The 56,687-nt window shown below is 59.2% G+C and carries 52 protein-coding genes, 3 pseudogenes and 1 riboswitch (1 of these 56 running past the window's edge); of the genes and pseudogenes, 27 read left to right on the forward strand and 28 right to left on the reverse strand.

The genetic code is table 11. The features are described from left to right. Positions 1-490 precede the first annotated feature (490 nt). The 7 genes from L2I46_RS19740 to tenA form a co-directional block, all read right to left on the reverse strand. The gene (locus L2I46_RS19740) at positions 491-1,384 is read right to left on the reverse strand and encodes a LysR substrate-binding domain-containing protein (protein ID WP_236948177.1); all 894 of its coding nucleotides are present in this window, start codon (positions 1,382-1,384) and stop codon (positions 491-493) included. Between the two features lie 213 nt (positions 1,385-1,597). Continuing rightward, the gene (locus tag L2I46_RS19745) at positions 1,598-3,079 is read right to left on the reverse strand and encodes a pyridoxal phosphate-dependent decarboxylase family protein (RefSeq protein WP_072413243.1); all 1,482 of its coding nucleotides are present in this window, start codon (positions 3,077-3,079) and stop codon (positions 1,598-1,600) included. Between the two features lie 9 nt (positions 3,080-3,088). Further along, positions 3,089-4,474: a diaminobutyrate--2-oxoglutarate transaminase gene (locus L2I46_RS19750; RefSeq protein WP_121936040.1), complete on the reverse strand. Its 1,386-nt coding sequence runs from the start codon at positions 4,472-4,474 to the stop codon at positions 3,089-3,091. Between the two features lie 306 nt (positions 4,475-4,780). Beyond that, positions 4,781-5,716: an ABC transporter substrate-binding protein gene (locus tag L2I46_RS19755; protein WP_032452954.1), complete on the reverse strand. Its 936-nt coding sequence runs from the start codon at positions 5,714-5,716 to the stop codon at positions 4,781-4,783. Positions 5,717-5,740: 24 nt separating this feature from the next. Continuing rightward, positions 5,741-6,481, reverse strand: coding sequence for an ABC transporter permease (locus tag L2I46_RS19760; RefSeq protein ID WP_032452953.1), 741 nt, complete (start codon positions 6,479-6,481; stop codon positions 5,741-5,743). Next, positions 6,478-7,206 (reverse strand): ABC transporter ATP-binding protein, encoded by a 729-nt coding sequence (locus L2I46_RS19765; protein WP_236948160.1) that lies wholly within the window; start codon positions 7,204-7,206, stop codon positions 6,478-6,480. Before L2I46_RS19765 ends, L2I46_RS19760 begins: the two co-directional genes overlap by 4 nt. After that, positions 7,203-7,898, reverse strand: a complete 696-nt coding sequence (gene tenA, locus L2I46_RS19770) for a thiaminase II (protein ID WP_048335800.1) — start codon at positions 7,896-7,898, stop codon at positions 7,203-7,205. Before tenA ends, L2I46_RS19765 begins: the two co-directional genes overlap by 4 nt. A gap of 68 nt (positions 7,899-7,966) precedes the next feature. Next, a riboswitch (TPP riboswitch) is annotated at positions 7,967-8,068 on the reverse strand. 220 nt (positions 8,069-8,288) lie between these two features. On the opposite strand from tenA, the gene L2I46_RS19775 reads away from it, so the two are divergent. The 3 genes from L2I46_RS19775 (at position 8,289) to L2I46_RS19785 (ending at position 11,545) form a co-directional block, all read left to right on the forward strand. Then, positions 8,289-9,410 carry a BamA/TamA family outer membrane protein gene (locus L2I46_RS19775; protein ID WP_102002470.1) on the forward strand — a complete coding sequence of 374 codons (1,122 nt, stop codon included), beginning with the start codon at positions 8,289-8,291 and terminating at the stop codon, positions 9,408-9,410. Between the two features lie 18 nt (positions 9,411-9,428). After that, positions 9,429-10,373 (forward strand): hypothetical protein, encoded by a 945-nt coding sequence (locus L2I46_RS19780; protein WP_085551103.1) that lies wholly within the window; start codon positions 9,429-9,431, stop codon positions 10,371-10,373. A 65-nt stretch (positions 10,374-10,438) separates the two neighbouring features. Next, a complete protein-coding gene (locus tag L2I46_RS19785; protein ID WP_023289781.1) occupies positions 10,439-11,545 on the forward strand; it encodes a DUF4056 domain-containing protein in 1,107 nt (368 codons plus the stop codon). Positions 11,546-11,581: 36 nt separating this feature from the next. Here L2I46_RS19785 and L2I46_RS19790 read toward each other — a convergent pair whose 3' ends face one another. The 3 genes from L2I46_RS19790 to L2I46_RS19800 form a co-directional block, all read right to left on the reverse strand. Further along, a complete protein-coding gene (locus L2I46_RS19790; protein WP_236948161.1) occupies positions 11,582-12,754 on the reverse strand; it encodes a Gfo/Idh/MocA family protein in 1,173 nt (390 codons plus the stop codon). 12 nt (positions 12,755-12,766) lie between these two features. Beyond that, positions 12,767-13,690, reverse strand: coding sequence for a TIM barrel protein (locus L2I46_RS19795; protein ID WP_236948162.1), 924 nt, complete (start codon positions 13,688-13,690; stop codon positions 12,767-12,769). 190 nt (positions 13,691-13,880) lie between these two features. Then, positions 13,881-14,921 (reverse strand): LacI family DNA-binding transcriptional regulator, encoded by a 1,041-nt coding sequence (locus L2I46_RS19800; RefSeq protein ID WP_085551122.1) that lies wholly within the window; start codon positions 14,919-14,921, stop codon positions 13,881-13,883. A 396-nt stretch (positions 14,922-15,317) separates the two neighbouring features. Here L2I46_RS19800 and L2I46_RS19805 point away from each other — a divergent pair, with 396 nt between their 5' ends. Together L2I46_RS19805 and L2I46_RS19810 are read left to right on the forward strand one after the other, a co-directional pair. Further along, positions 15,318-16,574 carry a sensor domain-containing diguanylate cyclase gene (locus tag L2I46_RS19805; RefSeq protein WP_032452941.1) on the forward strand — a complete coding sequence of 419 codons (1,257 nt, stop codon included), beginning with the start codon at positions 15,318-15,320 and terminating at the stop codon, positions 16,572-16,574. Between the two features lie 89 nt (positions 16,575-16,663). After that, positions 16,664-17,605 carry a hypothetical protein gene (locus L2I46_RS19810; protein WP_072420135.1) on the forward strand — a complete coding sequence of 314 codons (942 nt, stop codon included), beginning with the start codon at positions 16,664-16,666 and terminating at the stop codon, positions 17,603-17,605. Between the two features lie 54 nt (positions 17,606-17,659). On the opposite strand, the gene guaD is transcribed toward L2I46_RS19810, so the two are convergent. Together guaD and L2I46_RS19820 are read right to left on the reverse strand one after the other, a co-directional pair. Continuing rightward, positions 17,660-18,970: a guanine deaminase gene (gene guaD / locus L2I46_RS19815; RefSeq protein ID WP_023289775.1), complete on the reverse strand. Its 1,311-nt coding sequence runs from the start codon at positions 18,968-18,970 to the stop codon at positions 17,660-17,662. A gap of 101 nt (positions 18,971-19,071) precedes the next feature. After that, complete coding sequence (locus tag L2I46_RS19820; RefSeq protein WP_023289774.1) at positions 19,072-20,568, reverse strand: NCS1 family nucleobase:cation symporter-1; 1,497 nt, start codon at positions 20,566-20,568, stop codon at positions 19,072-19,074. A gap of 145 nt (positions 20,569-20,713) precedes the next feature. On the opposite strand from L2I46_RS19820, the gene L2I46_RS19825 reads away from it, so the two are divergent. The 8 genes and pseudogenes from L2I46_RS19825 to L2I46_RS19860 all read left to right on the forward strand — a co-directional run bounded on the left by L2I46_RS19825 (position 20,714) and on the right by L2I46_RS19860 (position 28,056). Continuing rightward, positions 20,714-21,430, forward strand: a complete 717-nt coding sequence (locus L2I46_RS19825; protein WP_002905523.1) for a GntR family transcriptional regulator — start codon at positions 20,714-20,716, stop codon at positions 21,428-21,430. Further along, positions 21,430-22,295: pseudogene (gene hpxA / locus L2I46_RS19830) on the forward strand (allantoin racemase). Before L2I46_RS19825 ends, hpxA begins: the two are co-directional and overlap by 1 nt. Further along, complete coding sequence (puuE, locus tag L2I46_RS19835; RefSeq protein ID WP_223171644.1) at positions 22,219-23,118, forward strand: allantoinase PuuE; 900 nt, start codon at positions 22,219-22,221, stop codon at positions 23,116-23,118. The pseudogene hpxA and the gene puuE overlap by 77 nt, the downstream one beginning before the upstream one ends. Positions 23,119-23,208: 90 nt before the next feature. Then, positions 23,209-23,283 (forward strand): annotated as a pseudogene (locus L2I46_RS19840) (hypothetical protein); the annotation flags it as partial. Between the two features lie 203 nt (positions 23,284-23,486). Next, on the forward strand, positions 23,487-23,711 hold the full coding sequence (locus L2I46_RS19845; protein WP_032452936.1) for a hypothetical protein: 225 nt from the start codon (positions 23,487-23,489) through the stop codon (positions 23,709-23,711). Between the two features lie 143 nt (positions 23,712-23,854). Then, positions 23,855-24,484, forward strand: a complete 630-nt coding sequence (locus L2I46_RS19850; protein WP_236948163.1) for a histidine phosphatase family protein — start codon at positions 23,855-23,857, stop codon at positions 24,482-24,484. Positions 24,485-24,718: 234 nt separating this feature from the next. Further along, on the forward strand, positions 24,719-26,716 hold the full coding sequence (locus L2I46_RS19855) for a BCCT family transporter (protein WP_032452951.1): 1,998 nt from the start codon (positions 24,719-24,721) through the stop codon (positions 26,714-26,716). 62 nt (positions 26,717-26,778) lie between these two features. Further along, entirely contained in the window at positions 26,779-28,056 is a 1,278-nt protein-coding gene (locus L2I46_RS19860; RefSeq protein WP_236948164.1) for a DUF2254 domain-containing protein, read from the forward strand. Positions 28,057-28,144: 88 nt separating this feature from the next. Here L2I46_RS19860 and L2I46_RS19865 read toward each other — a convergent pair whose 3' ends face one another. From L2I46_RS19865 to L2I46_RS19880, 4 genes are all read right to left on the reverse strand, one after another. Beyond that, entirely contained in the window at positions 28,145-28,492 is a 348-nt protein-coding gene (locus tag L2I46_RS19865) for an ASCH domain-containing protein (protein WP_085551822.1), read from the reverse strand. Positions 28,493-28,656: 164 nt separating this feature from the next. Then, the gene (locus L2I46_RS19870) at positions 28,657-29,427 is read right to left on the reverse strand and encodes an SDR family NAD(P)-dependent oxidoreductase (protein WP_085551823.1); all 771 of its coding nucleotides are present in this window, start codon (positions 29,425-29,427) and stop codon (positions 28,657-28,659) included. 55 nt (positions 29,428-29,482) lie between these two features. Then, positions 29,483-30,682, reverse strand: coding sequence for an arabinose transporter (locus tag L2I46_RS19875; RefSeq protein WP_085551824.1), 1,200 nt, complete (start codon positions 30,680-30,682; stop codon positions 29,483-29,485). Positions 30,683-30,748: 66 nt separating this feature from the next. Next, complete coding sequence (locus tag L2I46_RS19880; protein WP_236948165.1) at positions 30,749-32,071, reverse strand: amidohydrolase family protein; 1,323 nt, start codon at positions 32,069-32,071, stop codon at positions 30,749-30,751. 23 nt (positions 32,072-32,094) lie between these two features. Here L2I46_RS19880 and L2I46_RS19885 point away from each other — a divergent pair, with 23 nt between their 5' ends. After that, positions 32,095-33,171, forward strand: a complete 1,077-nt coding sequence (locus tag L2I46_RS19885; protein ID WP_197743186.1) for a LysR family transcriptional regulator — start codon at positions 32,095-32,097, stop codon at positions 33,169-33,171. A gap of 171 nt (positions 33,172-33,342) precedes the next feature. Here L2I46_RS19885 and L2I46_RS19890 read toward each other — a convergent pair whose 3' ends face one another. Then, complete coding sequence (locus L2I46_RS19890; RefSeq protein ID WP_085551826.1) at positions 33,343-34,068, reverse strand: type 1 glutamine amidotransferase; 726 nt, start codon at positions 34,066-34,068, stop codon at positions 33,343-33,345. Positions 34,069-34,160: 92 nt separating this feature from the next. On the opposite strand from L2I46_RS19890, the gene L2I46_RS19895 reads away from it, so the two are divergent. Continuing rightward, positions 34,161-34,961, forward strand: a complete 801-nt coding sequence (locus L2I46_RS19895; RefSeq protein WP_172969389.1) for an AraC family transcriptional regulator — start codon at positions 34,161-34,163, stop codon at positions 34,959-34,961. A 641-nt stretch (positions 34,962-35,602) separates the two neighbouring features. On the opposite strand, the gene L2I46_RS19900 is transcribed toward L2I46_RS19895, so the two are convergent. Next, positions 35,603-35,959, reverse strand: a complete 357-nt coding sequence (locus L2I46_RS19900) for an ASCH domain-containing protein (RefSeq protein WP_172607055.1) — start codon at positions 35,957-35,959, stop codon at positions 35,603-35,605. 251 nt (positions 35,960-36,210) lie between these two features. Then, positions 36,211-37,146 carry a LysR family transcriptional regulator gene (locus tag L2I46_RS19905; protein WP_085551828.1) on the reverse strand — a complete coding sequence of 312 codons (936 nt, stop codon included), beginning with the start codon at positions 37,144-37,146 and terminating at the stop codon, positions 36,211-36,213. 99 nt (positions 37,147-37,245) lie between these two features. Between L2I46_RS19905 and L2I46_RS19910 the strand changes: the two genes are divergently transcribed. Beyond that, positions 37,246-37,680 carry a DMT family transporter gene (locus L2I46_RS19910; protein ID WP_032452948.1) on the forward strand — a complete coding sequence of 145 codons (435 nt, stop codon included), beginning with the start codon at positions 37,246-37,248 and terminating at the stop codon, positions 37,678-37,680. 9 nt (positions 37,681-37,689) lie between these two features. Then, on the forward strand, positions 37,690-38,181 hold the full coding sequence (locus L2I46_RS19915) for a DMT family transporter (RefSeq protein WP_032452927.1): 492 nt from the start codon (positions 37,690-37,692) through the stop codon (positions 38,179-38,181). 261 nt (positions 38,182-38,442) lie between these two features. On the opposite strand, the gene fabF is transcribed toward L2I46_RS19915, so the two are convergent. The 3 genes and pseudogenes from fabF to L2I46_RS19930 all read right to left on the reverse strand — a co-directional run bounded on the left by fabF (position 38,443) and on the right by L2I46_RS19930 (position 40,511). Then, positions 38,443-39,717: a beta-ketoacyl-ACP synthase II gene (gene fabF, locus L2I46_RS19920; RefSeq protein WP_085551829.1), complete on the reverse strand. Its 1,275-nt coding sequence runs from the start codon at positions 39,715-39,717 to the stop codon at positions 38,443-38,445. Between the two features lie 19 nt (positions 39,718-39,736). Then, a pseudogene (locus L2I46_RS19925) lies at positions 39,737-39,912 on the reverse strand (DHA2 family efflux MFS transporter permease subunit); the annotation flags it as partial. Positions 39,913-39,953: 41 nt separating this feature from the next. Next, positions 39,954-40,511, reverse strand: a complete 558-nt coding sequence (locus tag L2I46_RS19930) for a winged helix-turn-helix transcriptional regulator (RefSeq protein WP_049014063.1) — start codon at positions 40,509-40,511, stop codon at positions 39,954-39,956. 323 nt (positions 40,512-40,834) lie between these two features. On the opposite strand from L2I46_RS19930, the gene asd reads away from it, so the two are divergent. After that, positions 40,835-41,953 (forward strand): aspartate-semialdehyde dehydrogenase, encoded by a 1,119-nt coding sequence (gene asd / locus L2I46_RS19935; RefSeq protein WP_085551830.1) that lies wholly within the window; start codon positions 40,835-40,837, stop codon positions 41,951-41,953. Positions 41,954-42,125: 172 nt separating this feature from the next. Here asd and hpxZ read toward each other — a convergent pair whose 3' ends face one another. From hpxZ to hpxW, 4 genes are read right to left on the reverse strand one after another with little or no spacing between them, the layout of a single operon-like run. Beyond that, positions 42,126-42,512, reverse strand: a complete 387-nt coding sequence (gene hpxZ / locus L2I46_RS19940; RefSeq protein ID WP_032452923.1) for an oxalurate catabolism protein HpxZ — start codon at positions 42,510-42,512, stop codon at positions 42,126-42,128. Further along, positions 42,509-43,906 carry an AtzE family amidohydrolase gene (locus L2I46_RS19945; protein ID WP_044523349.1) on the reverse strand — a complete coding sequence of 466 codons (1,398 nt, stop codon included), beginning with the start codon at positions 43,904-43,906 and terminating at the stop codon, positions 42,509-42,511. Before L2I46_RS19945 ends, hpxZ begins: the two co-directional genes overlap by 4 nt. After that, a complete protein-coding gene (gene hpxX, locus L2I46_RS19950; RefSeq protein WP_023289758.1) occupies positions 43,903-44,088 on the reverse strand; it encodes an oxalurate catabolism protein HpxX in 186 nt (61 codons plus the stop codon). Before hpxX ends, L2I46_RS19945 begins: the two co-directional genes overlap by 4 nt. 10 nt (positions 44,089-44,098) lie before the next feature. Beyond that, positions 44,099-45,685: an oxamate amidohydrolase gene (gene hpxW / locus L2I46_RS19955; protein ID WP_085551832.1), complete on the reverse strand. Its 1,587-nt coding sequence runs from the start codon at positions 45,683-45,685 to the stop codon at positions 44,099-44,101. 179 nt (positions 45,686-45,864) lie between these two features. On the opposite strand from hpxW, the gene hpxU reads away from it, so the two are divergent. The 8 genes from hpxU to L2I46_RS19995 all read left to right on the forward strand — a co-directional run bounded on the left by hpxU (position 45,865) and on the right by L2I46_RS19995 (position 52,891). Continuing rightward, positions 45,865-46,704, forward strand: coding sequence for a MurR/RpiR family transcriptional regulator HpxU (gene hpxU, locus L2I46_RS19960; RefSeq protein WP_023289756.1), 840 nt, complete (start codon positions 45,865-45,867; stop codon positions 46,702-46,704). Between the two features lie 214 nt (positions 46,705-46,918). After that, positions 46,919-47,704, forward strand: a complete 786-nt coding sequence (locus L2I46_RS19965; protein ID WP_023289755.1) for a transporter substrate-binding domain-containing protein — start codon at positions 46,919-46,921, stop codon at positions 47,702-47,704. Positions 47,705-47,713: 9 nt separating this feature from the next. After that, positions 47,714-48,379 (forward strand): amino acid ABC transporter permease, encoded by a 666-nt coding sequence (locus tag L2I46_RS19970; RefSeq protein ID WP_023289754.1) that lies wholly within the window; start codon positions 47,714-47,716, stop codon positions 48,377-48,379. After that, positions 48,379-49,035: an amino acid ABC transporter permease gene (locus tag L2I46_RS19975; protein WP_002905295.1), complete on the forward strand. Its 657-nt coding sequence runs from the start codon at positions 48,379-48,381 to the stop codon at positions 49,033-49,035. The genes L2I46_RS19970 and L2I46_RS19975 overlap by 1 nt, the downstream gene beginning before the upstream one ends. Next, a complete protein-coding gene (locus tag L2I46_RS19980) occupies positions 49,016-49,753 on the forward strand; it encodes an amino acid ABC transporter ATP-binding protein (RefSeq protein ID WP_002905293.1) in 738 nt (245 codons plus the stop codon). The genes L2I46_RS19975 and L2I46_RS19980 overlap by 20 nt, the downstream gene beginning before the upstream one ends. Before the next feature lie 15 nt (positions 49,754-49,768). Beyond that, the gene (locus L2I46_RS19985; RefSeq protein ID WP_023289753.1) at positions 49,769-51,010 is read left to right on the forward strand and encodes a pyridoxal-phosphate-dependent aminotransferase family protein; all 1,242 of its coding nucleotides are present in this window, start codon (positions 49,769-49,771) and stop codon (positions 51,008-51,010) included. Further along, the gene (gene hpxK, locus L2I46_RS19990) at positions 51,007-52,266 is read left to right on the forward strand and encodes an allantoate amidohydrolase (protein ID WP_236948166.1); all 1,260 of its coding nucleotides are present in this window, start codon (positions 51,007-51,009) and stop codon (positions 52,264-52,266) included. The genes L2I46_RS19985 and hpxK overlap by 4 nt, the downstream gene beginning before the upstream one ends. Before the next feature lie 136 nt (positions 52,267-52,402). Next, positions 52,403-52,891: a hypothetical protein gene (locus L2I46_RS19995; protein WP_032452914.1), complete on the forward strand. Its 489-nt coding sequence runs from the start codon at positions 52,403-52,405 to the stop codon at positions 52,889-52,891. 228 nt (positions 52,892-53,119) lie between these two features. On the opposite strand, the gene L2I46_RS20000 is transcribed toward L2I46_RS19995, so the two are convergent. Then, positions 53,120-54,220, reverse strand: a complete 1,101-nt coding sequence (locus tag L2I46_RS20000) for an NADH:flavin oxidoreductase/NADH oxidase (protein ID WP_023289748.1) — start codon at positions 54,218-54,220, stop codon at positions 53,120-53,122. A gap of 107 nt (positions 54,221-54,327) precedes the next feature. Then, on the reverse strand, positions 54,328-55,935 hold the full coding sequence (locus L2I46_RS20005) for an FAD-NAD(P)-binding protein (RefSeq protein ID WP_236948167.1): 1,608 nt from the start codon (positions 55,933-55,935) through the stop codon (positions 54,328-54,330). A 275-nt stretch (positions 55,936-56,210) separates the two neighbouring features. On the opposite strand from L2I46_RS20005, the gene L2I46_RS20010 reads away from it, so the two are divergent. Continuing rightward, on the forward strand, positions 56,211-56,687 hold the 5' portion of the coding sequence (locus tag L2I46_RS20010) for an MFS transporter (protein WP_023289746.1). Its footprint extends 756 nt past the window's final position; the window shows 477 of its 1,233 coding nt (coding positions 1-477); the start codon lies at positions 56,211-56,213; the stop codon falls past the right edge of the window.

Consider the following 56,687-nt stretch of genomic DNA (forward strand, 5'->3'; position numbering starts at 1 on the left):
CCCGGCCTACAGGAGTGCGCAGGGAGAATGTAGGCCCGGTAAGGCGCAGCCGCCACCGGGCATCGAAGCGGGAACGGTGCTGGATGCCTGTTGCCGGGCGGCGCTACGCTTGCCCGGCCTACAGGAGTGCGCAGGGAGAATGTAGGCCCGGTAAGGCGCAGCCGCCACCGGGCATCGAAGCGGGAACGGCGCAGAATGCTCATTGCCGGGCGGCGCTACGCTTGCCCGGCCTACAGGAGTGCGCAGGGAGAATGTAGGCCCGGTAAGGCGCAGCCGCCACCGGGCATCGAAGCGGGAACGGTGCTGGATGCCTGTTGCCGGGCGGCGCTGCGCTTGCCCGGCCTGGGGGGTTACGGTGCCGGGTGCAGGCCCGGTAAGGCGGGTTACGTAGCGGGTGGAGACAGAATCTTGGCCGGGGTAACAGACGTTGCCGAACGGTTCCCTCTCCCTCCGGAAGAAGGTTAGGGTGAGGGAAACTGGCGTGACACTGTCACCGAACAACCCACTCCTGCAGGGCCTCGGACATCAGTTCGCCGAGCAGCGTGACCGCGGCGGAATGGGGTTCCTGACGCGGGGGTTGTTGCAGACTGACGGCCAGGTTGCCGGGGGATGGCAGTGATCCGCCGGCGGGGCGCAGATTGCCTGGCATGCCGATGCGGCTGCGTACCGTCAGCCCCAGGCCGGCCTGCACCGCCGCCCAGATGCCGCTCAGGCTGTGGCTGACGAACACCACCTGCCAGGGGATCCCTGCGGCATCGAGACAGGCAATAGCGCGGGAACGCATCAAGCACGGGCTGTCGAACATCACCAGCGGCAGCGGCTCGCCGGACGCCAGCCACGCGCGAACGTCAAAGTCAGGATGCGCAATCCACGCCAGCGGGCAGCGGCCCAGCCCAGGGCCCTGATCTTCGGTTTGCCACAGCAGCGCCAGATCCAGCATCTGCTCCGCCAGCGCCTGGCGCAGCGGGCCATTGCGATCCACCCTGGCGACGATCCGCACCTGCGGATGGTGGCGGGTAAACTGCCCAAGGATCCCCGGCATTAGCGATTCGCCAAAATCTTCCTGCATGCCAAGGTGAATTTCGCCAGTGAGCCGTTCGCCCTGCAGCGCGCGCAGGGTTTCATCATTGAGCGCCAGCAGCCGTCTGGCGTAGCTCATTAGCTTTTCGCCCTCCGCGGTCAGCGCCAGGTGACGCCCCTGTTTAACCACCAGCGCGGCGCCGCACTGACTCTCCAGCTTTTTGAGCTGGGCGCTGACGGCGGAGGTGGAGCGCGCCAGACGCTGCGCCGCCAGGGCGAAGCTGCCGCACTCCATGCCGGTCACAAAGCTGCGCAGGGCGTCGAGATCGAGGCCGGGTAAGCGTTTCTCCATTATCATCCTTATTACCGGGACGTTGGATTCTGGCGATTGCCATTATCGGGACCTTACTGTGGCATCGCGGCGGGCAGGCGTCAACGGACCCTGCGGCGAGAAGCGTAGAAGCGCGCGCCAGTCGCGCAGGCAGGCATAAAAAAAGCCGATAAGGGAACTTATCGGCTTAGTGCAGGCAGGGCTGGCCGCTGAGCGGGGCGACAGGCGCCGCCTCGCTCAGGCAGATTATTGCGCCAGCAGCTCCTGAGCGGTGCGCTCCACCAGGCTCAGCAGGACCTTCACATCATCCAGCGTCACCACCGGATTCAGCAGGGTCAGCTTCAGGCAGGTAACGCCGTTGTGCTCGGTCACGCCAACGTTGGCGCGGCCGGAAGCCAGCAGGGCGTCGCCGACGCGCTGGTTGAGCAGGGCGATAGCCGCCGCGTCGCTCTGCGCCATCTGCGCCGGACGAGAACGGAACAGCACGCTCGCCAGCTGCGGCTGCATCACCAGCTCCAGCGTCGGCTGCGACTTCACGTACTCCGCGACGTTTTTCGCCATGGTGACGCCGTGATCGATGATCGCCGCATACTGTTTCTGCCCCAGCGCTTCGAGGCCCATCCACAGCTTCAGGGCATCGAAGCGGCGGGTGGTCTGCAGCGATTTGGAGACCAGGTTCGGCACGCCGTGTTCTTCATCGAACTCGGAGTTCAGATAGGCCGCCTGATAACGCATCAGCTCGTAATGGCGGGCATCCTTCAGCAGGAAGGCACCGCAGCTGATGGTCTGGAAGAACTGCTTGTGGAAGTCCAGGGTAACGGAATCCACCAGCTCCAGACCGTCAAGGTAGTCGCGATACTGCTCAGACAGCAGCAGCGCGCCGCCCCAGGCCGCGTCAACGTGCAGCCAGATCTGATGCTCCGCGGCGATACCAGCGATGTCGCGCAGCGGGTCGATAGCCCCCGCGTCGGTGGTCCCGGCGGTGGCGACGATCGCCATGATCTGTTCGCCGTTAGCCTGCGCCTGCGCAATCTTCGCCTTCAGGTCGGCCACGTCCATCCGCGCGAATTCGTCGGTTTTCACCAGCGTAACCGAGCGGTAGCCGAGACCCATCAGCGCCATGTTCTTCTGCACCGAGAAGTGGGCGTTTTCCGAGCACAGCACTTTGTACTGGCGGATATCCCCCGGCAGTCCATCCTGCTGGATGGAGTGTCCCTGACGGGCGAAGAAGGCGTCGCGCGCCAACATCAGGCCCATCAGGTTGCTCTGGGTGCCGCCGCTGGTGAAGACGCCGGCGTCGCCTGCCGGATAGCCGACCCGGGCGCGCAGCCACTCGATCAGCTTCATCTCAATGATGGTCGCCGACGGGCTCTGATCCCAGGAGTCCATGCTCTGGTTGGTGGCGTTGATCAGCACTTCCGCCGCCTGGCTAATCACCAGGCTCGGGCAGTGCAGGTGCGCCACGCACTGTGGGTGATGCACCGACAGGCTGTCTTTCAGGAAGTACTCGATCGCACGATCAATCGCCGCCTGGTTACCCAACCCCTGTTCGTTAAATTCAAGGGAGATACGCTCACGCAGTTCGTCAACGCTTTTCCCCTGATACATCTCAGGTTGCTTCAGCCACTGCACAACGGCCTGACTGGTCTGCTCGATAACCTGCTGATAGGCCTCAACGCTCTGCGCCGAACCAGCAAGAATCGGATTCAATGTGGACATGGTGGTCACTGACTCCACTCAGACCGGTTTCACACCGGCGGCCAGCAGGGCCTGTTCAAATTTGTCGAGGAACACATTCAGTTCCGCGTCGCTGATCAGCAGGGACGGCAGCAGGCGCAGCACGCAGCCGTGACGGCCACCGCGCTCCAGAATCAGGCCCGCTTCGAAGCATTTCTTCTGCAGCAGGGCAGAGAGTTCGCCGTCAGCCGGGTAGCAGCCCATGTGATCCTGCGCGTCGTTCGGCTTGACGATTTCGATACCGATCATCAGACCGAGACCGCGAACGTGGCCAATGACCGGGTAGCGCTTCTGCAGCTCCGCCAGTTTGCCTTTCAGCCACTCGCCCTGGGCGGCGACTTTGTCGGCAATGTTGTTGTCGCGCAGGTGACGCAGGGTGGTCAGGCCGGTAGCCATCGCCAGCTGGTTGCCGCGGAAGGTGCCGGTGTGGTGACCCGGTTCCCAGGCGTCGAACTGCTTTTTAATGCCCAGCACCGCCAGCGGCAGACCGCCGCCAACCGCTTTCGACATCACGATGATGTCCGGCTGAATACCGGCGTGTTCGAAGGCGAAGAATTTACCGGTACGGGCAAAGCCGGCCTGCACTTCATCGACGATCAGCAAAATGCCGTGCTCTTCGGTCACTTTGCGGATGCGCTGCAGCCACTCGACCGGCGCCGGGTTCACGCCGCCTTCGCCCTGAACGGCTTCGAGGATCACGGCCGCCGGTTTACGGACGCCGCTCTCCACGTCGTTGATCATGTTTTCGAAGTAGTAGGTCAGCGCTTTGACGCCGGCTTCGCCGCCGATGCCCAGCGGGCAGCGGTACAGGTGCGGGTAAGGCATAAACTGCACTTCCGGCATCATGCCGTTGACCGCCGCTTTCGGCGACAGGTTGCCGGTGACCGACAGCGCGCCGTGGGTCATCCCGTGATAGCCGCCGGAGAAGCTGATCACCGACGTACGGCCGGTGTATTTTTTCGCCAGCTTCAGCGCCGCTTCCACGGCGTCAGCGCCGGAAGGACCGGTGAACTGCAGGCAATACTCTTTCCCTTCGCCCGGCAGGCAAGAGAGCAGGTATTCGGAGAAACGATCTTTTAACGGGGTAGTCAGATCGAGAGTATGTAACGGCAAGCCGCTGGTAATGACACTTTGGATGCTCTGCAATACATCAGGGTGGTTGTGGCCCAGAGCGAGAGTACCGGCGCCGGCGAGGCAGTCCAGGTACTGTTTGTTATCCGCATCCGTCAGCCACACGCCTTCAGCTTTAGTGATAGCCAGCGGTAACTTACGCGGGTAACTCCTGACATTCGATTCGAATTCGGCCTGACGGGCCAAAAAGGTTTCGTTGTTTGCGTCTAATAAATCGGCACGTAAAGTATCAATACGGACTTTATCCGTCATCATATCACTCCCACAACCAGCATTGCGGTTGAACGCTGGTTGAATAATTGGTGTAAGGAATTGAATTGGCATTCATAAAGCGCGCACAATATATGGCTTTTTAAATCCGCATTCAACGTTTTATTGATTGCGTTATTTTGACGTTATTCTTACCGGGGTAAAAATTAACGTAACCTGCTGAATTATAATAAAACAACCCTGAGTAACGATAACCCTTTAAAGTGTAATTATTAGTGAGAAAGTCTCTATATTTTTATTGCCGCTGCGTTAAAGCGCTGACGGAAAGCCTTCCGTCAGCGATAGCAAGAGTCAATGCAGCTCAACCGCATAATTTGTTAAAGGTGTAACTTTTTTCACCAACTTATTGTTATATAAAAACTGTTCGTAAGTGTCGTAGCGCGCTTTATCCAGCGCCGCCGGATCGGCGGCGAACAGCGGCACGGTTTGCAGCCACGCCTGATGGTTAAGCTCGGTCTTCAGCTCCGGATGCGCGGCGGCGAACGCCTCCCAGCTCTCCTGCGGATGCGCGCGCAGGTAGCTGACCCCGGCCTGCAGGGCGGTGAGGAATTTACGGATTTTCGCCTCATGAATCGCGTCGCGGTGGGCGACAATCACCAGCTCGTCATAGGCCGGTACGCCATAATCCTCAACGTTCATCACCACCGGGGCTTTGCCCTGCAGCTTCAGCTCCTGCGCTTCTATATTACGATAACCGCCGATGACCGCGTCCACCTGGCCCGCCAGCAGAGCGCTGGTCAGCTGAAAATTGACGTTGACCAGCTTGATACTGGCCGGATCGATCCCCGCATGCTGCGCCATGGTCGACAGGGTGGCCTGCTCAATGCCGCTGACCGAGTAACCCACCTTCTTGCCTTGCAGATCCGCCGGGGTTTTGATCTGCTTATCCAGGGCGATCACCGTGTTCAGCGGCGAGCCGATCAGGGTGCCCACGCGCACCAGCGGTAACCCTTCGTCAGCGAAGAAGTGCACCTGCGGCTGGTAGGTGATGGCCAGGTCCGCCTGACGGGCGGCCACCATGCGGGGCGGCAGCGCCGGATCCGACGGGGGGACAATCTTGACGTCCAGACCCTGGGCCTTAAAGGCGCCGATCTGCTCGGCCACCATAATCGGCGCATGGTCGGGGTTAATATACCAGTCCAGCACCAGGGTGAGCGGTTCATTGGCCAGCGCGTGACCGCTGAGCAGCGCCGTCAGGGTTGCTCCGGCGAAAAGCGACGTTTTCATCTGTTTTCCTTTATTACTTCATGATTATTCCGGCGACCAGTCGATCAGCCGGTGCAGCAGGGTGTCTACCGCCAGCCACAGGAAGAGGGTCAGCAGTACTAAAATAAACAGCGCGGCGAAGCAGATATCGGTTTGCAGCCGAGCGTTGGCATTGAGCATGACGTAGCCCAGCCCCTCGGCGGAGCCGACCCATTCGCCGATAATGGCGCCGATGGGGGCCACCGCCGCCGCCATGCGCAGGCCCGAGCCCAGCGCCGGCAGGGCGGCCATCAGGCGGACATGCCGCAGCTGAGCGCCGAAGGAGGCGTTCATGCTGCGCGCCAGATCGAGATACTCGTGGTTGACCCGTCGCAAGCCGTCAAAGAAGGCGGACGTGACGGGAAAGAAAATCACCAGCACCGCCATCGCCACTTTGGCGCTCATGCCAAACCCCAGCCACAGCACCAGCAGCGGGGCGAGGGCAAAGACCGGGATCGCCTGGCTGGTGAGCACCAGCGGCATCAGCCAGCGCTGCAGGCGCGGGGAGAGGATCATGCCCAGCGCCAGCGTGACGCCGAGCGCCACCCCCAGCGCCAGGCCGCTGAGGATCTCGCTAAGGGTAATCAGCGTGTGCCAGCCGAGATAGGCGCGATTGACCCACAGCGCCTCGGCGACCGCCGCCGGGGAGGGCAAAAGAAAGTGCGGAATGCCGCTGCGGCTGGCCAGCCCCCAGAGAAGCATCAGTCCGCAGAACACCATGCCGCCGCGCCAGAGACGTCCAGTCATGAGTGGGCCCTCATTAGCTGCTGCAGCAGCGCCGCCTGGGCGTTCAACAGCTCGGGCGCATCCGGCGCGCGCGGAGGCGCGCCGGTGAGGTGATGGCTGTCGTCGATCTCCCCGTCGGCGGCCGAGAGGACCAGCAGACGGTGGCTCAGCCGGCAGGCTTCCAGCGGATCGTGGGTGATCAGCACCACCGTGCGCCCCGCCAGCAGAGTGGCCGCGAGGGTCTGAATGCGCGTGCGGGTGAGGGTGTCCAGCGCCGAGAAGGGCTCATCCATCAGCACGATGGGCCGGTCCTCATACAGGGTGCGGGCCAGCGCGGCGCGCTGACGCATCCCGCCGGAGAGCGTCGCCGGCCGGGCGTCGGCGCAGGAGGCGAGCCCCACCTGTTCAAGCAGGGTGGCGACCCGGGCGTGATCCACTTTCTCACCGCGCAGCCGCGCGCCGAGGGCGACGTTCTCCCGAACGCTCAGCCAGGGGTAAAGCAGGTCTTTCTGCCCCATCCACGCCAGGCGGCCGGGTATCGGCTTTCCGTCGCTGGCGACCACTTCCCCGCGGGTGGCGGGGGCCAGGCCGGCCATGACCCGCAGCAGGCTGGTTTTACCGGCCCCGCTGGCGCCGAGCAGCGACACCCACTGGCCGCCGGGGACCGTCAGCGACAGGTTATCGAACAGGCGGCGGTCGTCGAAATGGAGGCTCAGCTTACGGACCTCGATACCTGGCGCCGTCACGCCCGGGACTCCGACGCGGCGTTAAGCCCCATCTGCCAGAACTGCGCCTCCAGGCGGGTGGCGGTGGTGAAGATGTCGCTCAGCCCGGCGAGGCGGGCCTCGCTTCCGCGCTGTTGCCACACGGTCTCCAGCAGCGCCAGCGCGGCGCTGACGCCCTGCAGATAGCCTTCATCGCCATAGTTTCGGATCCACGAGGCGTAAGGATTATCCTCCAGGCGGGTGGCGGGGTGATGCAGCAGGCCCAGACCGATTTCGGCGTAACCCGCCACGCAGGGCATCAGGGCGACCAGCAGATCCAGCGCGTCGCCTGAATGACCGATATCCAGCACGTAGCGAGTGTAATTGATGGTTTCTGGCGCTTCGGGCTGGGCGGCCATCTCCGGTTCGCTAATGCCCCACTGGGCGCAGTAGCCGACGTGCAGCGGCACTTCGTTAAGGATGGCGTTCATGGAGGCGGCCGCGGCGCGCATCTCCGGCAGCGTGCGCAGTTTACTCACCAGCAGCGCGTAGCTGCGGGCGAAATGGATCAGAAACAGATAATCCTGGGTCAGATAGCGACGGAACGCGCTTTTCGCCAGGGTGCCTTCGGCAAGCTGCTGAACGAAAGGGTGCGCCACATAGTGCTGCCAGTCAGCGGCGGCCAGCTGGCGTAAACGGCCATAAAGACCTTGGCTAAACGCGGGAACAATCACAGGACCTCCATTTATGCAGGGGAGATCCGGGCGTGCAGGGGTGTGAACAGGCAATGGCGGTAATGCTGGCAAAATTGCCGACCCGTCCCTTCGCTGGCATGACCCAGATCAGGTTCAAAGGGTTCGGCTTGCGCCATCTCAGCCCTCACGGGACACCCCTCGGTAGCGCTATGTTATACGACATTCACCTTATGAATACAATCATCGCGCCGACCGGCGGCGCGAAGGCGTTTTTCTGTGACGGCCAGCTCTTTTTTGTACAAAAATACCCGAAAAACAGGCCGCTGCGCGTTGGTGAGGGTTCTCCGGTTACGTTATATTTTCATTATTCCGATGTAATAATCCTGTTCGCCACGCGTGTCGTGCGCGCCCCAACGCCCTGGAGTGAGCATGAAATTCCCGCTGTCCGCGCTGGCGCTTCTGTTCCTGTTGTGCCCGCCTGGCGATGCCGCCGATCTCTTCGATGCGGAAGATAGCATGCTCGACATGAGTCAATATCTGGCGGAAAACCGTTACGGTTTTCTGCCGGTGCCGCTGGCGATAACCGAGCCGGCGATCGGCTATGGCGGCGGACTGTTTGGCCTGTTTTTACACGGTAAAGGCAGCCGGGAGGGCGGGCAGTTTATTCCTCCGCCGCTCACCGCTTTCGGCGGGGCCGCCACGCAGAATGGCACCTGGTTTATAGGCGGCGGCCATCGTCACACCTGGCGGCATGATCGCATTCGTTACCTGGCGGGAGCCGGCTACGCTAACGTCAATCTGGATATCTATTCCGGCGATACCGGCGGCTTCAGCCATGCTAAACCGGTGCAGACGCAGACCAAAGGGGTCGCCGCGCTGCAAAAGCTGCTGTTTCGCGTGGGCGATACGCCGGTGTTCCTCGGGGCCTCCCAGGTGTATGCCCGGGCGGATGTCGCTTTCGATAATCCGCGGGTCAACCGGGTCTGGCAGCAGGTGCTCGGGCAAAACAGCACCTCTTCGGCGCTGGGGGTGGTGGCGGAATATGACACTACCGATAATATTTTCTATCCTCAGAGTGGGTTAGCGCTGAAGGGAGAATATCGGTTTTTCCGTTCGCTGCTCGGGGGCGATTATCACTACAACACGTTTTCGCTGGACGGGAAGGTGTTTATTCCGCTCAGCCAGACGCTGACCCTGGCGGTCGCGGGCAATTATCAGTCCTTAACCCACCATGATAAGCACCTGATGCCGATGGCGCGTCCTTACATCGCGCTGCGTGGGATTTCGCGCTACCGCTATCAGGGCGACTACGTGGCCACGGCGCAAACCCAGCTGGCCTGGGCCGTCACTCCGCGCTGGATCCTGCAGGGATTCGTTGGCGCCGGGAGCGCGGCGGACGCGGCGGAAACGCTATGGGAACAGTCAGAGGTGGCATGGGGGGCTGGTTTTCGTTACCTGATCGCGCGACAGTACGGTTTGCGTACCGGGATTGACGTGGCGTTCAGCGAGCATGAGCAGGCGGTCTATTTCAATGTCGGTTCGGGTTTATAACTACACATGAGAACAAAAATGAGAACATCCGGCGCGGTGTTAACGCTGCTGTTAGCGACCTGGGGCACGTCGGCTGCGGAGCCGGACGACAGCGACAGCTATTTTCCGATCTGGGGCGATGAGGCTCGCGCCAGAGGATATTCCATTCCGTTACCCTACGGCGTCAACCTGAGCTATATGAATATCCGCCAGGATATCATGGTCGACAGTATTACCTTTTCCGGGCTTAAGCTCGGCAATCATCCCATTCCCAGCGATATGTTCGCCATCGATGCCGGACACACCCGCGAGAAAAGCAAAACCGAAAACCTGCGCCTGGATATGTGGGTCTTTCCGTTCCTCAACGTATACGGACTGGTGGGGCATACCCGCGGGTCGTCCGTCTCCCAGGTTTCAGTGGATTCAGATCCGTCGCAGTTTCGCGGCCTGGATCGGGTCATCGCCGGCGCGGTTCACCAGCTTTATCAGAGCGGGAAGTTGCAGGATATTGATTTTACCCTTGATTTTAAAGGCACCACCTGGGGGGCCGGCTTTACGCTCGCCGGCGGCTACGGCAACTGGTTTGGGTTAGTGGATACTAACTATACCCGCACCGACTTCGATATCCTCGACGGCAGCATTTCGGCGGTCACCGTCTCGCCGCGCGTCGGCTACCGTTTCAGTTTTCAGGGGATCGACGGGCCGTCCCATCTCAGCCTGTGGGTCGGCAGCATGTATCAGGACGTGCAGCAGGAGTTTAAGGGCGATCTCGCCGACCTGCACATGCCGCCAGAGCTGCAGCCCCTTATTGCTGCGGTCAATAAAGACGGCGAGGGCAAATTCGACGTTAAGCAGAAGCTGACCTCGCCGTGGAATATGCTGATTGGCGCCCAGTATGAGGTCACCAAAAACTTTAACGTGCTGACTGAATTCGGTTTTAACGACCGCAACAGCTTCTTTGTCTCCGGTGAATACCGTTTTTAACTAAAACTGCAGGCGCCGTCTGCCGGTAAGATGCGCGCTCTTTTGTTGCTGTGGAGAGGCTGTTGATGCGTAAAGCCTTATGGCTGTTATTCGCGCTGGCGCTGCCGGCGCTGGCGCAGGACCCGGTGTTGCCCGCCGTGACGGCGATCCATCCTGCGCCCACCCTGGGCGAGCTGTCGCCGCCGGAATCGCTGCGGCCATGCTGCGCCTTTGGCTACGACCTGCACGTGCGGGCGGTGGGCATTCCGATCCCGGTGTATCAGATTGGTAACGTGCTGACCCTGGATACCCTGGGCAAGCACCATTACAACGACAGCGCGCTCGGCGCGGTGAAAAATCTGCTGGGGCTGAGCGAGGAGCAGAACGGGCTTATCTATACCCGTCGCGGCGGGTTTATCGATATTGCCCATGTGCGCGACACGGCGGATTACACCTTTTATCTGTTCAATCGCATTTCGCCGACGCTGGGCCAGGCGGGGCGCATATTCTACAGCGAAGAACTTGGCGTGCGCCGCGTTCAGCTCAATGCCTTTACGCCGCCGGCGGGGGTCAGGCAGCGCTATCAGCTGGCGGCCTGGCTCGCCGGGCATCTGGCCTTCGAAATCGCCCAGTGGCATGAGATCGCCCAGTGGTATGGCTTCCAGTCAGTGCCCGGGTTTTCAGAGGAGATCTCCGCGTTTTCGCCGGAGGATCTCTACTCCAACTTACTGGGCGCCAGGCTGGCGATTAACGTCATCCTTAGCGGCCACGGCGGGTCTGTGGAAGCGTATAACCGGGCCATGGAGGCGGCGCTGAAAAAGGCGCTGACCCGGCTGATGGTGGCCACGCGAGGGGAGACGGAAGCGATGTTCCAGCGGATCGATGGCGACTGGTGGAACAGTCGCCGCCGGGTGCCGGATAAGTTTCTGGTGCTGAAGCGTAATTACGATCTGCAGGAAAACCGGCTACCGACGCCGGTCCCTTTCGAAACCATGCCGCCATATCGCCTGACCATGCCGGCGCAGGTGGGGGGATTCCGCTTGCGCGACCTCGGCGAGCTGCAGATCTATCCGGGGCACGATATGCAGGCGCTGCCGGTTCCTGAGCAATACTATGGCGCTGCCGCGTTTCAGGGGCTGGCCGATCGCGCCCGCGAGGCCGATAAAACCCAGCTGGCGCGCATTGAGAAGTAGCGAGAAAGGCTCAGGGCGAGGCCCTGAGCCGGCGAATTAGCGGAAGTTGACCCAACAGGCGCCGTTGTCGGCAGAGCGTACGCAGTTTTCCACCCAGCGGACGCCGAACGCCCCGGCGCGGGCGTCCGGATACCAGAAGTCCGCCAACAGCGCCTCGTCACGCCGGTCTGCGGCGTCCATAGCGATGGCGAAGCGGCGATAGAGATTCGACCAGGCGTCGAACAGCCCCTCCGGGTGGCCACCGCCGATGCGATCGTCCTGGCGCGCCAGCGGATCAAGATAGCCCATGCCGCGCTCCAGAACGCGCGCCGGTTCGCCCTGCACCTCGTAGCGCAGCTGGTTGGGCTGTTCATCCCACCATTCAAGACTGGCTTTTTCCCCCACGATGCGCACCTTTTGCCCGTGCATGGAGCCGCAGTTAACGGCGGAGCTCCACAGCGAGCCGACGGCGCCGTTGTCATACTCCATCAGCACATGCGCGTTATCTTCCAGCGGGGCGCGGCTTTTGACGAAGCTTTGTCTGGCGCACATCAGCCGGGCGATCTTCAACTGCGGGGCCATGGTTTCGACCAGAAACAGCGGATGAGTGGCAAGATCCCCCAGCACATAGCTGGGGCCGACGAAGCGGGGCTCGACCCGCCAGCGGGTACTGGCGTTTTCCTGCTCCACCGGCTGGGCGTGGAAGCCATGAGCAAACTGCATATTGACGATACGGATGTCGCCCAGCAGTCCGTCGGCGATCATCTGCCGGGCCTGCAGGATCATCTGATGGCCGGCATAGCCGTAGGTCACGCCGATGATCTTACGCTGCCGCTGGCTGAGGGCCATCAGTTCGTCCGCCTCTTCGCTGCTGAAGCACAGCGGCTTTTCACATACCACGTGCAGCCCGGCCTCCAGCGCCGCCCGACAGATGGCATAGTGGGTGTTATTCGGCGTGGCAATCGATACGGCCTGAATACCGTCCGGGCGGGCAGCCTCGCCGCGAAACAGACTCTGGTAATCGGCGTAACAGCGTGCGGGATCCACCCCCAGCTGTTGGCCGAACTGGCGCCCGCGATCGGCATCAATATCAAAGGCACCGGCCAGCAGCGCAAAGGTGTTATCGCGCAGGGCGGCAGAGCGGTGAATATAGCCGATTTGGCTGCTGCCGCCGCCGCCGACCATGCCCCAGCGCAGGGTGCGGTCGAGCGGTCTTAAACCGTTAATCATGGGGTTCTCCTGTCAGAATCCAACGCCGCGCAGATAGCGCAGGCTCTCCGTGACCGCCTGCAGGCTGCCTGCGGCATGGCGCGGATCACGCTCTTGTTCAATGGTTATCCAGCCCTGATAGCCGCGGCGGGCAAGAAAATCGTTAATGGCCGGGTAGTCAATGGCGCCGCTGCCGAGCGGGCACATCACCCCTTCGGCGCAGGCGGTGAAAAAGTCGATGCCTTCGGCGACGGCGCGCTGGTAAACCTGCGGATCCACATCCTTGAAGTGCAGGTAGTCGAGCCGCGCGTAATAGCGATCCAGCCAGGTGAGCGGATCCATTCCGGCGTAGTAGAGATGCCCGGTATCCAGACACAACCCTGCCACGTCGTGCGGGATAGCGTTGGCCAGCCGCTCGATTTCATCGGCAAATTCGATGCAGCCCCCGGCGTGGGGATGGATAACCGCCCGCACGCCGTACTCCCGCCAGGCGAGGGTGCTGAGGGCGGTAATGTGCGCGATCATCCGCTGCCAGTCTGCGTCATTGAGGCGCGGAGCCAGCGCGCTGCGTCCGGCAAAGCGCGCCCGCTCGGGGTTGCCGAAGTCGATAATCACCAGATAGGGCGGCTGGAAAGGGTGCCCCGGGATGGGGGCGGCGGTCGGAACCTGCGACAGATTGCGGCAGATTTGATGGGTCAGCGCCTCCAGAGTGGGATAATGGTCTTCGCTCACCAGATCGTCAAAGATCGTCCCGGCGACCAGCGACAGCTGATGCTGCTCCAGCGCCGCGCGCAGGCTGCTCGGGTCGGTGGGCAGGTAGCCCCACGGGCCGAGCTCGATGCTGCGATAGCCGGCCTGCGCCGCCTCCTTCAGCACGGTAGCCCAGGCGGGAAGGTCAGGGTTTTTCGGGTCATCCACGCCCCAGCTGCAGGGGGCGTTGGCGATAGGATAGGTCATGTCGGCTTCCTTTTATCACAGGGGATGCCGCTGAGTATTGAATGAAAATTTCATAGCCAACAATGTTGGAATGATAATTTTATGATGGCCGTCATGATTTGTATTGAGGTTGTTTTTGATAGTTATTTATCAAAACGAGTCCAGGCGTGGTCCAGGTGTGAGGCCGCCCCGTCGGCGACGGGGCGGGCGTTTACATATTTTCTTTGGTGATGATATCGAAAGGCTGAGGGTGCGAAATCACTTCGCTGGGCGGCCGCGAAACGGCTTCCGTCATGGCGCGCAGGGTGGAGGCGGCAAAGTCATCCAGCCGGTGGTTGAGAATGACATCGATGGTGCCATCGATCAGCGCCAGTTCACTGTCGCTTAGCGGGCCATGGCAGACCAGGGTGACGGCCTGCTGGCGGCCGCTGTCGCGCAGCGCCCCGACAATCCCTTCAATGCCGCCGCAGGGAGCATAGATCGCCTGCAGGGCCGGGTACTGGCTGAGCAGCTGTTCCGTTACGCTTCTGGCGATATCCGCCCGTTCATGGCTGCGAACCGGCTCAAGGATCTGCTGCCCTTTACCCTGCTCGCGCAGACAGGAGCGGAAGCTGATCTCACAGCTTTCCTGACAGGTAAAACGATTATCGCCAATGATAATGGCTATTTCGCCTTCGCCACGGCATAAGCGGTCGATAAACCAGGCGGCGGTGCGCCCGGCTTTTTGGTTATCAAGGCCGATATAGCCGCTGCGCTGGGGAACCGACAGATCCGAAAGCAGGGTGAATACGCGAACGCCGCGGGCGGCGGCCCGGCCCACCGCATGGCGGATCAGCGGGTGATCCAGCGCCACCAGGCCGAGCACCTCCACCTCATCGCTGAGCCGGTGAATGGCCTGGGCCATCGCTTCCACCGCATCAATGGCAAAATGCAGGATCGTCGGCGTCTCGCCCGCCGGCAGCCACGGCGCGGCCTCTCTTGCGAGCGCCCTCGCCAGCGGCAGGTAGAAGGAGTGGGTCTCCTGCAGCAGAATAAAGCCCATCCTGACGGTAACCGGCGCTTTGCCGGCGGCCAGGCGATAGTGCGGCTGTTCGAGCGTAAACCCCAGCCGCCGGGCTGCCTCCAGCACGCGGTACGCGGTAGATTCTTTCACCGCCGCGCGTTTGTTGAGTACCCGGTCGACGGTGGCCACGCCGACGTTGGCTTCGCGCGCAATGTCGGTAAGCGTGATTTTGCTGGCGGATTTTTTCACTGTGATGACCATTGGAAATGAGCGTTATGATAGAAACTATCATGGTAACGCTGAGCAGAACAACGGCCATCTGCGTGCCACGGCACAAGCCTGCGCCCCTGCAGCGTAAAGTGTGACGGGTATACACAGTCTGTGATCAAAAGCGACTACCCGTTCTGGCATTGCTGCTATGCTATTGAAATAAAATTAATAATAAAGGCAGTGTCTCCTCTGTCGGTTAAACCGTGCGCAAAGTCGCTCCGGGTGGGCGTCGCTGGGCCAGGAACCGACTATACTTGCCGCGCACGCGCGTAATGACGGTTACTCGATTATTTTTGCTATCACTTTATGCCAGCGTCAGGGCTGCACTGAATGATGTGCCGTTCCGCGCCGGGAGTGGGTCGGTTTGGGGCCTGTATGTTATTAAAAGAACTGGCTGTTTTTGATGTATTAAGCACCCCGATCTGGGTAGTCCATCCTTTTACAGAGTGTGTGGTCTATGCCAATCAGGCTTCCCGGACGCTGAGCGGCGATATGTCGCTGAATGAGATGCGCAACGGTATCTATTCCACCTGCCCGGAAACGCAGCTGCAGCATTATTTGCGCTATCTCGACGCCATGACTGAGATATTTGAAGTCTGGACGCTGCAGACCGCCAAAGGGTTGCAGTCGGTATATTGTAAAACCACCCTGGTGGAGACCGAGGACAGCGGCACCTTACTGTTATTCGAAGCGGTGAAGCTGCTCGCGCAAAATCAGTCGATTCATACCGGCTCTCGCCGCTACCAGCGGCGGAACAATGGCTTTTTTGCCCGCTTTTTTATGACCAATACCGCGCCGATGCTGTTGATCGATCCTCAGAAAGAGGGCCGGATTGTCGATGCCAATATTGCCGCGCTGCGCTTTTATCATTATTCCGATGAGGAAATGCGCACCAAACATACCTGGCAAATTAATACCCTGGGCCGGGATGTGATCCCCATTATGAATAATATTGCCAATATGCCCGGCGGGCATAAGCCGCTTAATTTTACTCATATTCTGGCTGACGGTTCGCTGCGCCATGTTCAAACCTATGCCGGGCCGGTGGTGCTGTATAATATCCGGCTGATGTTATGCATCATTCACGATATCACCGAAGAAGTGCATCTGAAAAAAGAGCTGGAATTTTCCGCCGCCCACGATCCCTTAACCGGACTGTTAAATCGCCGCGAATTTTACCGGCTCGTCGACGCGCCGTCGTTTATCGCCCATGGTTTTTGTCTGTTGTTAATCGATATCGATCATTTCAAGAGTATTAATGATATTCACGGTCATCAAAAAGGCGATGAAGTTCTGCTGGTGATCTCCCGCATTCTGGAAACCTCGGTGGACCGTGAAGATAAGATATATCGCTGGGGAGGCGAGGAGTTTCTGCTCTTTTTGCCCCATTCGCCGATCGCCCGCGCGCTGATGGTGGCGGAGGCGATCCGCCAGGCGGTCAGCGAATATCAGACGCTGTCGGTCACCGTCAGCATCGGCGTCGCCGAGCATCATGATGGCGAAGCGATTGATCAGCTGTTTTACCGCGTCGATAAAGCGCTGTATGCGGCGAAAAATGACGGGCGCAACCGGGTAACGCGTATGCCTTTTGACAGTGCGGAACTGTTGCGCAATAGCGGTGGCGCAGCCTGATTCGCGCTCGCCGACTATACTGAGGATGAGCCAGCCTGCTGTAACGGGTGGTAATAAGATTAGCCTGTGTTTGAGGTGGCAAACAACGTATGGTGCGTCTTCTCGTTCTGCTGTCGGTAGTCTCTCTTTCTGCGCCGACGACGCTGGCGGCGGACGGGCACGCGATTAAACAACGTGCCGATGCGGTATTGACCTTGATGAGCTATACCGTGGTTCCCGACGTGACCGCCAGCGATCTCAACATCGGTTCCGGGAGCAACGATAAACACAACCTGACCATCACCCAGTTTGGCGGCGGAGCGACCCTGAGCGAGTCGTTTCCTCTTTACCTCGAAGGCACAATGGGCTACAGCCGTTACGACCCGCGATTCGTCGTCAGTAATGGCCAACAGACGCGGAATGTGCCGACCAAATGGAACAGTCTGACCACCACCGGCGGCGTCGGCTGGGATTTTTCGCTGCATCGGGACAGCCTCGGAGGTAACCTGGTGCTGCGGCCGATCGTCAATGTGATGCTCGGCACCCTGGCCAGCGATGTACGCCTTGGCCGCTGGGTCATAGAGCGAAAAACCAACGCCGATCTGCAGTTTCTTGACGGCGGACGCTTCAACGCCTGGGGGCTGGGCGGGGCGCTGATGCTGGATTATGAACGCTTCTCCGCCACCCAGGATATTGATGCCGAACTGCGTTACTCCTATATGCATCTGCAAAGTTTCGGCAGCAGCGCCGAGGTGGTGCAGGGTGAAGCCAGCGCGGAGAATCTCGGTCTGTATCTGCGCCGCCGCGCACCGATCGCTGACTGGACGCTGCTGGGCAACCCGCTGCGCTACGTGCTGGAGGGCGCGCATACTGAATTTATCGGCGACCAGCGAGGGGCGCTGGGTTTTACCGGTTTGACCTCCCTGGGGGTTGGTCTCGAACTGGACAGCAGTAAATACCCGGTCTTTATCACCCGCACCCGGCTGGTGGCGCGCTATATGTTCGGCAATAACACCACGGGCTATGGCCTCGGCCTGGCGATGAGTTTTTGAATGCCACTAACCCAGCCAGCGCCATCTCCCTTTTGAAGAGGGCCAGGGCGAGGATCAATCCTGACACCACACCCGCTCGCCGTTCACCCACGTCTCGCTGATATTGCGCTCATCGCCCAGGGTCATCAGTACGAACAGCTGCTCATAAATATCATGGCAGCGGCCCATCCGCAGACGCTGCAGCGGAGTGACCGCCGGGTCAATGACCACAAAGTCGGCCTCTTTGCCCGGCTGAAAATTGCCAATCTTCTCTTCCAGCCGCAGGGCGCGCGCCCCGCCGAGAGTGGCGTGATAGAAGGCCTCGCTGGCGCGCAGGCGATAGCTCTGTAGTTGTCCTACCTTGTAGGCCTCACCCAGCGTTCGCAGCATGCTGAAGGTGGTCCCGGCCCCGACGTCGCTGCCGATGCCCATCCGCACCCGGTGCTGCCAGCAGGCGGGCAGGCGGAACAGCCCGCTGCCGAGGAACAGATTCGAGGTCGGACAGAAGGCAACGGCGGACCCGGTGTCATGCAGGCACTGCCACTCGGCATCATCAAGATGGATCCCGTGAGCAAATACGCTGCGTTCGCCGGTGAGCTGGTAATGATGATAGACATCCAGATAGCGTGCATGCTCCGGCCACAGCTGTTTAACCCAGGCGATCTCCTCCCGGTTTTCACTGAGATGCGTCTGCAGCCAGGTATCGGGAAACTCGGCCCGCAGACGCTGCACCGCCTCCAGCAACGCCGGCGTCGAGGTGGGGGCAAAGCGCGGGGTGATGGCATACCCCAGCCTGCCGCGCTGATGCCAGCGGCGGATCAGCGCCCGGGTCTGCTCGTAGCTTTCCCCGGCGGTTTCGCACAGATAGTCGGGCACATGGCGATCCATCATCACCTTTCCGGCGATCAGGCGCATATTGAGGCGCAGCGCTTCGCTGAACAACGCCTCCACCGAGGCCGGATGCAGGGTACAAAACACCAGCGCGGTGGTGGTGCCATGGCTAATCAGCTGATTGACAAAAAACTGCGCTATCTCCTGGGCATACTCCGCGTCGGCAAACTGGCTCTCCACCGGGAAGGTGTAAGTGGTAAGCCACTCCAGCAGCTGTTCGCCAAAGGCGCCGATCATCTCGGTCTGCGGATAGTGGACATGGGCATCGACGAACCCCGGCAACAGCAGCTTACCCCGCAGGTCAACATACCCCTTCAACGGATGCAGAAAGGCTTCACCCTCCTGCCATGGCAGCAGCGTAACAATTTTCCCGTCCTGCAAGAACAACAGGCCATCATTGAGATAGCGGGCCTGGGCGGCCACCTCATCCGGCGTCTCCGCCACGCCGGCGATATCAAAAAATGCACCGCGCACCGCGGTCTGGTAATCCATCATCGAACCTGCCTTCTCTTAACGCTCAGGGAATAGTGATAAACAGCAAGATTGGTGCCAGTTTGCAGCCTGCCGCGGCCAGTCGCCGCGGCAGAAGGGGAAGGTTACTCTTTTTGCGCCACCGCGCCGGAGCGGAAGGCGGCTTTCGCCGCCACTTCACGCTCGTCGCGAGCCAGCCAGCGGTAGGTGGTCGCGCCGAGGAAGACGCCGATAAACCAGCTGAAGTTCGCCACTTCGTGCAGGGCCGGAATAAAGCTGATAATCAGCCCCAGGCCCACCGACGGCAGCAGGGCGGCAATCGCTTTCGGGTTAAAGCCGTTGCGGTACCAGTATTTACCCTTCGGCGTATCGTCAAACAGGTCGTCCACCGACACCCGGCCGCGTTTGATCAAATAGAAGTCGGCGATCAGGATGCCAAACAGCGGGCCAATAAAGGCGCCCAGCACGTCGAGGGTATAGTGGATCAGTTCCGGTGAGTTAAACAGGTTCCACGGCGTCAGAAGTATAGACCCCACCGCGGCGATCATCCCGCCGGCGCGGAAGCTGATTTTCTGCGGCGCGCAGTTGGAAAAATCGAAGGCCGGCGAGACAAAGTTAGCCACGATATTGATGCCGATGGTGGCGGTGATCATGGTCAGCAGGCCGATGGCCACCGCCAGATCGTTGCCCACGCGGCTGACGGTTTCAATCGGGTCGGTGATCATTTTGCCGAACAGCGACTGGGTGCCGGAGACAATCACCACGGTGACCACCGAGAACAGCAGGAAGTTAAACGGCAGTCCCCAGCGGTTGCCGCGGCGGATCTCGCCCATGCTTTTGCCGTAGCGGGAAAAGTCGCCGAAGTTAAGCAGCGGCCCGGAGAAGTAGGAGACGACCAGGGCCGTGGCGGTGATCATCTGCCAGGTCTGCTCTCCGGCGCTCAGGGATTTGCTGGCGAGGGTAAAGGAGATCCCGTCGAGACCGGTCTTGTATACAATCCAGCCCGCCAGGGCCAGCATCACCACATAGACCGCCGGACCGGCGATGTCGATAAAACGCTTGATGGCGTTCATGCCGTGCCAGAAAACCATCGCCTGCAGCAGCCACATGGTGGCGAAGCACAGCCAGCCGAGCGTCGACAGCCCGAGGAAACTGCTGCCGGTCAGCGAGGCAAGGGAGGGCCAGAACTTGAGCAGGACCAGCATCAGGGCGTTTGCCGCCAGATAGGTCTGAATACCGTACCAGGCGAAGGCGATCAGCCCGCGGATCACCGCCGGGATATTGGCGCCGAAGACACCGAACGCCTGGCGACAGATCACCGCGTAAGGCACCCCGGCCATCTGGCTGGGCTTCGCCACCAGGTTAGCGCACAGCTGCACAATACAGATGCCCACCAGCAGGCAGAGCAGAACCTGCCAGCTGGCCAGCCCAAGCGTAAAGAAGCTTGCCGCCACCACGTAGCCGCCCATGCTGTGCACGTCCGACATCCAGAATGAAAAGATATTGTACCAGCTCCAGTTCTGGTCGCGGGTGGGCGCCAGATCGTCATTACATAGCCGCGGACTGTAGCCGGCGGCCGCCTCGTGAGTCTTCGTCTGCTGCGTGTGGGATGAATGTGGCATGAAACCTGCTCCTCTGAATGAAAACCCTTTTGATATGGATTGCTGAGGCTATTGCAGGATCCAGGCCAGAATGATGAATCTTGTATACAAAAAATAAATTTTATGTATACGATCTGCTATCGATAAGTGAAACCGGAGTGGGTTAATGAATAATGAACATCGTCTCCAGGCCGCGCCAGCGCTGCAGGATAAGGACGAAAGCATTTACCAGGCGCTGATGACGGCTATCGTCGAACATCAGCTGCCGCCGGGCAGCAAACTGCCGGAAGAGGCGCTGGCGGAAGTATTCGCCGTGAGCCGCACCGGCATCAGAAAGGTGCTGCAACGACTCGCCGCTGTGCAACTGGTCACGTTAACGCCCAAACGTGGTGCACACGTCACCAGCCCGAGCGTGGAAGAGTCCCAGGCGATCTTTCGCACCCGGGCGCTGCTTGAGGTCGCTAATCTGCCCGATGTGATCGCGCGCTGTCAGCCGCCGCATCTGGCGGCGCTGGAGAACATTATCCAGCGTGAACAGCAGGCCCATGAGGCGCACGACGGCCCGGCGGCGATCCGCCACTCCGCTGACTTTCATATTCAGCTGCAGGCTATCTCCGGCAACCCGGTACTCACCGAGATGGTGACCCGCCTCAGCCAGCGCTCCTCGTTAGTGATTGCCGCCTGGGGCGCACCCTGGCGCCAGGGCTGCCGCTGCGACGATCACCAGCAGCTGGTCGGTTTGCTGCGGGATAAAGCCCTGCAGCCGCTTAGCGAGGCGCTGATGCACCATTTTGATCATATTGTCGCCAGCCTGTGCTTCGAGCGCGATGGCGTCAGTCTGCCCGATTTTTCCCGGCTGTTCGCCGGCCACAAGGAGTCGTGATGTCTTCCGTTTGTATACAAGTGATCAACCCCAACACCAGCCTGGCGATGACCGAAACGATAGGCGCCGCCGCGCGTGCGGTCGCCGCGCCGGGCACCGAGATCCTTGCGGTCTGTCCCCGCGCCGGCGTGCCGTCAATAGAGGGCCACTTTGACGAAGCCATCGCGGCGGTCGGCGTGCTGGAGCAGATCAGGGCCGGACGCGAGCAGGGAGTGGATGGGCATGTGATCGCCTGCTTCGGCGACCCGGGGCTGCTGGCGGCGCGCGAGCTGGCTCAGGGGCCGGTGATCGGCATTGCGGAAGCGGCGATGCACATGGCGACGATGGTCGCCACCCGGTTCTCCATTGTGACCACGCTGCCGCGCACGCTGATCATCGCCCGCCATTTGCTGCACCAGTACGGCTTTCATCAACACTGCGCGGCGCTGCACGCCATTGATTTACCAGTGCTGGCGCTGGAAGACGGCAGCGGCCTGGCGCAGGAGAAAGTGCGTGAGCGCTGCATCCGCGCGTTGAACGAGGACGGTAGCGGGGCGATTGTCCTTGGCTGCGGCGGGATGGCGACGCTGGCGCAGGAGCTGACCCGCGAGCTGCGGGTGCCGGTGATCGACGGCGTCAGCGCGGCGGTGAAGATGGTCGAGTCGCTGGTCGCGCTGGGCCTGGCGACCAGCAAGCACGGGGACTTAGCGTTCCCGGAGAAAAAAGCGTTAAGCGGACAGTTTCAGTCGTTAAATCCATTTTAAAAGGGGCAGGTGATGGTTGAGAACCAGGAACACTATCCTCGCGATCTGCGAGGTTATGCAGGGCAGCCGCCGCACGCGCGCTGGCCGGGCGGGGCGCGGATCGCGGTGCAGTTCGTCCTTAACTATGAGGAAGGCGCTGAGAACCACGTCCTGCATGGCGATGCGGGTTCGGAACAGTTCCTGTCCGATATTATCGGCGCCGCCAGCTACCCGGCGCGCCATATGTCGATGGACTCGCTCTATGAATACGGCAGTCGGGCCGGGTTCTGGCGCATCCATCGCGAGTTTAGCCAGCGCGGGCTGCCGCTGACGGTCTTCGGCGTGGCGATGGCGCTGGCGCGGCATCCGGAGATTGTGGCGGCAATCAAGGCCGCGGATTACGATGTGGTCAGCCACGGCTGGCGCTGGATCCACTATCAGCACATGGATATCGCCGAGGAGCGCGAGCATCTGCACAAAGCGGTGCAGGTGCTGACCGATTTGTTCGGCAAGCCGCCCACCGGCTGGTATACCGGCCGCGATAGCCCCAACACCCGCCAGCTGGTGGTGGAGCACGGCGGCTTTGACTACGACAGCGATTATTACGGCGATGATTTACCTTTCTGGAGCGAAGTGGCCTGCAGCGACGGCAGCCGTCGACCGCACCTGATCGTGCCTTACACCCTCGACGCCAACGACATGCGCTTTGCCACCGCCCAGGGGTTCAACACCGCGGAGCAGTTTTATACCTACCTGAAAGACAGTTTTGACGTGCTGTACGCCGAGGGGGAAACCGCGCCGAAGATGATGTCCGTGGGGATGCACTGCCGGCTGCTGGGGCGTCCGGGCCGTTTCCGCGCGCTGCAGCGTTTCCTTGACTATATCCAGCAGCACGACAAGGTATGGGTCTGTACCCGGCAGCAGATCGCCGACCACTGGCGCGAGGTCCATCCGTATCGCGGGTAGCTTGCTGCCACTCATCAGGCCCTCTCCCCGGGGAGAGGGCATCGCCCGGTCGCGTCTCTCGCACCGATAAAACCTGAAAGACGCCGTGATGAATCTGCGTCCTCTTTCGCCACTATGTTCCGCCGCGTGACCGGGCAGCCGCCATCGTTTTATCACCCAGCCTGATGCGTCGGGGAAGGGGACGCCGGCAGCATAGGTCGGAAATGAATGTCATTTTTATGGCGTTGCTGTGCGTTAACATAGTCATCAGACAGACAATCCTGGAATGCCTGGCTTGCGTCTACAGGTACCCCTACATTTAGTGGTGGCTGCCTCCAGGCGGTTTCTCTATTCTGCCTGTAACCGTGAGAAGACCGGAGTCTCTCTTTGTGAACCATCTTATCGTTGAAAAAATCATCATCATCTTTCTTCTCATCCTGTGGGGATTCGATACATTCAGAACCAGGAAAAGAAAACGTTATGATCCCGCGATTGAAGCCGCTGATGCCAGCGAACGCCATCAATGGCGCTATCTGAGATGGGGGTTTCGGATCATACAGGCGGTAGCGGGAGTGTATATCGTCGTGCAGTTAATTCGCGTATTACTGAGATAGCGGCCGCCGGCAGGGGCGACTGAACATAACCCTTGTCAGCGACACGTGTTCCTGTTTTTCATCGAGAGCTGAGAACTTGCCTGCATATAAACGGGGTGTTTTTAGTTTGTAACATTTCCAACAACAGCATACGTGACCTTTCAATGATGCAAGTGATACTGGTTCGACACGCAGAAACAGAATGGAATGTAAAAGGTAGTATTCAGGGACACAATGATAGCGCATTGACGCTTCGGGGGGAGCGTCAGACATCAGCCTTACTGGCGGCGTTTGCAGCGAGTAATTACCGGGTAGAATGTGTTTACGCTTCTCCGCTTGGCCGGGCCTGGCAAATGGGACAGCGCCTGGCGGAGAGTTTTTATTGTTCACTGATAGCTGAACCAGCTCTGAAAGAACAGGCTTTTGGTCAGTTTGAGGGCATGACAAGCGTAGAGCTCCTGCAGAATAATCCAGACGCCGCAGAAGCGTTATTCAACCTTGATGCAGAGTATTGTCCGCCAGGGGGGGAGTCTCTCTCACATGCTTCGCAGCGAATTATGCATTTTTTATCCAATCTGGAAAAAAAACATCATCATCGAACAATATGTCTTGTCTCTCACGGGCAGGTCATTCAGGGCGTGCTTGCGATGCTAACAAGCGGAGCTGTGGATGATTTTCACAGGTATGCGCAACCCAACGCGAGTTACTCCGTTTTCGAGTTGGTTAATGGAAGGTGTACCGCCCTTAGATGGGGGATCGCGACACATTTACGTCACCTGGATGGAACAGTCTGACTAACCCCAAATTAATATACTTCACTTAACGTATATCGCAGCTTTGATACAGATAAATGCCCCAGGAAGCGGCAGGCTGAGTAACCAGGAACCCCTTAGAATACAGGATGATTTGTATCGGCACTCATTACACCATGCGTTCCGATTAACGCCGCATAGCCAGTTGAACTTTGCTACTCTGTGAAAGGTAGTGCCGTCTATCCAGTGCGGATTTAATTAATGGAATAAATGATTATGAGTGATAATGATACAACCCCGAAGAAGTCTACAAGCCAGATTAACAAAGCGGTATTCTTTACATCTGCTTTGCTAATTTTCCTTCTTGTCGCCTTTGCCGCCGTATTCCCGGATGTCGCCGACAAAAATTTTAAACTACTACAGCAACAAATCTTCACGAATGCCAGCTGGTTCTACATCCTTGCTGTGGCCCTGATTTTACTAAGTGTCACCTTCCTTGGACTCTCACGCTACGGTGATATCAAGCTGGGCCCGGACCATGCGCAGCCTGATTTCAGCTACCACTCCTGGTTTGCGATGCTTTTTTCGGCAGGGATGGGGATCGGCCTGATGTTCTTTGGCGTTGCCGAACCTGTAATGCATTATCTTTCGCCTCCCGTTGGCACGCCAGAAACCGTTGCGGCAGCCAAGGAAGCAATGCGTCTGACCTTCTTCCACTGGGGACTGCACGCATGGGCAATTTATGCCATTGTGGCGCTGATTCTGGCGTTCTTCAGTTACCGTCACGGTCTGCCTTTAACTCTGCGCTCCGCACTCTATCCCATTATTGGCGATCGCATATACGGGCCTGTAGGCCATGCGGTTGATATTTTCGCTGTTATAGGCACGGTCTTTGGCGTCGCGACATCGCTGGGTTACGGTGTTTTGCAGGTGAATGCCGGTTTGAACCATCTTTTCGGGGTGCCCATCAATGAAACGGTGCAGGTCATTCTGATCGTGGTCATCACGGGGTTAGCGACGATTTCAGTGGTGTCCGGCCTGGATAAGGGAATACGTATCCTGTCTGAGCTCAATCTGGGTCTGGCGTTGTTGCTCCTGGCGCTGGTTCTGTGTCTGGGACCAACCGTGCTTCTGCTGAAGTCATTTGTGGAAAATACGGGCGGTTATCTTTCGGAACTGGTGAGTAAAACGTTCAACCTTTACGCGTATGAGCCTAAGTCGAGCAACTGGCTGGGGGGCTGGACATTACTGTACTGGGGATGGTGGCTTTCATGGTCGCCGTTTGTGGGGATGTTCATCGCCCGGGTCTCCCGCGGGCGAACCATTCGCGAGTTTGTCACCGGCGTGCTGTTTGTTCCCGCGGGTTTTACGCTAATGTGGATGACGGTGTTTGGTAACAGCGCGATCTATCTCATTATGAACCAGGGGGCCACAGACCTCGCCAATACTGTTCAGCAGGATGTGGCGCTGGCCCTGTTTAATTTCCTCGAGCATTTCCCGTTCTCTTCCGTGCTGTCATTCATCGCAATGGCGATGGTCATCGTCTTCTTTGTCACGTCTGCTGATTCGGGGGCAATGGTAGTTGATTCTCTGGCATCAGGTGGAGTGGCAAACACACCCGTCTGGCAGCGAATATTTTGGGCCTCGCTCATGGGCATTGTCGCAATTGCGCTTCTCCTTGCCGGAGGGCTAAGTGCGCTGCAAACAGTGACAATAGCGAGTGCATTGCCTTTCTCAGTGATCTTACTGATATCCATATACGGACTTTTAAAAGCTTTGCGCCGGGATTTGACCAAGCGTGAAAGCCTGAGCATGGCGACAATTGCTCCTACAGCTGCACGTAACCCAATTCCCTGGCAGAGAAGGTTGCGCAATATCGCGTATCTGCCGAAGCGATCTCTTGTGAAACGTTTTATGGACGACGTCATCCAGCCCGCCATGACGCTGGTTCAGGAAGAGCTGAACAAGCAGGGGACGATAAGCCACATCAGTGACGCAGTCGAGGATCGTATTCGTCTTGAAGTCGATTTGGGTAACGAGCTGAATTTTATATATGAAGTGAGGCTTCGCGGGTATAGCTCACCGACCTTCGCGCTCGCCGCGATGGATAATAATGAGCAGCAGACTGAACAACATAGATATTATCGCGCTGAGGTTTATCTCAAAGAAGGCGGTCAAAATTATGATGTGATGGGCTGGAACCAGGAACAGCTGATTAATGACATACTGGACCAGTACGAAAAACATCTGCACTTCCTGCACCTGGTTCGTTAATAGCAACATGCCGTCCTGGGGGCGGCAATTATTTATCCCGGCCGCAATATGAGGAATGCAGAATGATTTCACGCTGGAAATGGATTCTGAAGCAGACATTTAAAAAGCTATGGTTCAGGGCAACGTTATTCGCCATTGTCGCGATAATAACGGCCCTTTTATCAATTCTTTTTAAATCAATGATACCTGAGTCGGTTTCCGTGAAAGTTGGTGCGGAAGCAGTCGATAACATTCTGAACATACTGGCATCGAGTATGCTGGCAGTGACCACTTTTTCGTTGAGTATCATGGTCACAGCCTACGGTTCAGCCACTACTAATGTGACTCCCAGAGCTACGCGTTTAGTTGTTGAAGACGTAACCACACAAAATGTACTGGCCACCTTCATCGGTTCTTTTCTCTTCAGTCTGGTAGGGATTATTGCCCTAAATATGGGAGCTTATGGAGAAAGGGGGAGAGTCATTTTATTCATTGTCACACTGGTTGTCATTGCCTTAATCCTCATCACATTGCTTCGCTGGATACAGCATTTGACCTCGCTGGGGAGGGTAGGTGAGACAACGGCAAAAGTAGAACAGGCGGCCATCGAATCATTTATTGCGAGAGCAAGAAATCCCTTTCTCGGCGGATATCCATGGCTTGAGAACAATGAACAGCCGAAAGGAACGGTTGCCGTTTATCCGAAGAAGATTGGCTATGTTGAATATATTGATATGGTGAAACTTAGCAAACTGCTGACCAATGATCCCCGTCATGTATACCTCGTGGCGCAGCCAGGCAGTTTCATACATCCATCCATGCCAGTTTTGTACCTGAGTCAAGGCCAGGAGTCATCAATCAGCGCCGATTTACTTGAGACGATTATTGTCTCGGATGTACGTTCATTTGCTCAGGATCCGCGATTTTGTCTTAGCGTCATGGCCGAAATAGCCTGCCGGGCCCTTTCCCCCGCAGTGAACGATCCTGGAACCGCCATTGATGTCATTGGCAGAGGTGTTCGTATACTTTCCACTTACGCGCAGAATAAATCTGATGAAATAGAAGTGAAATATCCTTCAGTTCATGTTGCACCACTTCAGAATAACGATCTACTGGAAGACTTTTTCTCACCTGTCGCGCGCGATGGTGCCAGTATGAGGGAGATTCAGATAAGAGTCCTTAAAGGACTGTCTATGCTGAGTAAGGGTTGGCCTGGAATATTTTCTGAGGCCGCGCATAATTTAGCATTTGAAACATTAGAGCATGCAACACTTGCTGACCATATAGATTCTGACAGATGTCTAATAAAATCAATTTATTATAATTTATTTGGTGGCGAAGATTCTAATAAAAAACCATAGTTGCGGAGCAAGCGATTCGGTTGTTGGCAAGTAAAGGGCAAAGCATTCGCGTGAGAATGGGCGTCTGCTTTGTGCCAGGAGCGGACTTTTACAAAATCTCGCTAAGCTCAAACTCCTCAAAGACAAGTTCCATTTTCTCAGAATAAGTGCCTTCACGCTCAAAATAACGTTTGTGTCCTTCCTTCCAGTACCCCAGACTTAAATCACCTTGACCTTCTTTGCTGGCGAGTTCGCTTGTCATTTCACAAAAGCGAATGACCTGCAACCTGACAGTCTGAATCACGCACATTGGCTGTTCTGTTCCGTCGAGAATGATATTGTCACTTCCAGCGCAGGGAGCTTCGCCTCGTTCATATTCACGCTGAAAAGAAATTTTCGAGCAGCAGGTTGCTGTTTTAATCCCACTTAGAACCAGTTGTTTGCGCAGAGTGAACATCAAGGGTTCACAATTCGGTTAAGTACCAATCGGTCAAAGTAGATAATTGAAGGATGAAGTGCTTTATTAACCGGCTGTACGATTAATTACAGCCGGCCAAAGAACCGTCGGGAATCAGACAGCCAATGATATTTCCTCTACTAACGGTGGTTAAATTTTCCTTCTTACTCCGGCAACATAACACCTGAAAGCTCAGCACAGATATGAAGCAGCCGATCCTGCAGTGCAACATCATTGGCCTGTGGATTCGCGGTCATGCGCTTGAAGTGGTAGAAATATTTACCTGTTACCTTTGCCTGCGGATCATCACTGGCGGCAAGCCAGGCCTGAGTCAGATGCGCCTGTTCCATATCATCGGGCGCACCCGGGCCGCCCATTCTGGTGGGCACCCAGCCGGGCTCCAGAGCGTTGACGTGCACGTCCCGCCAGCGACGCGCCACGGCAAACGCCAGCATCGCGTCATGCAATTTACTCTCAGCGTAGGCGTCGGCGCCATTCCAGGGCCGCTTGCGCCAGAGAATATCGTCCAGACAGGCTCCGACATGATGATGCATACCAGAACTCAGATAGACGAGGTGCTGCGGACGCGCGATCAATGCGGTTAGTATGTAAGCGGAAAGCGTATTAATTGCGAACACATGCGGCAGCCCGTCCCGGGTGACACGGCTGGCTTCACGATAGCCCACTGCGGCGTTATGGATCACAGCATCGAAATGCCCGAGATCGTTAACGCGTGATGCGGTTTCCTTCGCCCCCGCAATCGTTTCGAGGTCGCCGACGACGACCGCTTCGGCCTGCGGTAAAGCGCGCCGGGCATCTTCTGCACGGCTGCTATTACGCGCGTGCAGCACAACGTCATGCCCCTGCTGAACCAGCAGTTCAGCCGTCATCAGACCCAGGCCGGTGGACGAGCCGGAAATAAAAATACGAGACATAGAACTTCTCCAGAGTAGTGCGCCGCCAGACACGACTGACGGCACTGCGTGATATTCAGAATTGGGCGCGGCGGGAGACACTCGCGAGCAGCGCACCCAGCAGTGCACACAGCGCGCCAGAGAGATAAACGGCGGCATAACTGTAATGACCGGCGATAAACCCCGCAGCCGGGCCAGAGAGGCCATAGGCGATATCAAGAAAAGCGACGAAGGCGCCCATCGCACTACCACGATTGGCCGGTGGCACCCGCCGGAGTGCTTCGACACCCAGCGCCGGGAAAACCAGCGCACAGCCCAGTCCGGTCACCAGCGCACCGGCAAGCGCCGTCCATTCATTTGTGCCCAGCCACAACATGGCCTGGCCGATGGCTTCAACCGTCAGCGACCAGATTGCCACGCGATAGCCTCCCATCCGATCGGGCAGATGGCCGAAGACAAGGCGAACGAAAATAAACCCGAGTCCAAAGGCTGTCATGACCAGACCGGCGTTCTGCCAGTGGTGTGCCGCAAAGTACAGCGAGGCAAAAGCGGTGAGTCCGGATAAGCCGACACCCTGCAGCATCAGCCCCAGCCCTTCGCGCCAGATGCGTCCGATCACTTGATAAAATGGCAATCGTGTGCCTCCCGGCGACACATAAGCAGAAGAGCCCAGCGCGATCAGCGCAGCCAGGACCGGTGCAGCAATGCAGGCCATCATGGCTACCGCGAGGCTGTAATGCTGATACAGCGCCATGCCAACCGGCGCGCCAATTGACAGGGCTGCGAACATGGCAATGCCGGTCCATGACATCGACATTCCGGCCCGCTGTGGGCCAACCGAAGCAATCGACCAGGAGACACACCCCGTGACGAACTGGCTTTCGCCAAAGCCAGCCATCAGACGACCGGCTATGACGATGCCGAGGCTGGCGGTGGGCGATAGATCCGACGCGGAAGCGGTCAGATACAACCCACCCGCCAGCGCCGAAAGCAGTGCCCCCTGCAGTGCAGAACGCTTGCCGCCCAGCTGGTCGGTTACCCGTCCGGCATAGCCACGGGTGAGCACGGTGGCCAGAAACTGAATGCCGATCACCAGTCCCACGACGAGGTTACTGAAACCGAGGTGACCATGTATGAATAACGGAATCACCGGCAATGGCAGGCCAACCGCCAGATAGCCAAAGAACAGTGCGGCGATAACGCCCGAAGCCGGGCGGGGAAGCAGCGCGGGCGGGTTGTTTTCCTGCATGCTTCGCTTTATAGCGAGATCTGGCATGGAAATCTCCTGTGCGAGAAAGGCGTATAAGTGTGATACGGCCCGCTGCGACGGGCCGCTCTGTCATCAGGCTGCCGTGAAGCGATCGACATGCCAGCCGCTGGCTTTGAGCAGGTAATCACGGGACGCTGTGGTATCCGCCTCCAGTGCGGCCAGATCCACGTCAATCAGCTGGCCCGCGCGCTTACGTAACTGTCCCGCCACCATTACCGTGTCCACATCCGCGCGTTCAATCGCCTGCACCACCGTTCCGGTTACATTCGTGACCGGGAAGACGGCGACGCCGCTGGTGCGTACCATGATGATGTCAGCCTGCTTACCTGGCATAAGGGTGCCAATCTGGTCCTCCAGTCCGGCCGCGCGTGCGCCATTGACGGTTGCCGCCTTCAGTACCGCTGCGACCGTAATAGGTGCTGGTACACTCTCTTCGCCACGGAAGCGCTGGTAGCGCATCGCTGAGCGCTGTTGTCCAAACAGCGCATGCATTTCTCCGAACATATCGCTGCCAAACGCGGTATCCAGATCAATGCCCAGCGCTGGCGTCAGACCATAATTAACGGCCTTCTGATAGGCGAAGCTCTCATCGTCGAAGCCAAACAGCGCATCTGAACGCGGATTAACGGTGACGTTAACACCTGCTTCGGCCAGTAGCTGCCATGTCTCATGCGGAACCCGAGAACAGTGGTTAAATATATTGTGCGTACCCAGCACACCCGGTTTGGCAAATTCCGGGCCGAGCTTCGCCAGATCGCCGATGAATTCCGTCAGAATTCGCATGTCGAGATCACGCGCGACCTGCCACCAGTCCAGATTAAGTTGCCCGAACAGGCCCACGCGTACCCGGCTTTCCGAGGTATTCCAGCGCTGCGCCAGCCGCGGCAGATCGCCCGGCAGATGCGCGGCTGAGGCTTGCTTGTCCATCGCCGCACCCACCATGTGTAATGCGCGAATACCGCTCTCCTGCAGGGCATCCAGCGCGGCATCAGTGTGGGCCGGGCTGCGCGCGTTGTGGCAGGCATCAATAACGGTAGTGATACCGGCGTCCAGACAGGCGGCCGCGGTCAGTCTGGTACTCAGAAACATGTCCAGCGGCCGATAGTGGGCACCCAGTTTTTCAGCGACAACATCAATGTAAGCAAACAGATCGTCCACATCTGGCATCATGCGACGCATGACACCCAGCCACATGTGATGATGAGCATCAATCAGTCCTGGCATAACAATATGATGAGTGGCATCAATCACCTCAGCGTCATCCGCCTGCAGAGCCGGACCAACAGCCGCGATCCGATCGTCCTCGACAAGGACATCGCCGACGTCAAGATTAGGAACATTGGCATCCAGCGTAAGGATAATGCCGCCTTTGAAAAGAGTGCGCTTTGTTGTCATGTCGTATTCCTCAGAATTAAGGGATGCCGTTCGTTGCGGAATTACCCGGCCTGAACCAGGTAAACTGCGAGTCGCAACGATGTGGACGACACAATAGGTTGCGCACCATCTTTGATAAAGGTAGTTTTATTCAAATTATTTTTGCTAAAAATCAAAGATGGGTGCTTATGAGTTTTGACGGACGACTTCTCTCGGGGCTAAGTGTGTTGGCAGCTGTCGTCGAGGCTGGTAGTTTCAGCCGCGCTGGCGAGATACTGGGACTTTCAGCTTCCGGCGTAAGCCGATCTATTGATCGGCTTGAAGCACGTCTCGGTGTACGTCTGCTGAACCGCACCACGCGCACCCTGAACCTCACCAGCGAAGGCAGGGCTTTATATGAGCGCGCTGCGCCGCATCTGGAAGGTATTGAAGTAGCGGCAAGCTATGTTTCTGGTGCTGCCGTGGCGGTGCGTGGTGCATTGCGCGTTAGCGTGAATCCCATCTTTGCTCGTTACATTCTGGCACCCAAATTGCCGCTGTTACGCCAGCGTCATCCGGATCTGAAACTGACGGTGGTGCAGCAACCCGATGTCGGCGATCTGGTGACGGAGGGGATCGATGTCGCAGTGCGCTTTGGGCCTCAACCTCCCTCTACCATCACATCAAAGCTGCTGCTGAATACGCGCGTGCTGACGGTAGCCGCGCCGGCTTATCTGGCACAGCACGGAAGACCACAGAATCCCCAGGATCTTACCAGGCATGAATGCATTCAATATATTGATCCGCGCAGCGGTAAACCGTTCAGTTGGGAATTTCGGCGCGGTCGGGAATGGCTGTCTGTAGAGACACAGGGGCATCTGATCACTACTGATGTCGATCTTATGGTGCAGGCCTGCGTGAGCGGCACCGGTATTGCGCAGGTGTTATCACTGAGTGTCGCGCACCTGATAGCAGACGGGAAGCTCACAGAACTGTTTCCGGAATGGCCGGATGAAACCTATCCACTGTACGTTGCCCGCCCATCGCGTCGTCTGGCACCAGCAGCTGTCGAGGCCTTTTTGAATTTTTGCACTGAAATCAGTGACGATTTTGAAGAGTTCCAGCCCAGCGGACAGCGATGACAAGCATATATTCAGTCTGCTTCGGGGAAGAAAGCTATTTAGCCGAAGTGTCGGGAGATTGAAGGTCCGCTCCTCGCTCATAGCGGACCTTCAAATCAGTTAGTTCGTCCGCTCTGTACCAGGAGCGGACATGACAAGCTCAACCCGATGGCAAGCTCACCGGGCATGACATTATGCTTGAGCCGCGTTGTAACGCGCTTCCAGCTTATCCAGAAAGCCAAAAAGCGCTTGATTCATTTCACTGTAATCGTGGGCCCGGAGCGCTTCAGGCGTGTCAACGAAACGGTAGTCTGCTGCACGGCTCAGGTCTTGCTCAGAATGGGCGATCAGCCGTTCTAGAACGTCCAATGTGAGCTCCATGTGGCACTGGAAACCAAAGACGCGGTCTGAATAGGCAACGATCTGCCGGGGACAGCCTTCGCTGTAAGCGATAATTTTGGCCTCCGGCGTCAAGCCTGGCATATCGTTATGCCAGTGACCCACTTCCAGTGTTTTCCCAAAGTGAGAGAACATCTCATCCTTTCTGCCGTCTTCGGTCAATGTGATCGGGAATTTACCAATCTCTTTTTCCGGGCTATGAGAGAACGGCGCGCCCAGCGCTTCACCAATGAGCTGTGAACCCAGGCAGATACCGATCACCGCCTTACCGGTTTTAACCGCGGAAGCAATCAGCGCCTGTTCCGCTTTAGCATTAAAGTGAGGGCACGCTTCAAGCGTTGTGTCCGGATCTTGCGGACCGCCCATCACGATAAGAAAATCGATGCCTTCGGCGTCAGCAGGTAGCCGATCGCCTGCATAGACGCGTGAGTAAGTTACATCATGACCTTGGTTTATTGCCCAGGTTTCATATGCGCCCGGGGCTTCAAAACTTTCATGTACGATAAAGTGTACACGCATGAGGTTAAGCTCCTGTAATATCTTTGACGATCAGAATGATAAGTCACGCACCCATTGCCTAAGGCTCTACTCCGGGTGGTTCCAGTTTCGATATGATAAATGCAGGGGCTAAATCTGAAATGCCAGGTAGTATAGATAAAGCGCCAAGACATGATGAAGTCACAGGCTGGTCCAGTACTGCGATAAGCTATCAACGCGGTGAGGTCGATCCTCCCCATCATCATGTTGAGGGGCAGCTACTCTTCGCCACCAGAGGGGTGATGCTGGTGCAAACAGAGAGTGACCGTTGGGTGATCCCTCCTCAGCGGGCATTATGGCTACCGCCTCTGCATATCCATAGTTACCATCTGCTTTCACAAACCGATCTCAGGGCGATCTATTTCAGCAGTAGCCTTATCGCAGAATGTATGAGCTTTACGAAGAGTCATCAGGTGCATGTGATCACGGCTACGTCGTTAGTCAAAGAACTTATCGCAGGCCTGTTCAGTGAGGACTACGCCACACCGATTCAACGGAAGATAGCGTTGTTGCTTCTGGAAATTCTCAGCGAGGCGCCACCTTTAACGATGGCGCTACCCATGCCGAATGATGAGCGATTATTTAGCGCGGCCAGATCGCTACTGGTCAATCAGCGCTGGGAAGCATCGTTGAGCGAGCTGGCTTTTATGTCGGCCATGTCGGAACGGACCTTTTCCCGATTGTTTATGAAGGATACAGGCTTTAGTTTTCGAACATGGAAGCAGAGAGCCAGAATTTATGCTTCGTTGGATCTTCTCGCGAACGGCGTTCCAATCAAACAGGTCGCTTACCAGCTTGGTTTCTCATGCCCGGCGGCATTTACCGCTGCTTTTCGTTCCATTCTTGATTCAACGCCGCGCGATTTTGTGCCTTAAACCGGGAAACCATAACCGCTTTTTGCTCATCGCAGCCGTTCGGATATTTTGCACGACAAAGAGGGGATGGCAGGGGAGTCATCTGCGAGGAACAGAATCACCGTAAAATCCCTGGGGAAGAGAATGACATTTACCCCAGTATTTAGAGATGGTTGTGGGAGGGCGGTTCAACGAGGCTGCCATTATATGAGCAGAATGAGACAGCCTTTAAGCATGGCCGTTTTTTATACAGCCACACGTTATTGAATTCAGGTCCGAAAAGGGCTACTGACCCACAAAAGAAAGGATGCACGAGATCGCGCTATGCGTATTGACCTAGTCTGCATAGGCGAAAGCAGTTTTTACCCGGGTCTGTATGTTGAATTCTGCAACAGGTAAACCCTTCAATTACGAGAAATGACGTTAAGGTGACTTGCCGTTGCTGCACGCACACTTATATTGGTGAACCTGTACCCTGGATAGATTGAGTGACAATGCCTACTTTCCTGCCACGGATGCGACAGTCATCAGCAATGAGAGCGATTGCCAACTTCGCATTTCGCACACTGCAGACCTTTTGCTCGATAGTTTGTCCGCTTCGCGCCAGCATCGAATATTGTTATCAAAGGCGATTGATAAAACGTCAGCCCGTTAACCTTGTCTCACAGCACCTCAACCACTTCAAACTCTTCTGCGATCAACTCCATATCCTCAGAAAAATGACCTTCACGAATGAAAAAACGCTGATGCTCTTTCTGCCAGTATTCAAGGCTTAAATCGCCTTCACCCTCTTTGCGGGCGAACGCTTCAGTCACATCACAAAAACGCACCAGCTGCATCGAAACCAGTCTGATCACGCAAACTGGAACATTCTGGCCATCAAGAATAATGTTGTAATCCCCAATCCTCGGAGCAGACGCTTCCTGCTGATAAGAGGCCAAAGATCCGCAAGAAGCCGTTTTGATCCCTTTTTTAATCAGCTCCGCAAGCTCGCTTGCCAGTTCCGGACTGTCACCCATTTGCCAGGCTCCTGCGCCTGGATATTTCCTTTTTATTTCCTCAACCTCAACCATGAAAATTCCTTCGTTATCGTCAATGAAAAGAAAGTTATACCTTTTTTAACCTGAGCGGTCCCAACATTATCAGCGATATCTTTCTTTAGATAGCGTCGTCCGGTCTTCGCTCAAAACGGACCTCAAGGGCATTTAACTCGTTGGCTCTGTGCCAGAAACGGAAATTAACTTCAGGACGAGCAATAACATCGCCTGTCTTATTCAGACTGCCAGTAAAGCGGTGAACCGAACGCGTCCAGGTAGTAATCGATAATCGCCCGAACGTTCAGAGGAGGGTGGCGGGCATTCGGATAGATTGCCGCGATATGCTGTGGCTCCGTTTTTATGGACGTATCCAGCTCCGGCAGAAGTTCGACAAGCTCGCCGCGCTTCAGCCGGTCTCCAATCAGCCAGTCAGGAAACAGCACAATCCCCATTCCCCCGAGCGCGGCAATCAGCAGAGTTTCAGCATTATTCGATGACATCAGGGGCGAGACGGGGTAGTGCACCCATTCTTCTCCGTGCCTGCGCAGCAGCCATTGGTTTGGTCCTGACGAACCGCGATAGACCAGGCATTTATGCCGCGCCAGCTCTTCGGGTGATCCCAACATGCCGTGCCGGCGGATGTAATCCGGTGACGCGGCAAGATGATAGAACTGCTGGCCAAACACGCGCGCATGAAATGCGGAATCCGTCAGCACGCCAATGCGGAAAATTACGTCAGCCGGCTCGCGGTGCGGATCGATGTAATCATCAGTCAGGGTAAGCTCAATGCTGAGCTTCGGATATCGCGCCGTCAGGCCGGGTAACGCGGGGGCGACATGGCGCTGTCCAAAGAATACCGGTGCGTTTATGCGCACCATTCCGGAAGGCTCAAGGGTTCTCTCGTTGAGTTCCCGCCGCGCCTCCTCCATGCTGCCAGTCATGGCTCGCGCATAGCGGATAAAAAGATGGCCGCTATCGGTCGGAATTATCGCCCGGGTATTGCGGTAAAAAAGCTGCTGCCCGAGCACATCCTCCATCTGATGGATGACGCGCGAAACCTGAGAGGCAGATATCCCTTCCCGCCGAGCTACCACAGAGAAATTCTGCGTCTCATAAACGTCTATAAAAATCAGCAGGGCGCGAATACTGATGTTCCCGAGCTCATTCATTAATGCATATCCTGCACAGGTGTTTATCTCATTATGGCATTTTTCTCATCCATGTTAAGTCGTAATCTTCTCCGCCTGAACTACGGGAGACTGATTGCTATGCAACTCATATTGATTTTTATCGTCATTGCCGGAGGCATGGGACTGTCCATAGAGGCAGGATTGCTCGGGCCACTGGGTGGGGAGGTCGGTGACCTCTGGGCTACCTTCAGCATATTTGGCGTGGGCGCGGCGCTGACCTTTCTGCTGATGCTTTTTTTCAGCCCGCGCAACAGCCCGTCATTCTTTGCGCAACCAGGGTGGCAGCTGCTTGGCGGCGTACTTGGGCCGATCTACGTCATCATCCTCACCGTGGTAACGCCGGCAATCGGCATCGCCATGACGATGATCGGCATTCTGGCAGGCCAGGTGTTCAAGAGCCTGATGATTGATCACTTCGGCCTGCTCGGTACGTCGCGCCGGAAAATTGACAGTAAGCGTATCATTGCGCTGATTTTTATCATTGCAGCGCTGGTTATGGTTGCCCAGGGGTAAAGTAACGTTATGACAATTATCATGATTCTGCTCGCCGTCGCCGGTGGCGCCATGCTGAGTATCCAGGCGGCTATCAATGGCCAGCTGGGCAGCAAGGTCGGCGTATTCAAAAGCGCGTTCCTGACATTTTCTGTCGGCGCGCTGGTGACGGGATTGCTGATCTTCTTCTTCGAACCCAAACACACCCTGACGCTGATGGACGTGCCTAAATGGCAGCTGCTGGGCGCAATGTTTGGCGTACCGTATATCGTCATTATGGTACTGGCCGTCCAGCGTATTGGCGCTGCAGTGGCTACGGTCGCTGTCATTTTTGGCCAGTTAACCATGAGCATGCTGATCGATAACTTCGGCTGGCTGGGCAATGCGTCGATTCCATTCTCGCTGAGCCGAATCGGCGCCATTGTCTGTCTGGGTATCGCGCTGTTCTTCATTTACGCCAGCAGCAGGTCAAAAGCCGCAACGGCGACACCCCCCAGGCAGCAGGAAAACGCTAACACATAAGCTCAGGTCTTCGTCATTAACATCGGTTTTGGTCTACAGGACGCCAAAACCCCAACGCACCCGTTTTCGCAGCAACGCGTCAGTGGCTCCCATTTTTTGACCTTAAGAGAAAGGGGCCGCTCACCCGGCTTCAGCGGTGGTAGCGAATTTTTCAGCTTCAGCAGAGAACACAGGAGCCAGGTGGACATGTGATACCCGCGACAGCGTAGGGTGTCCGGGTGGAGCTCCCCCGCCAGCCAGCGCCGGCGGGGGAGTTGACGATTATTCCCAGCGTTTCAGCAACAGGCTGGCGTTAACCCCGCCAAAGCCAAAACCGTTCGACAGCGCATAACGCATCTTCTGCGCGCGGGCCTCCAGCGCCACCAGGTTAAGACCGGCCGCCTCTTCATCGGGGTGATGCAGGTTCAGCGTCGGCGGCACCATCTGATCACGCAGCGCCTGAATGGTGAAGATGGCCTCAATCCCGCCTGCCGCGCCTAACAGATGGCCGGTAGCGGATTTCGTCGAGGTAATGGCGACAGGATGGGCGCCAAACAGCGTTTTAATCGCCGCCAGCTCGCCTTTATCGCCGACCTGGGTCGAGGTGGCGTGGGCGTTGATATGGTCAACCTCTTCAGCGGTCACTCCGGCCTGGCGAAGGGCGGTTTCCATGGCCCGACGCGCGCCGTTACCATCTTCCGGGCCCGCAGTCAGGTGATAAGCATCTGCGCTGGTGCCGTAGCCCACCAGCTCGGCCAGCGGCGTGGCGCCGCGCGACAGCGCGTGCTCAAGCGACTCGATCACGATAAGCCCGGCGCCTTCTCCCATCACAAATCCATCGCGGTCGCGGTCAAAGGGGCGGGAAGCGGCTTCCGGCTGGTCGCTGGAGGCGCTGGAGAGCGCCCTTGCCGCGGCGAACCCGGCAAGGCTAACGCGATGTATTGCCGCTTCCGCGCCGCCGCAGAGGGCGATATCCGCCTCGCCGCTGCGGATCATCCGCGCCGCATCGCCAATGGCCTGGGCGCCCGCCGCGCAGGCGGTGACCGGTGCGCCGATGGGGCCCCGGAAACCGTGAGCGATAGACACATGCCCGGCGGCCAGGTTGGCCAGAAAAGAGGGAATGGTGAACGGGGAGAGGCGACGCGGCCCGCGCTCGTCGGTGGTATGTACCGCATTGGCGATCTCGCTGAACCCGCCGATCCCGGTGGCGATCACCGTGGCGGTGCGTTCCTGTTCGGCCGCTGATGCCGGCGACCAACCGGCCTGAGTCAGCGCTTCACGCGCGGCGACCAGCGCAAACTCGATAAAACGATCCATCTTTTTGCGCTCTTTTGCCGGGATGATCGCCAGCGGGTCGAAGCCGTGCCGCGGATCGCTTTCAATGGACGGCACCTGGCCGGCCACTTTGCAGGGAATATCCGCGACCAGCTGCTCGCTGAGCCGGGTAATGCCTGATTTTCCTGCCAGCAGCGACTGCCAGACGTGCTGTACGCCGCAGCCCAGCGGGCTGACAATCCCCATCCCGGTGACGACAATGCGTTTAACGGAAACGCCCATAGTTAACTCTCCTGTAGTATCAGTGTGCCGGCGGCTTTTTCATCAAGGGAACCAGCTGCGCGGCAGGCAAAAAACCAATCATGATGAGGTAGAACGCATCGGAAAATGCCTGGGTTCGCGCCTCCCGCAGCGCCAGCGCGGCATCCGGCGAGATCCCCGCGTGGCGAAGTTTGCCGCGCTGCGCTGAACAAAATCCTGGCGTTATTCAGATGGCCGCCAGAACGAGGACGCTTTTCTTACTGGCCGGATTCATTGCCGGCATCTCTGTAGGGTTCAGGCTGGAATTTTTGCCCGTTATCGCCTTCGCGTTTGCGCAGCAGATATTCATGACGATATTGCATCAGCGGCGAGGCGGCGGGGCCCGGCACCATGGCGTATTTACCCGGAATAATCTCTTCCCCGGTCGCTTTATCCACCATGACTGGCTCCACGCGGCGCTGGGTAGCGGTTTCCACCAGCTGCATCTGACGGCCTTCGGGAGCGAAGTGGCGATTACCCCATTCCGCCAGCGCCAGCAGCACCATGCGGAAATCGCGGCCGCGCGGGGTGAGGTGGTATTCGTAGCGCGGCGGCGTGCTGCTATAGCAGACCTTCTCCAGCAGCCCGTCGTCGACCAGCGCCTTCAGGCGGCGCGACAGAATATTGGGCGCGACGTTGCTGCTTTTCTGAAATTCGTCGAAGCGGGTAAAGCCCGCAAAGGCGTCGCGCAGGATCATGATGCTCCAGCTGTCGCCGATGCGGCCCAGGCTACGGGCGATGGGGCAGGGAGCGTGGCAAAGCGGTTCATTTTTCATGGGCGGTCCAGGGAGCAGGTGGCTGTTGCCAGCAAATTGACATAGTTACTATCAAAATGCAAGTTACTATTGATAACTGTCAGGGGAGCAGCCGCTGGCGTTCCGCTACGTCATTTCTTCCTTTGAATGCTGAAAGCGGGACAGTCTCCGCCGCCTGCTTATTTCTGCTTTACCGTAATAAGAGATAAAAACCGCTGATGGCAGATGAAACATTTTAATAATCATAGAAATCAATGTGGTGGGTAATGACCTTTATTGGGGGATACGATATAAGGTATGGCGAACACAAATTAATATTCTCATAACTTTTTAAGGTTAAATAAATGAAGCAGGTGGGTATTGTTGGCTGGCGGGGCATGGTTGGCTCAGTATTGTTGCAGCGAATGATCGAAGAGAATGATTTCGACGATATTTCAGCGCATTTTTTTAGTACCTCCAGTGCGGGTGCCGCGGGCCCGGTTATTAATGGTAAAAGCGACAGACTGAAAGATGCGAATTCCCTGAGCGCCCTCGCCGAAATGGATATTATTATTACCTGTCAGGGCGGGGATTATACCAAAGCCATCTATCCGGCGTTAATTCACTCGGGCTGGCAAGGGTACTGGATCGACGCCGCTTCGGCGCTGCGAATGGATGAGAACGCCTGCATTATTCTCGACCCGGTCAATCGCGATAATATCGATCGTGCGGTGAAAGCGGGAGTGAAACTGTTTGTCGGCGGCAACTGCTCCATTACGCTGAGCCTGATGGGGCTGGCCGGGCTGATCAAGGCTGATCTGATCGAATGGATGAGCGTCATGACCTATCAGTCTGCCTCCGGGGCGGGCGCTAAGCAGGTGCGGGAATTGATCGCGCAAAGCGCGTATATCAGCCAGCATTTGTCCGCTGATGAACTGGCGGCATCAGGTTCCGTGCTGCCTTTAGTCAATAAAGTGAGTGAGCTGATTAATAGCGCCGGCATGCCGGTGGAGAATTTTGGCGTCCCGCTGATGGGCAGCATTATTCCATGGATCGACAGCGATTTAGGCGATGGAAATAGCCGCGAAGAATGGAAGGGTGAGGCGGAAACCAATAAAATACTTGGCCTTGCGCCCGGCACCATCCCGGTTAATGGTTTATGTATTCGGGTCGGCGTGATCCGCTGCCACAGCGCTGCCATTACCCTTAAACTTAAACGTGAGGTCAGCGAAACGGAATTCACAGAGTTAGTGACCTATTCCCATCCGTGGGTAAACTATATCCCCAATAATAAGCCAGAGAGTGTCAGTAAACTGACCCCGGCTGCTATTAGCGGTTCGCTGCAGGTGGGTATTGGCCGCTACAAGAAAATGTCGCTAAATAATGAGCCGATCTACTCGGTGTTGACGGTGGGCGATCAGCTGTTATGGGGCGCGGCGGAACCCTTGCGCCGTATGTTAAATATCCTGCTTGGCAAAGTGTAATGACTGTTGCTGCCTGATAGCCCTGCGGCAGAAATGACCTTTTCAGCGCAAGACTATCTGCTGATTCAGCAGCGCTCAATCATCCTGACCATCGTCAATAACTCCATTTTTACCGGTTCGGGAATGGCCAGGGGAGACGGTATCCACCTGGCCATAATCGGTATTGTTCCCCTCAGTCCATCAGACTGACCTGGGCGGCGACAATCCGCCAGCCATAGGGAAAACGCACCCACGTCTGCTGCTGGCGTCCAGGGCGGGCGCTGCCTTCGCGGGTGAACTCGGTGCTGCACACCGCCATGTCCGCGCCAAAGGTGGTGATGATGGTATGGCGCAGATCGCGGGCCAGACCGGCGGCGGGGCGGGCGGCGCGAAAGGCGCGGATCGCCTCGATGCCATACAGATTTTCACCGGCCCCCAGCCGTACGGTGCGCGGGTCGTGCCAGAACAGCGCATCCAGCGCCTCGATGTTATTGCTGACCAGCGCCTCTTCATACTGATAAAACGCCGCCGTCACCTCGGCGAGGATCGCCGGGCGGTCTATATTATCCAGATTGATCATGCTGCACTCTCCGCCACTCGGGCATCGGTAATGCCCATCGCTTCCAGCGCCCGCGCGGCGCGAAGACAGGCTTGTTCGTTAAACGGCGCGGCAATCAGCTGCAGGCCAATCGGCTTGCCGCTGGCGGTACGCAGGGGCACGGTCGCCACCGGCAGCCCGAGGAAGGAGATCGGCTGCGTCAGCATTCCCATGCTGGCGCGCACCGGCAGCGGCTGGCCGTTAATCACCATCTCCTCGGCGCCAATCGGCGTGGCGCTGCATGGGGTGGCCGGGGCGATCAGCACATCGGCCTGACTGAACAGGGATTTCATCGCCTGACGGGCATGGCGGCGGAAGCGCTGGGCCTGCAGATACCATGCGGAGGGGATCATCGCCCCGGCCAGCAGCCGCTCGCGGGAGTGAGGCTCAAAGCGCTCGGGCGAGTGGCGAAGATCCGGCAGATACTGATTGCCGCCTTCGCTGGCGCTGATGATAAAGGCCGCCGAGCGGGCCAGGGCGGCATCCGCGAACTGCAGCTCGCTGTCGGCGCCCAGCGCGTGGGCGACCCGATCCACGGCCGCCCGGGCATCGTCATCGCACCAGGTGGTGAAATAGCCCCCCAGCCGCGCGCAGCGCAGACCCTCCAGCCCGCGCTCCAGCAGGTTGCCGGTGCGCTCGCTGGCTTTATCGGCCTGAAAGTCATCGGCCGGGTCGCGCCCCTGCAGGGCGTCATACACCGCGGCGAGGTCGGCCACCCGGCGGGCAAAGGGACCAATATGATCCAGACTGGCGACAAACGGATGGCTGCCGGAGCGGGAGAGGCGGCCGAAAGTGGGTTTCAGGCCAAAGATCCCGCACAGCGACGCGGGGACGCGGATCGATCCGTTGGTATCGCTGCCGAGGCTGAAATGGACCAGCCCGGCCGCCACCGCCGCGGCCGAACCGCCGGAAGATCCGCCGGCGATCCGCGACAGATCGTGCGGGTTATGCGTCGCGCCATAGTGGCTGTTTTCGGTGGTGAAGCCGTAGGCGTAGGCATCCATATTGAGCATCCCGCTGAGCAGGGCGCCGGCGCTGTGCAGCTGGCGCACCGCCCAGCTGTCGCTGGCTGCCGGCGGCCGGTCGCTCAGCAGTTCCGCGCCGGCGAGGGTGGTGTGCCCGGCGACATCAAACAGATTTTTCACCGCGTAGGGAATGCCCGCCAGCGGCGGCAGGGGGCGCTTTTCCCGGCGCAGGGCGTCGATGCTGTCGGCCTCCGCCAGCATGCGCTGGGCGGTGACCTCGGTCCAGGCGTTGATCTGCGGATTCACGCGGGCGATATCGTCCAGCGTCTGGCGGGCGATCTCCCGGGCGCTCAGTTCGCCCTCGTGCAGCGCACGCTGGATCTCGGCGATAGTGAAATGGTGAAGTGTCATGCTTTATACACCCCCGCAATGTCGTCGCGCGGCCCGAGGGGATAGTCCATCAGCGGCTGCGCCATAGCGGCGATGCGGGCAAACTGGCGCTCCAGCTCCTCACGGCGCGGCGCATCCAGCTCCAGGCGCAACAGGTGGGTCATCTGCGTCAGATACTCGCTCCAGTCTGGCTGTGTGGTCATGGTCTGCTCCTTAGTATCCGGCGGCGGCGCCGTTGCTGCGTGGATCGGTAGCCCCTTCAAGCAGGCCGTTGGGATGGCGGACAATGGCCCCGGCGTGGCCCATCGCCTCGCTGAAATCGGCCAGCACTTCCACCTCGTGCCCCAGCTCGCGCAGGCGAGCGATGCAGGCGGGGGCAAAGCGTCCCTCCAGCTTCAGTGAATCCGAGGACTGGCCCCAGGTGCGGCCCAGCAGCCAGCGCGGCCGGGAGATGCTCTCCTGCAGCGGCGCCCCCTGCAGGATATAGCGGGTAAACAGCGCCGCCTGGGTCTGCGGCTGACCGTCGCCGCCCATCGAGCCATAGACCATCACCCGGCCATCGTTCAGGCGCGCCGCGGCGGGGTTGAGGGTATGGAACGGCTGTTTGCCTGGCGCCAGCGCCAGAAGATGCTGCGGATCGAGGCTGAAGGCCGCCCCGCGGTTTTGCCAGACGATCCCGGTGTCCGGGATCACCACGCCGCTGCCAAACTCGTGATAGATGCTCTGAATGAATGACACCGCCAGGCCGCTGTTATCCACGACGCCCATCCAGACGGTATCGCCCGGGCCTTTGCCGCCGCCCCAGGGCGAAGCGCTGGCGTCGTCGATGCTGTCGGCCAGCGGCTGCAGCGCCTCCGGAGTCAGCAGTTGCTGAACGTCGACATCCAGATGGCGCGGATCGGTGATATGCGCATCGCGCAGGGCAAACGCCCGCTTGGTGGCTTCGACGATGCGATGCACCGTTTGCGCCTCGTCGGCGTCGGCCATGTTCAGACGGTCAGTGATGCCGAGGATCGCCAGCGACACCAGCCCCTGCGTCGGCGGGGCGAGGTTCCACAGCGTGCCCTGTCGGTGCTGGAGCGTCAGCGGCGCCGGGCGCCGGGCGCGGTGGGCCTGCAGGTCGCCGAGGGTGACGGGCATCCCCAGCGCGGCCATCCCCTGGGCGAGACGTTCGGCCAGCGGGCCGCGATAGAAACTGTCGAGACCGTCGCTGGCCAGCATGCGCAGGGTTCCGGCGAGGGCGGGCTGGCGAAAGCGGTTGCCGGCCCGGGGGGGCTCGCCCGCCGCCAGCCAGGTTTCGCTGAAGCCCGGCTGGTGGCGCAGCTCTTCCAGTTTGCTGGCGGTGGCATGGGCCTGGGAGGCGGTGACCGGAATGCCGTCTTCGGCATAACCGATAGCATCGGCCAGCAGGCGCGCCACCGGCAGCGCGCGGCCGGTTAAGTCCCGTGAAATTCGCAGCGCCTCGTCCCAGCCGCTGACGGTGCCGGCGACGGTCAGCGCAGCCTGCGGCCCCCGGTGGGGGATATGCCGCTGACCGGCATAGGCCTCGAGTGTGGCCAGCGAGCCGGCCGCCCCGCTGGCGTCAATGGCGATGGGATCCCCTTCGGGAGGCACGATCAGCCAGAAACCATCCCCGCCCAGGCCGTTCATGTGCGGATAGACGACGGCGATGGCCGCGGCGGCAGCCACCATCGCTTCAATGGCGCTGCCGCCCTCGCGCAGGATGGCCAGCGCGCTCTGGCTGGCGAGGTGGTGGGGAGCGACCGCCATGCCGTGGGTCGAAACGTTGCTACTGTGCATAAATTATCCTTTCTGAACGAATCACCCGCAGAACACTGCAAAAGCTGTTCCATCTCTGAACGTTTCGTTTCATTGATAAAAACAATGACCGGAATTTTCCCGCTGGCACGCTATGTGTAAGGCATAGCAGATACAGTATGATGAGGGATGGATGATGAAACGAAAGTTACAGGGGCGCTATGCAACAACTCGATGAACGACTGAAAGGGCAATACGCCTCGCTGTCGCCGCAGGAGCAGCGGGTGGCGGATTTCATCTTTGACCACTTTGATGACCTGATAAGCTACAACAGCGCCGAGCTGGCGCAGCTGAGCGGCGTGTCGAAAGCCACCGTCAGCCGGCTGTTCAAGCGCCTGGGCTATGACAAATATAAGGACATGCGCGATGAACTGCGCACCCTGCGCCAGAGCGGAATGCCGCTGACCGACCAGCGCGACGCGGTGCAGGGTAACACGCTGCTGGCGCGTCATTATAAGCAGGAGATGGCGAACCTCACCCAATGGGTCAATGCCCTTGACGCTCACCAGTTCGCCGAGGCGCTGACGGCGATGGTGGCCGCGCGCCGCATTGTGGTGATTGGCATGCGCAATGCCTATCCGGCGGCGCTGCACCTGCGCCAGCAGCTGCTGCAGGCTCGCGGTCAGGTGCTGGTGCTGCCCCAGCCGGGGCAGAGCCTCAGCGAAGAGCTGGTCGACCTGACCGCCGATGACCTGGTGGTGATGATGGCGTTTCGCCGGCGGCCGCGGATCGTGCGCCCGCTGCTGCAGCAGCTGCAGCGCGACGGGGTGCCGGTTCTGTTAATGTGCGAGCCGCAGGCGCACAGCCTGTTCCCGCTCTCCCGCTGGCAGCTCTGCGCGCCGCTGGACAGCGTCTCGGCTTACGACAGCTATGCCTCGGTCAACAGTCTGATCAATCTGCTGGCCAATGCCTTTCTGCATGAAACGCTCGACAGCGGTCGTCCGCGGATCCACGATATCGCTACGCTTTATCAGCAGCTGGACGAGCTGGAACAACGCTGATGGGGCGCCAGCGTGGTGCTGTGCATCAATATGGTGCATTTGGTTCCGCGTTCTGGCGCCGTCGATTTTTACTCTTCTGCTCCTTAATCCCTGTCCGCTCTCACTTTTTGCCTTAATTCCTCGCCAACCCGCGCATCGACTGTATCTGGCACATTAGTTGCAAAAACAGATTCAAAGAATCTTTTGTTTCATGCTAACGTAACGGGTAAACATCATGAAGAAACTGTTGATCGCACTGGCCGGGGCCGCTTGTCTCCTTTCGTCTGTTTCCGCCGCTCAGGCTGACCAGCTCCAGGATATTGAAAAACGCGGCGTCATCCGCATTGCCGTACCCCAGGATTTTCCGCCATTCGGCTCGGTGGGGACCGACCTGCAGCCGCAGGGGTATGACATCGACATGGCGCGCTATCTGGCGAAGTCGATGAAGCTCAAGCTGCAACTGGTCCCGGTAACCAGCGCCAACCGCGTGCCGTATCTGCAGACGGATAAGGTGGACCTGGTGATCTCCAGCCTCGGCAAAAACGCTGAGCGTGAGAAAGTGATCGACTTCAGCCGCGCCTACGCGCCGTTCTTCCTCGGGGTGTTTGGCCCGAAAGGGGCGGAGCTGAAGGACGCGGCCGCGCTGAGCGGTAAAAGCGTCGGCGTGACCCGCGGGGCGGTGGAAGACATGGTGCTGACCAGCGTGGCGCCGCAGGCGGCGCAGATTAAGCGCTACGAGGACAATAACACCACCCTGTCGGCCTACCTGTCAGGCCAGGTGCAGTATGTCGCCACCGGGAACCTGGTGGTGGCGGCCATCGCCCGGCAGAACGCCGACAAAGCGCCGGTGCCGAGCTTTATGCTGAAGGACTCACCGTGCTTTATCGGGCTGAAAAAGAACGAACCGGCGCTGAAGGCGAAAGTGGATACCCTCATCGAGCAGGGCATTAAGGACGGCACCCTCAACGGTCTGTCTGAGAAGTGGCTGAAAGCGCCGCTGCCTGCCAGCCTCGGCGCGTAAGGTCTGTGGATGACGGAGCAACTTCATTTTTCTGAGCTCTGGCCGCACTGGCCGGAGCTGCTGGCCGGCCTGTGGGTGACGGTGCAGCTGACGGTGCTGGCGACGATCGGCGGACTGGCGATCGGCATCCTCGGGGCGGCGATCCGCAGCGGCCGCCCGGGCATCCTCAGCCGGGTGTGGGGCGGATATGTGGAAATCATTCGTAACACGCCGTTCGTGGTGCAGCTCTTTTTTATCGTCTTTGGTTTACCGAACCTGGGACTGAAGATGACCGCCGGCGAAGCGGCGCTGCTGGCGATGGTGGTGAACCTTGGGGCCTACAGCACCGAGATCGTGCGCGCCGGCATTCAGGTGACGCCGAAAGGCCAGTGGGAGGCCGGACGCGTGCTCGGACTCAGCCGGACGCAAACCTTCGTTCGCGTCGTGCTGCCCCCGGCGCTGCAGCGGATTTATCCGGCGCTGGTCAGCCAGTGCATCATCGTGATGCTCGGCTCGTCGGTGGTGTCGCAGGTCTCCTATGAGGAGCTGACCTTCGCCGCCAACCTGATCCAGTCGCGGACATTTTTGAGCTTTGAGGTCTATCTGGTGACCACCGGGATCTACTTAGCGTTATCGATAGCGATGCGTCAGCTGCTGATGGCGGCGGGGCGTAAATGGCTGGGAGTGCAGGCATGATGACCACCTTTACCGACTGGGACATTATCCGCAACCTGCTGCTGGCCGGTCGCTGGACGGTGCTGCTGTCGCTGGTCGCGTTTACCGGCGGGGCGCTGGTGACCTTACCGTTGCTGCTGTTGCGCCTGACCGGCGGACGGCAGGTGAAACGACTGATCCGCGGCTACGTCGAACTGTTTCAGGGGACGCCGCTGCTGATGCAGCTGTTTCTGGCATTTTTCGGCGTGGCGCTGTTCGGCATCGACGTCTCGGCATGGACCGCGGCGTCGGTGGCCCTGACGCTCTACACCAGCGCCTTTCTGCTGGATATCTGGTTCGGCAGCATTCGCGCGCTGCCGAAAGGCCAGTGGGAAGCCTCGCGCTGTCTCGGGCTGAGCTTCGGCCAGACCCTGTACCGGGTGGTGGCGCCGCAGGCGCTGCGGATCGCCATCGCGCCGACGGTGGGGTTCGCCGTACAGGTGATCAAAGGCACGGCGCTGGCCTCGATTATTGGCTTTGTGGAGCTGACCAAGGCGGGAACCATGCTGACCAACGTCACTTACCAGCCGTTTAAAGTGTTTGCCCTGGTGGCGCTGGGCTATTTCATTCTGTGCTATCCGCTGTCCCGCTACAGCCGTTATCTGGAGAACAAATTCAATGCCTCTCATCACCATTAATCAGATGCAGAAGTACTACGGCGACAACCATGTGCTGAAGGGCGTCGATCTGGATATCGACATGGGGGAAGTGATCTCGATCATCGGCCGCAGCGGCTCGGGCAAAAGCACTCTGCTGCGCTGCATCAATGGCCTGGAGGGGTACCAGGAGGGGAGCATCAAGCTCGGGGGCATGACCATCACCGACCGCGATTCCCAGGCCCGGGAGATCAGCCGCTCCATCGGCATGGTGTTCCAGAACTTCAATCTCTTTCCGCACATGACGGCGCTGGAGAACGTCATGCTGGCTCCGCGGCGGGTGCTGAAGAAGTCCCAGGCCGAATGCCGCGAGCTGGCGCAGCGGATGCTGGAGAAGGTCGGGCTCGGCGACCGTCTGGATTACTACCCGGCCAACCTCTCCGGCGGCCAGCAGCAGCGCGTGGCCATCGCCCGGGCGCTGGCCATGTCGCCAAAGGTTTTACTTTGTGACGAAATCACCTCGGCGCTCGACCCTGAACTGGTGGGCGAAGTACTGAAGGTGCTGGAGCAGCTGGCGGCGGAAGGCATGACGCTGATCCTCGTCACCCATGAAATGAATTTTGCCCGCGAAGTGGGCGACCGCGTGGTGTTTATGCATCAGGGGCGCGTCTGGGAACAGGGTGACAGCAAAACGCTGTTCGCCAGTCCGCAGACAACCGAACTGAAACAGTTTATCTCCTCGGTGCGCGGTCTTAACTAACGTAAGGAATGGCAGATGGATATCACTCAGTTTTCGCAAATTAACCCGCCGCAGCGCCTGCTGATGGGGCCGGGGCCGATCAACGCCGACCCGCGCGTGCTGCGCGCCATGGCGAGCCAGCTGGTGGGGCAGTACGATCCGGCGATGACCCACTATATGAATGAAGTGATGGCGCTCTACCGCGGCGTGTTTCGCACCGAAAACCGCTGGACGATGCTGGTGGACGGTACCTCCCGCGCTGGTATCGAAGCGATCCTGGTGTCGGCGATCCGTCCGGGCGACAAGGTGCTGGTGCCAGTGTTCGGCCGGTTTGGCCACCTGCTGTGCGAAATAGCGCGCCGTTGCCGGGCAGAGGTACACACCATCGAGGTGCCGTGGGGGGAAGTCTTTACCCCGGACCAGGTTGAGGACGCGATCAAGCGCGTGCGCCCGCGCCTGCTGCTTACCGTGCAGGGCGATACCTCGACCACCATGCTGCAGCCGCTGGCGGAGCTGGGGGAGATTTGTCGTCGCCACGACGTGCTGTTCTATACTGACGCCACCGCGTCGCTCGGCGGCAACCCGCTGGAAACCGACGCCTGGCAGCTGGACGCGGTGTCCGCCGGGATGCAGAAGTGCCTGGGCGGCCCCTCCGGCACCTCGCCCATTACCCTCAGCCCGCGGATGGAAGAGGCGATCCGCCGCCGCCGCTGCATTGAGCAGGGGATCCGCACCGACGCCCACCACGATGGCGTCGACGAGATGATCTACTCCAACTATTTCGATCTCGGCATGGTGATGGATTACTGGGGGCCGGAGCGCCTTAACCACCACACCGAAGCGACCTCTGCGCTGTTCGCCGCCCGGGAGTGCGCGCGCCTGATCCTTCAGGAGGGACTCGACAACGGCATCGCCCGCCACAAGCTGCACGGCGATGCGCTGCTGAAAGGGATCCAGGCGATGGGTCTCGAGACCTTTGGCGACCTGCGGCACAAAATGAACAACGTGCTGGGGGTGGTGATCCCCAACGGGGTCAACGGCGACCAGGTGCGTAAGCTGATGCTGGAAGATTTCGGCATTGAGATTGGCACCTCGTTCGGCCCGCTGCACGGTAAAGTCTGGCGCATTGGCACCATGGGCTATAACGCGCGTAAAGACTGCGTGATGCAGACCCTCAGTGCGCTGGAGGCGGTGCTGAACTACCTCAAGTTCACCACCACCCAGGGCGCGGCGATGCAGGCGGCCTGGGATCACTACCGCACCGAGGGCAACCTATGAGTGATACCATCCGCCAGCAGGCGGAGAGAGAGGCGGCCGCCAGCCGGGTAATGGCGCGCGCCGACCAGCTGGCCGCCCTCAGCGAAACCGCCGACGCCCTGACCCGGGTCTATCTGTCGCCGGAGCATCTGCAGGCCAACCAGCTGGTGGGTCAGTGGATGCAGGGCGCCGGTATGATGGTGTGGCAGGACAGCGTCGGCAACATCTGCGGTCGCTATGAAGGCGTGCAGGAGGGCGCGCCGGCGGTGCTGCTGGGCTCTCATCTTGACACCGTGCGCAACGCCGGGCGCTACGACGGCATGCTCGGCGTGCTGACGGCGATTGAGGTGGTGCAGCGTCTGCACCAGCAGGGGCGACGGCTGGCAAAGGCTATCGAGATCGTCGGTTTTGGCGATGAAGAGGGCACCCGCTTCGGCATCACCCTGCTTGGCAGCCGCGGCGTCACCGGCACCTGGCCTGAAAGCTGGCTGTCGCAGTGCGATGCCGACGGGGTGAGCGTCGCCCAGGCGCTGGTGAATGCCGGGCTCGATCCGGCGCGGATCGCCCATGCCGCCCGCCGCCCGCAGGATATCGCCGCCTATCTGGAACTGCATATCGAGCAGGGGCCGTGCCTGGAGCAGGCGGGTCTGGCGCTCGGCGTAGTGGAGGCGATTAACGGCGCCCGCCGCCTGAACTGCCGCTTTACCGGCGAAGCCGGCCATGCCGGCACGGTGCCGATGCTCCATCGTAAGGACGCGCTCGCCGCGGCGGCGGAATGGATGGTGCAGGTGGAAAGCCTGACCCGGCAGCGCGGCGGCAATCTGGTGGCGACGGTCGGCACCCTGCGCTGTGCGCCGGGCGCGGTGAACGTGATACCGGGCGAGGTGCAGCTGACGCTGGATATTCGCGGCCCGCAGGATGCGCTGCTGGCGGCGCTGCTGGAGGAGTTGCTGGCGGAGGCGCAGGCCATTGCCGGGCGCCGCCAGCTGAGCTTCAGCGCCGAGGAGTATTATCGCATCGCCGCCACCGCCTGCGACAGCCAGCTGCAGGCGGTGCTGAGCGAGGCGGTGGTGGCGGTGCAGGGGCGGTCGCTGACGCTGCCGAGCGGCGCAGGGCATGACGCCATCGCCATCGCCGAGCGCTGGCCATCGGCCATGCTGTTTGTGCGCTGCCTGGGGGGCGTCAGCCATCACCCGGCGGAATCGGTCACCACCGCCGACGTCGGGCTGGCCATCGACGCGTTCTCCCGGGCGGTAGAGCAGGTGGCCGACGCCTGATCGCGCCAGGGGCTGGTGGCGACCCTGGCGCGGACGCCGCCGGCTTGACTCTGCTGGCTGAGCGTTTATATATAAAATGTGAATGCTATTAAAGCAATAAATCACAAGGCTGGATAATGACTCAACCTGTAAGGGAATGCTGATGAAACTCTGGAATAAAACACTGCTCGCTTCCGCACTGTGCCTGACCCTGTTTGGCTGCGACGATGCGTCGAAAGTAGATAACAAACTGGATAAGGCGAAAGATAATGCGGAGCAGATGAAGGATGCCGCGGCGGACAAAGCCCAGGCGATTAAGCAGGATGCGGATAAGCAAATTGATACGCTGAAAAGCCAGGCCGACGCCGAGGCCGATCGCCTGAAGGATCAGGCCAGCGCCATCAAGGCGGAGGCGGACAAGAAAGCGGATGCCATCGCCGAGCAGGCGAAAGCCCAGGCCGATGCGGTGAAGCAGAACGCAAAGCAGGAAAGTGACCGCATCGTCAAAGAGGCGGGTCAGATCAAAGACAACGCCATCGGCGATGCCAATCAGCTTTCGGCGGAAGCGGCGAGCAAAACCAAAGCCATTCAGGACAGTATCGCGAAGGATAAACAGAACGCTACGCCACCGGCCGCCCAGCAGTAACTCGCGGTGTTTGCCTGGCCAGCCGCCGTCCGTAAAAACAGAGCGTGGAGCCTGATATCGCGCCCGACGGCGCTGCGCTTGCGCGGGCCTGCAAGGGGGCGAGTTGGCTGCGCAATGATCGGGTATTGTAGGCCGGGCAAGACGTTGCCGCCGCCCGGCACATAGAACGGCAATAACATCCTGCTCAGGGGTATCTTACGATACCCCTTTTTGATGCCCGTTCCGGGTTCAGCGGTTTGGAAGCAGGGTACCTTTCAGGCCGTGCGGCTCGGAGCGCAGATACTGCGAAGGTACGCGAACCTGGGCGCCAAGGCTGGCCGCGGCGTGCCATGGCCAGTGCGGATCGTAGAGCACCGCGCGGGCGAGGGCGATCAGGTCGGCATCGCCATTCTCCAGCGCCGCTTCCGCCTGCTGCGGGTCGGTGATCAGTCCCACGCCAATCACCGGGATGGCTACCTGCTCGCGAATGTCGCGGGCGAAAGGCAACTGATACCCCGGCCCGACGGTGATTGCCTGCTGCGGCGACAATCCGCCGCTGGAGACATGGATATAGTCGCTGCCCAGCGCTTCCAGCTGCTGACTGAACTGAATGGATTGCTCGCCGTCCCAGCCGCCTTCGACCCAGTCGGTAGCCGACAACCTGACGCCCACCGCCATGGCGTTGCCCACCGCCTCGCGGATTGCCTTAAACACTTCCAGCGGATAGCGCATGCGGTTTTCCAGCGAACCGCCATACTCGTCCCGGCGCTGATTGCTGAGCGGTGAGAGAAACTGGTGCAGCAGATAGCCGTGGGCGGCGTGCAGCTCAATCAGCTCAAAGCCCAGGCGTTGGGCGCGCAATGCGCTGGCGACAAAGGCCGCTTTGATGCGCGCCAGATCGGCATGGCTCAGCTCGGCCGGGGCGCGATCGCCGTCGTGAAACGCCACCGCGGAGGGGGCGACGGTCTGCCAGCCGCCCTGGTTGAGCGCCAGCTGATGGCCACCCTGCCAGGGGGCCGCGCAGGAGGCCTTGCGCCCGGCATGCCCCAGCTGGATCCCCAGAGGGATCGGTGACCAGGCCCGGATATCCTCCACCACGGCGCGCAGGGCGTTTTCGGTTTCATCATCCCACAGCCCCAGATCCCCCGGCGAGATACGTCCCGCCGGCTCTACCGCCGTGGCTTCCAGAATTAACAGGCCGGCGCCGGAGAACGCCAGCTGCCCGAGATGGATCCGGTGCCAGGACGTCGCCTTCCCCTCGTCGGCAGAGTACTGACACATGGGGGCGATAACGATACGGTTATCCAGCGTCAACTGACCAATACGCGTCGCGCTAAAAAGATGACTCATGAGTACCTCGTAAATGTTAGACGTGGTCTTGCTCGGGGACGAACAGCCACTGTTTATAGCACGCCTGCCAGCCCCCCTTTATTCGGATATTGCGTTTAAACGTCCCGCTAGTCGATAAACCAGAGACGGCGCCGCCGGCCGGTTGCCTGCTGTGACACCGCGCGGGCCATTGCGCTGCCAATCTCGGCGCTGGCCGTCAGCCCCTGGACAAAGGGGCGATCGTGCATCAGCCAGGGAAGGGCGCCGAAGGCGACCCGGCCGCGCACTGCCTCCGGCACCTGCAGCGTGTAGTCATCACCAACGTCCGGAATAGCGTCGCCGCAGGCCAGCAGCTGCTGGCGCAGTGAAGGAAAGGGCAGATCCCGGGTTTTGAGCGCTTTCTGTCCGCGGGCATCGATAAAGACATCGAATTCACAGCGCTGCTGATGATGGACAATCAGCGTCCGGTCAGACTCGCGCTGCAGATCGTAATCCTCACCCAGCGCCACAATTCGCAGAATGCCCGCCCGGTGCAGGGCCAGCAGGCGGCGAATGGACTCCGGCGGGATCGCGGCGTAGTTATCGATAAACACGCGGGCGAGCCCCTGGCGGAAGCGACGGCTGTCCTCGTCGTTGAGCTGCGGCACCACGGTTTCAATCGCCTCGTGCAGGCGGAGAATGGCATAGCGCCAGGGCACCGTGTGGCGCTCGCGCTTATTGCGCTCCACCTCCTGCAGATTGCGCTGCGCCCACTGGAAGGGGTCATGGGTAAGACGGTCGGCAAACCAGGCGTCGGCGATGCTGTCAGGCGTCAGCTGGCGCAGCCCCATCGCCTGGCACCAGGCCGGGGCGGCATATTCCAGCTCCTGGACGATCAGCTGAAACACCCGCTCCAGCAGGCCGTCGCTGCCCTGAGCGACGGCCGCCTCAAGGGCGGCAGAGGTGGCGATCTCCAGCGGCTCCCACGGGATCGGGCAGTAGAAATCGGCCTCCGGCAGCACGCCGTTGCGTGACATCAGCGTGATCTCCAGCGCTTCGCTGCCGGGATGCAGGGAAAAATGGGTCGTTTTGTCGTGTTCAGTATGGAAAACGCCGTGGCGGGCTACAACCGCCACGGCGGCATCAATCGCGCTTAAGGAGGTCCCGAGGATCCCGACCCGACAGGGGGCGATGCGGGCCTCCATCAGGCCGGTCCACGGGCTGGGGAAGTACTGCCGGCTGGCGCGTTCTTCTTCAGGCCACAAATGGCCGGTGGCTATCACCACCAGATCGACGATATCCGGCTGCGCCGCGCTGTCGGTGTGGATGGCGATCCCGACGGGCTGCACCGCAATATCCATGACCTCACAGGACTCGCAAACGTTCACCACGAAGCCGGCGTCTCTGGCCCGTTGGACAAGATACAGAAAGCGGTCGCGGTAGTACTCGCCGAGGATCACCCGCGGCAGAAACTGGCGCTCATGCAGCGCGTGCCGTTCAAGACCGCGCGCCGCCAGCCAGTCATCGCTCTGCTGCTGCAGCCATTGCAGATAGGTCAGGTCGATAGGGGGGATCTCAATGCTGGCGATGTTGGCCAGCATCTGCGCCGCGGTATTATCGTCGCTGTAGGGCATACCGACCCCGGCCTGCGCCTCTTTTTCAAACAGCGCGATCGATAGCGGCTCACCGCGCTTCACCAGTTCATACAAGGTGTAAATCCCCGTCGGCCCGGCGCCGACGATGGCGATTCTCTTCATGATTCTCTCCCTTCCTGTGGGTGGATACGGCATCGGGGCAGTGCACTGAAGCCAGCCTGCCCTTAATTCTGGTCGAAAATTAGCGAACCGGTGGGCCGTCGCACGCAATTTGAAACAAATTAGCGTGCTAATAAACTTGCCGACGACCTGAAAAGGGGTGTAATTAACAAAAGAGCAACTTTCTATACAAACAATTTACACAAGCGGTGACACCAGCCTGCTCTGCCGGACGCCGCGCAAGCTCCCGGCAACGGCGTCGGGATAGGGATGACAAGATGCACGGCTGGACTTCACGACAGCGCAATGCGGCGATCGCCAGTTTTTTAAGCTGGACGCTCGATGCTTTCGACTTTTTCTTGTTGGTTTTTTTACTGAGCGATATCGCCCACTCCTTTCACGTCGACCTCGAAGAGGTCACCCTGGCGATTCTGCTGACCCTGGCCGTGCGGCCCGTCGGCGCATTGATCTTCGGCAGGGCGGCGGAAAAGTTTGGCCGCAAACCGATCCTGATGCTCAATATCGTTTTCTTCTCCGCCTTTGAGCTGCTCTCCGCCGCGGCGCCGTCGTTGATGCTGTTTTTTCTGCTTCGGGTGCTGTACGGCGTGGCGATGGGCGGGATCTGGGGCGTGGCTTCGTCGCTGGCGATGGAGACGATCCCCGACCGCTCGCGCGGCCTGATGTCCGGTCTGTTCCAGGCGGGGTATCCCTTCGGCTATCTGCTGGCGGCCGTGGCCTACGGGCTGCTGTTTGCA

The organism is Klebsiella sp. 2019SCSN059 (assembly GCF_021739525.1).
Taxonomy (GTDB): domain Bacteria; phylum Pseudomonadota; class Gammaproteobacteria; order Enterobacterales; family Enterobacteriaceae; genus Klebsiella; species Klebsiella quasipneumoniae.

What these genes read in the sequence shown, in the direction of transcription:
- L2I46_RS19750 (WP_121936040.1), bottom strand. Translation starts at nt 4,474, where the DNA reads ATGATGACGGATAAAGTCCGTATTGATACTTTACGTGCCGATTTATTA.
- L2I46_RS19755 (WP_032452954.1), bottom strand. Translation starts at nt 5,716, where the DNA reads ATGAAAACGTCGCTTTTCGCCGGAGCAACCCTGACGGCGCTGCTCAGC.
- L2I46_RS19760 (WP_032452953.1), bottom strand. Translation starts at nt 6,481, where the DNA reads ATGACTGGACGTCTCTGGCGCGGCGGCATGGTGTTCTGCGGACTGATG.
- L2I46_RS19775 (WP_102002470.1), top strand. Translation starts at nt 8,289, where the DNA reads ATGAAATTCCCGCTGTCCGCGCTGGCGCTTCTGTTCCTGTTGTGCCCG.
- L2I46_RS19780 (WP_085551103.1), top strand. Translation starts at nt 9,429, where the DNA reads ATGAGAACATCCGGCGCGGTGTTAACGCTGCTGTTAGCGACCTGGGGC.
- L2I46_RS19785 (WP_023289781.1), top strand. Translation starts at nt 10,439, where the DNA reads ATGCGTAAAGCCTTATGGCTGTTATTCGCGCTGGCGCTGCCGGCGCTG.
- L2I46_RS19790 (WP_236948161.1), bottom strand. Translation starts at nt 12,754, where the DNA reads ATGATTAACGGTTTAAGACCGCTCGACCGCACCCTGCGCTGGGGCATG.
- L2I46_RS19795 (WP_236948162.1), bottom strand. Translation starts at nt 13,690, where the DNA reads ATGACCTATCCTATCGCCAACGCCCCCTGCAGCTGGGGCGTGGATGAC.
- L2I46_RS19805 (WP_032452941.1), top strand. Translation starts at nt 15,318, where the DNA reads ATGTTATTAAAAGAACTGGCTGTTTTTGATGTATTAAGCACCCCGATC.
- L2I46_RS19810 (WP_072420135.1), top strand. Translation starts at nt 16,664, where the DNA reads ATGGTGCGTCTTCTCGTTCTGCTGTCGGTAGTCTCTCTTTCTGCGCCG.
- guaD (WP_023289775.1), bottom strand. Translation starts at nt 18,970, where the DNA reads ATGATGGATTACCAGACCGCGGTGCGCGGTGCATTTTTTGATATCGCC.
- L2I46_RS19820 (WP_023289774.1), bottom strand. Translation starts at nt 20,568, where the DNA reads ATGCCACATTCATCCCACACGCAGCAGACGAAGACTCACGAGGCGGCC.
- L2I46_RS19825 (WP_002905523.1), top strand. Translation starts at nt 20,714, where the DNA reads ATGAATAATGAACATCGTCTCCAGGCCGCGCCAGCGCTGCAGGATAAG.
- L2I46_RS19850 (WP_236948163.1), top strand. Translation starts at nt 23,855, where the DNA reads ATGATGCAAGTGATACTGGTTCGACACGCAGAAACAGAATGGAATGTA.
- L2I46_RS19855 (WP_032452951.1), top strand. Translation starts at nt 24,719, where the DNA reads ATGAGTGATAATGATACAACCCCGAAGAAGTCTACAAGCCAGATTAAC.
- L2I46_RS19860 (WP_236948164.1), top strand. Translation starts at nt 26,779, where the DNA reads ATGATTTCACGCTGGAAATGGATTCTGAAGCAGACATTTAAAAAGCTA.
- L2I46_RS19865 (WP_085551822.1), bottom strand. Translation starts at nt 28,492, where the DNA reads ATGTTCACTCTGCGCAAACAACTGGTTCTAAGTGGGATTAAAACAGCA.
- L2I46_RS19870 (WP_085551823.1), bottom strand. Translation starts at nt 29,427, where the DNA reads ATGTCTCGTATTTTTATTTCCGGCTCGTCCACCGGCCTGGGTCTGATG.
- L2I46_RS19875 (WP_085551824.1), bottom strand. Translation starts at nt 30,682, where the DNA reads ATGCCAGATCTCGCTATAAAGCGAAGCATGCAGGAAAACAACCCGCCC.
- L2I46_RS19880 (WP_236948165.1), bottom strand. Translation starts at nt 32,071, where the DNA reads ATGACAACAAAGCGCACTCTTTTCAAAGGCGGCATTATCCTTACGCTG.
- L2I46_RS19885 (WP_197743186.1), top strand. Translation starts at nt 32,095, where the DNA reads ATGCCGTTCGTTGCGGAATTACCCGGCCTGAACCAGGTAAACTGCGAG.
- L2I46_RS19890 (WP_085551826.1), bottom strand. Translation starts at nt 34,068, where the DNA reads ATGCGTGTACACTTTATCGTACATGAAAGTTTTGAAGCCCCGGGCGCA.
- L2I46_RS19895 (WP_172969389.1), top strand. Translation starts at nt 34,161, where the DNA reads ATGATAAATGCAGGGGCTAAATCTGAAATGCCAGGTAGTATAGATAAA.
- L2I46_RS19900 (WP_172607055.1), bottom strand. Translation starts at nt 35,959, where the DNA reads ATGGGTGACAGTCCGGAACTGGCAAGCGAGCTTGCGGAGCTGATTAAA.
- L2I46_RS19905 (WP_085551828.1), bottom strand. Translation starts at nt 37,146, where the DNA reads ATGAATGAGCTCGGGAACATCAGTATTCGCGCCCTGCTGATTTTTATA.
- L2I46_RS19910 (WP_032452948.1), top strand. Translation starts at nt 37,246, where the DNA reads ATGCAACTCATATTGATTTTTATCGTCATTGCCGGAGGCATGGGACTG.
- L2I46_RS19915 (WP_032452927.1), top strand. Translation starts at nt 37,690, where the DNA reads ATGACAATTATCATGATTCTGCTCGCCGTCGCCGGTGGCGCCATGCTG.
- fabF (WP_085551829.1), bottom strand. Translation starts at nt 39,717, where the DNA reads ATGGGCGTTTCCGTTAAACGCATTGTCGTCACCGGGATGGGGATTGTC.
- L2I46_RS19930 (WP_049014063.1), bottom strand. Translation starts at nt 40,511, where the DNA reads ATGAAAAATGAACCGCTTTGCCACGCTCCCTGCCCCATCGCCCGTAGC.
- asd (WP_085551830.1), top strand. Translation starts at nt 40,835, where the DNA reads ATGAAGCAGGTGGGTATTGTTGGCTGGCGGGGCATGGTTGGCTCAGTA.
- hpxZ (WP_032452923.1), bottom strand. Translation starts at nt 42,512, where the DNA reads ATGATCAATCTGGATAATATAGACCGCCCGGCGATCCTCGCCGAGGTG.
- L2I46_RS19945 (WP_044523349.1), bottom strand. Translation starts at nt 43,906, where the DNA reads ATGACACTTCACCATTTCACTATCGCCGAGATCCAGCGTGCGCTGCAC.
- hpxX (WP_023289758.1), bottom strand. Translation starts at nt 44,088, where the DNA reads ATGACCACACAGCCAGACTGGAGCGAGTATCTGACGCAGATGACCCAC.
- hpxW (WP_085551832.1), bottom strand. Translation starts at nt 45,685, where the DNA reads ATGCACAGTAGCAACGTTTCGACCCACGGCATGGCGGTCGCTCCCCAC.
- hpxU (WP_023289756.1), top strand. Translation starts at nt 45,865, where the DNA reads ATGCAACAACTCGATGAACGACTGAAAGGGCAATACGCCTCGCTGTCG.
- L2I46_RS19965 (WP_023289755.1), top strand. Translation starts at nt 46,919, where the DNA reads ATGAAGAAACTGTTGATCGCACTGGCCGGGGCCGCTTGTCTCCTTTCG.
- L2I46_RS19970 (WP_023289754.1), top strand. Translation starts at nt 47,714, where the DNA reads ATGACGGAGCAACTTCATTTTTCTGAGCTCTGGCCGCACTGGCCGGAG.
- L2I46_RS19975 (WP_002905295.1), top strand. Translation starts at nt 48,379, where the DNA reads ATGACCACCTTTACCGACTGGGACATTATCCGCAACCTGCTGCTGGCC.
- L2I46_RS19980 (WP_002905293.1), top strand. Translation starts at nt 49,016, where the DNA reads ATGCCTCTCATCACCATTAATCAGATGCAGAAGTACTACGGCGACAAC.
- L2I46_RS19985 (WP_023289753.1), top strand. Translation starts at nt 49,769, where the DNA reads ATGGATATCACTCAGTTTTCGCAAATTAACCCGCCGCAGCGCCTGCTG.
- hpxK (WP_236948166.1), top strand. Translation starts at nt 51,007, where the DNA reads ATGAGTGATACCATCCGCCAGCAGGCGGAGAGAGAGGCGGCCGCCAGC.
- L2I46_RS19995 (WP_032452914.1), top strand. Translation starts at nt 52,403, where the DNA reads ATGCTGATGAAACTCTGGAATAAAACACTGCTCGCTTCCGCACTGTGC.
- L2I46_RS20000 (WP_023289748.1), bottom strand. Translation starts at nt 54,220, where the DNA reads ATGAGTCATCTTTTTAGCGCGACGCGTATTGGTCAGTTGACGCTGGAT.
- L2I46_RS20005 (WP_236948167.1), bottom strand. Translation starts at nt 55,935, where the DNA reads ATGAAGAGAATCGCCATCGTCGGCGCCGGGCCGACGGGGATTTACACC.